Here is a 50,313-nt window from a genome sequence, read left to right as displayed (position 1 = left end):
GTTGAACCAATCGGGCTTTTACGGGCAGTTGATCCCCCACCTAACTTCTTTGCTTCCGCTGAATTTTGAGGTGGGGGTCTTACTGCCCGTTAATGCGGGATAAACGAAAATTATGTAGCTATGCACTCTATACTGAATTAGAAATCGAATTTATCAGCATTTTGATCTACTCGATAATTCTGATTCAAATCATTGTAATGTTAAAAAATCAAATCAACAGCAGAGTAAAGCTAAAACCAACCAGTAAATACCATTATGATCTATATTAACTAGAAAGAAAATTACGCACTTTAAAGTTCCATAGGAACAAAAAAGTGCCCTATATACTATAATTTCTAACTTTTTATATTTACTAAGGTAGTATCCTTTTCTATCATAAAAAAGAGTGTAAAATTATACATTCTTACATACAGTTATAGGATTATTTTTTATCCTAATTAACTAAAAACCATATAACATAAAGTGAAACTTTAATCAGCCCGACCCCCACCTAACTTCTTTGCTTCCGCTGAATTTTGAGGCGGGGTCTTACTGCCTGGCAAATAGCGGGATAACATTCTAAAAAACCTTGCAGAAAAATTCTACAAGGTTTTTGTCTACATATACAAATCAATCATTATATTAAAATAAAAGGGTTTATAATTCATCACAATAATATTAAATATAAGCTGCTTTAAAGGCTTGTTGGACAGCTTGTACTTCTAATGAGTCTTTACCATATAAATTCGTTGCTACACGAATACAAGCTTCTTTTAATTCTTTAAAATCAGAAGTCATATTTAATTCATCTGTATTTGCATAATAAAAAATATCAAACATTTTATCTTCTCCAATGCCATGTACGTTTACTCCATTATGATTTCCACCACTAGCAATTAAATAAGCTACTTTATTAATAATGCTAGAGTTCGTATGTACACCACCATAATCATGGTCAGCATCAATAGGTAAATTGTTATAATGTCTATAATCTTCTGGATATCTAGAAGAGATAGATGATGGGTTTTTCATATCTCTAAATATACGACCTGATTGTTCCCCCATTGTCCAATTGAACTTTCCGTTATTTGCATACTTTTCAACTGCTACTCCTAAAATATCAGATAGAGCCTCATTAATGGCACCAGCTTCTCCTGCGTACTCAAGTCCAGACTCATTTCTTGTAACCGCGTGTGTAAACTCATGTCCTGCCACATCAAATGCTCTAACAATTGGATCTCCGTATACTAGCATAGCCCCATTGCTAAATGCATTAAACCACTGCTTAGGATTCCCTATATTCTTACCATTTGTATTCCAGCCATGAACGACAGAAATTACTTTTTGCCCATTATTATCAAAGCTGTTTCGGCTGTATTTTTCTTGATAAAAATCATATACTTTCGTTGCTAAATAATGTGCACTAACTGCTTTAGGATCTGTAAAATTTGTAGAATTACTTGTTACTAAATCATCCAAATAACCCCATACATTTCTTCTATAATTATTATAATCTTTATAATTCGCAGTATACGTTTCAATTCCCTTACCACGAGAATAATCTGCAAGAGTGTACGTTCCATCACTTCGTTGTGAAATTCCAAATGTACGATTCATACCTAAGTCATCTTTTCCTGTGCCTGTTAATTTAGAAGGATCTTGTGATTTATTTGATGTTGCGGATTGAACAATACTGCTGTCTACTTGTATACCCAATTTTTGAACGAGTTCTTTTAATAGATCCCCAACAAAAGCATCAATTAATACCGTACCAGATACATATTCAGGTGTAGATGCACTAAAAGTAATTTGATATGCGTTTGTAGCTTTATTTGTATTTTCATCTACATATACCACTTGTTTAATTTCTGGTTCTTCAACAAATGTGAGATTATCCCCATAGATTTTAAAAAGCTGCTTCTTTGCATCCTCTTCTGATAGAGTAATAGGTTGTTTCAAATCTTCTTGTTGTTGTAGATCTTGGGCACTATCCCCCGAAACACTCGTAAGGACACCATCATCATTAATATGTGCTGTTAGTTGATATCCGTATACATCACGTCCTTCATATGTTTGTTGAAGACGCACCAATGTAGTACCATCATAAGATTTACGACTTTGCGTAACATTATAATTAACTTTTGATTCCGTGTTAATTTGCTTTGATGATAATGCTTGTTCTGTTTTCCCTTTCAGCGCATCCTTCGCTACATTTTCTGCTGATTTTTGAGAAGGTGCTGTTAAATTACCTGTTCGGAACGTATCCTCCTTTGTTTCCACTTTTAAATCTTCTGTTGCCGCATGTACTCCTCCATAAGGCATAATCGCCGATAACACCACTCCTGTAGTTAAACCTACCTTTACGAAATTCTTCATATTTTTACCCCTTTGTAATCGTATTATTAAATTAAATAAATGTATTTTACAATTTTAAGCTTAGATAAAAATTTTAACTATAGCCAATCGATTTTACATACCTCTATATACATAGGTTAATAGATTGGTTTGCTACTTTTTAGATTCAATTCATTTCTCAAAAATTACTCATTATATAAGCTATCTTTATATTTATTTATATACGTTATTTTTTGTGGTTCTGATAACATATTTATTGCCATCCACACATTCTTTTTCATTTCTAATTTTTGCATTGGTATCTCTTTTAAAAACGGATTGCCTATAATCGCTTCCATTTCTTCATCAATTCTTTGTATAAGATTTTTTTCTGGATTATTTTGCAAATAAGTATTTTTCAATCCCCATTTTGTCATTATAAATTCATTTGTTTTATTCATAGGATTAATAATAGTAGCTTTACTAGTTAATCGTTTTTTTACTTCATCATGATAGATTTTAATTTTATATCCTTCTTTTAGTGGAATGGTATCTTTTACAATCGTTACATTTGTCCCTTCCATTTCCTTCGTATAAATTTTTTCACCTTTCTCATTAAACAACTCTATTGATGCATATTTTTCACCTGCATAATAGCTATGAGGCGTTTTAGTAGTAACCGTAAAAACAGCTCGCTTTTGCTCTAAGTCTGTATTTAATTCGGCAAACTGATCATCTCCTAATCCTAGGAATTGAATCGTTTCATTTACCAAATTGCTCACTTTCATTTCGTTAACATCAATCGTTAGACTATTATCCTTTTCCTTTACATAGGCATAATACGTACTGAAATGGTACATACTATCCGTTTTCCCACCTGAAATCTCAACCGTATAGATTCCATTTGGTACGTCTTGTAAATTGATATCTGCTGTTTCAATTGTTTTTTCTTGAATAACTGTATTCCCTTCTTTTAATTTAATCTTTCCTCCTTTCAATGTATCTATTTCATTTGTATTTAAATGGATATGCAAATTCCCTTTTAACCTAAGTGAAGCAATTTGCTGATTCGTAACTATTTCAAAGTTAGAGTTTATCGGAATATCGGGATCAACTAGAGCTCTCGCCTTAGCTAATTGTGATTCAGGCACTATATACGCTAAAGAAGTAACTGCCGGATAACCTTTCGCCCTATTCATCTCTATTTGTTTATGATTAAGCTTAAAGCCCCATCTTTCAAAAACGGGTGTAAAATCAACTTGTACATTCTCGCTATAATACTGATTCATTAAATCTGGTAAAGAATGTTCACCTTTTTTAAAAGCAGCATTACTAGCTAGTTTTCGATAACCTTGATACATTTTTGCAAAAGCTTCATTGCCAGCTTTTTGTTTCGCCATCGTTAAAAGAATAAGTTTTTGTCGTAAATCTAAGTCATCATAATTTTTATTTTCTTTCATTAAAGCATTGTATAAATTCCGTTCTACCTGTTCCTTCTTCCCAAAATTAAATAACCAACCAACTTGATCTGCTTTTTTGCCGTATTTACTATATTGATATTGAACACCAAATAGATTATTAGAAACTTCTCCTGTAAATATTCCTTGATTATCAAAACCAGCTTGGTATCCATGAGCGATTTCATGTAAAGTTCCCCAACTTAGTTTATCTAACCACATCTTTGTACTATCTGTACTATTGGCTGTCCAATTTGCGCCATAATAGGCACCGCCAGCACCGGATATATCTGCTTTTAAGAAATAACGATTTTGACTTTTTTTATTTTCAACCGTTGAGCCATCTAAACCAATAATTGAATCATACATCGCAAAAATATCCTCATAATATGCAATTAACTCATCCAACGATTGAAAATCTTTTAAAGATCTTACTAACTCTTTATCTTTTTTAGGTACAAATAATTGAAAACTCTCCCCTTGAATTAACGCATACTCCCCATCAAATTGATCCCATGTACTAAAAAATTGAGATACACTTCCTTGTTGTTTATAAATGGGAAGAGGCTTAGTAGCACTTTCATTTCCTATTTGGTACTCAAGTGTAGCGTGCTCTTCACCATACGGAGTATCTATGAAAGGAACTAAAGGCGTATCACCTTGAATCGTAATCCATTCATTTCCTACTTGTATGGATTTTTCATTTTTTGAGTCATTAGACAATAAACGTACTGTTAATTTGTCTTTAAAATTAGGATTCGTTTGTCTTACCTTTAATGGTGTATTTCTCTGCAAAATAAATCCTAAATCTTGTCGATCATGATATTTCCCCTTACTTATTCCTGCTTGAAATATCCACATAGGCTCTTCTAAACTAGTAATTTCTTTGACATTTGTTCGTTCGTCAGCATGTAAGTGTATATTTCCTATGAGGAAAAACATTGTATACACGATGCCTATAACAAGTAACCTTTTCATTTGTACATCTCCTTTTCTATTTTTTTTATATACAAAATACAATAAAACAAATTTCTCCTTCCTCACTTATAATTATGGCCAGTAAGTTATTTATCAGTGTAATTATTATAGTTACATTAATTCATGATTATCAATCATTATATGTATGTAATTTTGCATATACAAATATTTAATGGTAAATTCCGAAATATCGTATAATGATCCAATATTATTTCATACATTATTCAATAAAAAAACACACGAAGCCCCTTAAGTCTTCATGTGTTTTTATCTACATGTTATTACACTTGTGATTGAATTAATTACTAAAATCTTTTTAATCGTGAAAAATCAATTATTTTTAGGCTGATAGCCGTACTTAATCTTTTACGATTTACTCATCCTTTTTGTTCTGTAATATTAAATTTCGAAACCAGTTCCGTTAATTCTTCCACCTTTTCTTTCATTTTGTTGGATTGAATTGATATTTGTTCAATTGATACGGCCTGTGATTGAATTGACTTTACTGTTTGAAGAGTCTCCTTCTTTACTTCTGTTGCAGTTTCAGAAACTAGCGAAAGAGAAGCATTTACTTCTTCTGTACCAGCAGACATCTCTTCTGTCACTGCGGATACTTCTTGAATTTGACCTGTAATTTTATCAATATCTCTCATAATAGACAAGAAAGTTTGCTTCGCTTTGTGAGCAGCTTCTTTTCCTTCTACTGCCTTTTGTTGTCCTTTTTGCATAACATTAACTGTATCTTTGGTATCTTGTTGAATGGATTTTATTAAATGATTAACTTCCTTTGCAGATTCTTTAGATTGCTCAACCAAGTCTCGAACTTCTGCGGCAACCACTGCGAATCCTTTCCCATTCTCTCCAGCACGTGCCGCTTCAATAGCAGCATTTAAGGCAAGAAGTTTCTTTAGCCTCAAACTGCTTTAAAAGATAATCATTTTCCTTACGAATTCCATCCATTTCTCTTATTAATTCGTTCATTCTTTTTTCATCTTTTGATAACATTATTTCCATAAAGTTCATATTAACGTGATAAAAATTAGATTCTACAATCCCAATCCACTCAACTGATAGTAAATTATCCTCATACATATTAGAGGAAGTACTTTTCCCTCTTTCTAATCCCCAAAACCCTATTAGGGATAATACTATACATGCAATACTTAATATAGTTATTAATATGTTTAGTTTTGTACCAACCTTACTGTTTCTTAGTAATTCCAATCATTTTTTATTCTAATATAAAGTTTAAATAATGTATTTTATAATAAGAATCCAAAAATTCATAATTATGAACACACCCCATTAATTCTTGAACTTCTCATCCAAAATATCCACAAATATTGTGGCACCAGGGGAACCAATCATTGATATATAAATTACGCTTCCATACAAGACCAGCCTAAAAATATTTTTCTTATTGCTCATTTTTCTATTTCCTCTCTATCAGAAGTACTCCTAGCACATCACACTTTAAAGAAACGGTGGTATTCCCTCATGCCCATCAAGCTAAGGTAATATACGTTTAATTTCAGGTTAGATTTTTTATTCTTCTGAATATTTAGCGCGATTTTTCAAATAGTTTATATTAAATTTTTGAAAAAAATCTAATTTAGTTGATTTTTATTTAATCTTGGCTTGATAGTGATGGGGCGGTACCATTAGTACTGCCCTAATACGTTACAAATTTTTTATAAAAGGTTGTAACGTCCTACGTTTTTGACCATTCTGTACAACGATAACTTTGGTTTATTGATTTCACTTGTAATCTGGTAACCTAATCTCTGATACAATTTAATGGCAAGTTGGTTCTCTTTCTTTACTGTTAGAGAGCATTTGGCAAAGCCTTGCAGGGAAGCCTGTTCCTCAGCAAACTCAAATAGTCTGGTACCTATCCCCAATCCTCGACTTTCGGGAAATAAGGCGATTGTTCCGATGTGAAACTCGTCATCTTCTCCCTCCTTCAAGGTAATCATGGAATAAAGCATTTTGATATTCCGAATGTTATAAACAAGAAAACCCAACTTTCGGAATGAAAGCAGCTGTTTAAAAGTGGACCAGGAAAGACGATTTAAAACGGGGATGGGATAGCAAGTAATCATCCCTAAAGTTTTCCCGTCCATTTGAGCTTCATAAGCGTATTGATGACTAAAACGGTTGTTCCCCTGCCGCCATAGCTTACAAAATGTCCCTTCGACTGTGTTCTTCTCCTCAGATCCTGCAAGTGGAAACGCCATGTATTCCAATGCCATTATATTTAGCTGGGCGCCGACCATGGATTGTTGAACAGCCTTTACTATAGAGATTTGATTCATTTCCCAGTACTCCTTTTCGCTTTATATATTATTGATGTTAATTATCATGGATTTGTATTAGTTCACTCCCTTCTCAAATCATCCTTAGCTTTGAAACCATAATAAAATGTATTTAAAACAAGCTCTGCAGCAGATTTTTTAGCTACATTTCCTTCATGTACTTGTTCCCAAGTATGGAAAATCAGGGCATAAAGCGTATTCAAAATCCATTCGCTGCTAACCGTTTGCTGAAAGTAACCACGTTGTTGTAACAGCTCAATAACGCGTCGTATAGGTTCCCTCAGCTTCTCTTCGGCTTCACCTAATTCTTTGTTGTTAAATACAGATGCATCATGACCTAGAAAATAGATTTTGTCACCTAAAGGGATTAACTCTTCAATGAGTTCTGGAATATAGTTTTCGCTTCTTTCCTCATCCAGTGGGATCTGGTTTACGGTATCACTTACAAGTTGTATAGCCCGATGGCCCAAGAACAGCATCAATTTCTCTCTGCTTTCGACGTAACGATGGAGTGTAGCAATGCCAATTCCCGCATATTCCGCAATTTCATTCATCGAAGCAGTAGGATTTTCAACAAGTAATATAGTAGCCGAATCAAGAATTGCGTTAAATCTCGCTTCCTTTAACGTTGATAAGTCTTTCTTCATCGTCAATCTCTCCCTTTTTCTATATAAAGTCGTCATTTTTTGATAGATAAATATATCATTTGATAACATGATAAACAATCTCAAACAAAGTGTCCAGCTGCTAAATTTAGCTTTTCCAAAAGAATTATATTACTGAAACTGATAGTACTTTGAATGTTTTATTTTTATTATGTAGATGAAGATGAAGAAATTAATTTTTTGATGTAATACATACAAAAACCAAAGGAAATGGTACGATTCGCTTTCTTAGTAGAGAAAACAATTACATTAGCTGGGTTTTTTAAGCTATTTTTCACGATGTTCCCTTGTGATATTTTTATTTTTTTCACTAATATGGTTATCCTTCTTGCTAATTTTTCCAGCATTTTTTCATGAAGAATTAATAATTACAGTAATTTTTCTACTTTTATTGAATCCATTTGTACTTCATTTAATTACTGAATATTTTATAATGAAGGTACTTTCTGCATAAAGTTATCGGTTTACTTTAAAATTCACTTCTGGGTATTTGGTCATGAGCCCTTTAAGGGTTGAGCCATCATCCTTCTGTTTTACATACTGGTCAAAAAATGCCAAGCTGAATTCGTTGATAACGCGATGAACTTCCTTTGGATTTTCACCTGGGCTCTGCAACAGAGGGGAGAACAAATGTAAATCAGTGAAGCTTGTATGATCTGTATGAGGAATGACCATTGACATACCACCGCCAGCTAACCCACGTCCATATCGCTCCCTCACTTTATCGGGATCTGCTTCATCAGGCTCTACTGCACTCATGAGCAGAAATGGTTTTCCAATCCCACTTTCAGGTAAAATTTCCCCATACAAAGCGCCATCCATATTGATAGCTGCTTTAACACGAGAATCTTTTGCAAGTATTTGTGCTGCGGTAGCTCCACCATAAGAGTGCCCAAACATTCCAATTCGTGAGGTATCAAGCCTTCCTGTAAAGAAGCCGGCCTCATCGTTTTGGTTAAGTTTCTCTATCTGATTAAGCACAAAGGTGACATCTTCCTCCCATAATTTTATGTGGCTATCCCCTTCGTCATCAGTTAAATTGAAGGGCTGTACGTAAGCAGTTCGACCATCTGGAAAGACGGTAGCTGCAGTATCAAAAGTATGATCGATACTTAGAACAATATATCCTTGACTAGCCAACTCCTCAACTTCAAACGTGTTTTGATTACGAAAACCATTAAAACCATGAGAGAAAAGTAATATGGGATATTGATTCTCTGAGTCTGAGAGTTGTAAATCCATAAACGAATGAGATTTTACCAATTCCAAGTGGCTGAATGCAAATGCAGGAATAGACAATGTTTTTTCCAATCCCTTGGAGAGCTCATTTATGTTACGAATATAAGGTTCTTGATCCCCCTTGCTTTTTTCAGCTGCAGGATACCAAATTTGCACCATCAGTTCGCGTCGATCAGTTGGATTTTTCGAATATGGTTCATTTCTTTGATGATCAATCCAATGATATAGCTTCGTACCGACCCTATGTGGACCAGTTGGTTCTTCAAATGAAAATACTGGCATAAGTAAGGGTAGCGCAACTGCTACAGACAAATAGATGCACAACAACAAAGTCTTAACTATAAATATCCCCCGGCTTCTAAAGCCCTTTTTCCGTCCAGCTAATAAATAGCATAAAATTAAGATAACTGGGGATACATATGTCGGAATCATCTGCCATCTAAAACCTTCTGACAATAGCTGAACTGTAACCATTACAATAGCAACCAAAGTAGCTAATTTAGACCATTTTTTCGTTTCCCCGGCTACAAACAGTATCCAACTCAATAGACTAAAATTCACAACTATCAAAACGACTTCCCAGAAATTCATTGGCCTATCTCCTTTAAATGCATTTTACTTCTAAATTAAAGAGGTAGTTTTCAGTCTCAGCAAAAACAGATGAAACACCTATATAGTTGCACCAATTATGCTTAATAATCGTTTCATCCACTATACTCCTTTCTTCAAATTAAAAACTTAAAATGCCCAGCTACCTTTACGGAAAATTGGCTCTACAGTTCCATCTGGTAGAATACCGTCGACGTCCATCTCACTGCTGCCAATCATAAAGTCCTCATGTATTACTGAACTATTTGCACCTAACGTTTCAAGCTGATCGTTATCTAAATCCCTTCCACCCTCTAAGCAAGTTGGATAAGCTTTACCAATCGCTAAATGGTTCGAGGCATTTTCATCAAACAATGTATTAAAATATAAAATCCCCGATGCTGAAATTGGCGATAGATGTGGTACAAGTGCTACCTCACCTAAATAGCAGGCGCCTTCATCCACATTAATAAGCTCCTGTAATAAACCATGTCCTATCTGTGCTTCAGCTTTAATAATTTTTCCTTCTTCAAATGTCAGTTTAAAACCGTCGATAATATTCCCTTGATAAACTAATGGTTTTGTATTGCTTACATAGCCATTTACACCTTGTTTCATCGGTAACGTATAAACCTCTTCTGTCGGCATATTAGCCATAAAGATAGTATCATCTGGCGTTTTACCACCTCCAGTAATCCATTTATGCTGTGGCGCTAATGCAATTGTTAAATCAGTACCTGGCGCTGTATAGTGAAGCATCGCATATTTTTTATTGTTTAATAGGACCGCACGAGATTCTAAATTTGTTACATGTTCACGCCATTTTTCAACCGCATTTCCTTCACCGATACGAACAGCTTTAAAAATAGCCTCCCATAATGCTGGTACTTGATCCTCAGCTGCTAAATTCGGGAACACCTTCGATGCCCACTTTGATGAAGGAACTGCTACCATCGACCAAGCTATTAAATCCTTCATTACGGCGTTGCGATTGTTTCCTAGAGCAGCTCCTGATACCTTTTGATAGGTAGCTAGACGATCAGCTGAAATACCTGTAAATCTATCGGGGTCTGTAGCATCTATTATTAATAGTGCGCCATTACGTTCAATCAGCTCATCATTCATTTTGACTATCCATTCTGGGAAACGATTAAATTCTTCATCTGAGGCATGATCAAAGTAAGCACGATCCATTTCCTCATCCGAAAAATTAACATGAACACGCCCAGCCCCAGCCTTATAAGCCTCTTTCACAACTATACGGACGAAATCCAATGCATCCACTGATGTATTGACTAATAAGTATTGCCCTGGTTGAATATTGACACCAATTTTTACCGTAAGTTCTGCATATGCTTGTAATTTTTCTTCAAAAGTCATATTATTTACCTCACTTTTGTCCAATTGTTTTTGAATTCACTTCACAAGCTTGCCTTCATACCATACTTTCTGAACAGGTTTTCCAGGATTTTCTCTTGTCTATTTTTTACGTTTTTCATCAAGACATGATAACAACTTAGACAGAAATATATTTCAATGAGTTTCGATGTTTTTACCAAATAATCTAATACAAGGTTATCAAGCACTACATAAAGTTATAGCGTTCTTTATTATGAAGGCTCACTCATTTCTTTCCAATCATTTCAATGCTGCTGCACCTAAATGCTTCCCATCAATGGGGCGTTTAACAATCTCAATCACACCTTTCTTTGTATAAAGTTGTTTTTGATAGATAATTCTATCATTTAATACAAATATAAATCATTCTAAATGAATTTTCAAGCAATTAAATTTATTTTTTTAAATTTTTGGTAGCAACCTATGTAAAACTGGATTCTAACAAAGGCAGCGATAACGGTAAAATCTTTATGCATAAATGGATAAGAAATTACTGCTAAATATTAACGAGCCGATGTACTCTTAACTGGGTAAAAATCGGCTTTTTTATGTCAAAACTTTCTTAGCATATACTTTCGTTAAAATGTGGGCGGTACCCCATGCCCATCAAGCTAACATTTTGAAGTGCCGCCTAAAACAAAGAAATGTACAACTTCACGCGAAATTGTACATTTCTTTGCTTTGGGTGTTATAAAATTCTTAAGTTGATGGATATGTTGTATTCCCTGTAATCCCAAAAAAAATGAGGAAAGACATATGACATATGTCTTTCCTCTAAAATTGTAATACTCAATATGCTCTTGGCTCTATTTAATTTTCTAATTAAATCTTTACATACTTTTCTTTATAATATTTCCTAACTCTGTCCAAGTTGTAATACGCGGGATATTGAGATGTTGATTGTAAGAAGTAGTTTTTGCATACACATTTATCGGTTTTCCTATTAATGTTTCTAAGACAGCCGGCTTATCATCAAAGAAATAGTTTAATTTCATTTCTTGTATGAAGTGTATTTTTTCTTCATCCTTCATTCCATAGAAAAAGCGATCTTCATGTACCGGAAAACCTTTTTCTATTAACCATTTTTTTGTTTGCTCTCCATGCTCTTTAGGTCGCGCCGTTATATAGTAAATTTCATGTCCCTGTCTTTCTAATTCTTGCAATGTCTCTACTGCATACGGAAACGGTGAACAAGAAGTATAATAAATCTCATCCAGCAAACTATTCCACATATGACTACCTTCCTCCGAAGTCATGCCAAATGCTTCATGAATTTCAATTGTTTTTAAAGAATGAAATACATCCAATCCTACTTTTTTGTTTAATTTTTTATTATATAAATGAAAAGCATGCTGCCTCAAATCAATTAATGTATCATCGATATCAAATCCAAACTTCACTCTCCATCGCTCCTTTCTGCAATCCATTTATCGGAAAATATAAGTAGCTTTTTTTCTCCTTATTTCTCATCTTTCCGATATTCTGGATAACCAATAAATCTATAATCTTTTCCAACCTGGGTAAATGATATATCCTTAAATTCAATTGCATCTTGCATTTTAGTAATACCAGTCCCCTCTACAAAGCTAGGCGCCAATCTGCCCCCAATAATTTTAGGTGCGAAATATAAAATAAGTTTATCCATCAATTCATTTTCAATAAACGAAGCATTTACCTCTCCACCACCTTCAATAAGCAGGGAGGAAACTCCTTTTTGCCCTAAAACATCAAGCATTTCATATAAGTTTATATGCTTTTCTCCGCTAGTAACAAATACTTTGACTCCTGCATTTTCTAATGCCTTCCTTTTTTCCGCTGCATGATTACTTGTTGTAAATATCCAGGTAGGAGCTTCTCCATCTGTAACAACGTGAGCTTCCATTGGTATGCGTAATGTTGAGTCCAAAATTACTCGAATTGGATTTCGCCCATTTGGAATACGAGTTGTCAATGATGGATTATCCTTTTGTACAGTATTCGCTCCTACTAAAATAGCTGCATTTTCATTTCGTATTTGGTGTACTTCCTGTCTTGCTTCTGTAGATGTGATCCACTTACTATCCGATAAAGAAGTAGCAATTTTCCCATCTAATGTAACACCCGATTTAATCGTTACAAATGGGCGCTTTGTCATAATATATTTATTAAAGACTTCATTCATCTTTTTAGATTCTTCTTCACACACTCCTACAAGTACTTCAATACCAGCATCTTGCAGAATTTTAATTCCACGTCCAGAAACAATTGGATTTGGATCAAGTGTAGCAACTATTACTCTCTTAATTCCTGCTTGTACAATTGCTTCTGCACAAGGCCCTGTTCTTCCATGATGAGAACAAGGTTCAAGAGTTACATAGATTGTACCACCACGTGCTTGTTCTCCCGCCATACGTATCGCATGTATTTCGGCATGTGGTTCTCCGGCCTTCATATGTGCTCCGATCCCTACAATTCGATTATCATTTACAATTACAGATCCAACCAGTGGATTTGGAGTGGTTTGTCCCTTCATAGCCTTGGCATTTTCTAGTGCTAACTTCATATACAATTCATGCTCAAGCATGTAAGTGTCCCCCTTCAAAATGTCCAGAACGTTGAATCTTCGTTTGCAAATATTTCTCATTAAACTCTGAGACATCACCCCATAACGGTTCACGACTCGTAACATTTAATCCAGCTTTTTGTAACGCTTCTAATTTTTTCGGATTATTTGTAATAAGTTTTACAGGTTTTGAGCGTAGCGCTTTTAACACTTCAATTGTATCATCATAGTTTCGAACATCATCTTCAAAACCTAGGTTTAGATTAGCTTCTACTGTATCTAACCCATTTTCTTGCAAGAGGTACGTCATCGCTTTACTAAACAAGCCAATCCCTCTTCCTTCATGATTCGCTAAGTAAAATAAAGCACCTGAACCATGTTCTGTAATCATTTGTAAAGACTGCTTTAATTGGAATCCACAATCACAACGTTTACTACCAAAGATATCACCCGTGTGACAAATACTATGCATACGAATTAGGGCATCTTCAGAATTCTCAAAATCACCATATACAAGCACACTAGATTGTTGCATATCAGCTAAATTAATAGATGAAAGTTTTTCAATAATTCCTTCTACACTATTTGTAACCTCACTACATTGCAACCAAGAATACCATTGGAAAACTTTAGTCTCCCCATATAAATTAATTGGCAATTTGATAGGACCTACTAAATAAATATCCTTTCCATCTTGATGTATAAATTTAATTTTATCTTCTAACATATGAATTGTATCTGTTGTAACCATTAAGTACCTCCAAGTATAGAGAATCTCTAAAAAATTCCCTTCCATCGTTATATTTTTTATTGTTTAACTTACACAACGTAAGTGTTTTTACAGATGATATTCTTTTTTCTCTCAGCTTATATGCAATATGTATCATTACAACTTTGGCCATTTAAAGAAAAGAACTTCAGTTACATAAAACAACTTAGTTACTTTATGTAAGTGAGTATACAATCGTAATTAATTTACGTCAAGTAATTAATTATAAAAACATTTGTTACTAATAGTAAGATGTTATATAATTTGTTTTAGGAGGTGAAGGAAAATGAATGATTCTACATTATGCCCTCGCTTTGAAAAAGGAATGAAATTCTTTAGTCAACGATGGACAGCACTAATTATTTACCAACTTTTCTCTGGATCTCAGCGCTTTTGTACGCTTGAATCTTCTCTTCCTGTTAGCGGAAGATTACTTTCAGAAAGATTGAAAGAATTAGAACTAGAAGGAATTGTCGAACGTAAAGTCTTTCCTGAGACACCAGTTCGTATAGAATATTCTTTAACTCAAAAAGGATTTGCTTTAGAAACTATTATTCGCGGAATAGAAGAATGGTCACAGGAATGGATAGAACTTGAGGAATAGTATAAAAGCTTTTTCGTATATAGTTTTAAGTAATCAAATTACAAATACCTATGATTAAAACGCTAGTTTTTCAAGCATTTATGAAAACTTAGCGTTTTTAATAAATAAAACAAGGTGATCAAAACGATAACCTTGTTCCTTTAAAGATTAAAATTATATTTTCAACGCCTTTTATTCATACATACTCGATTAATAAAAAGAACGAATAAACTTTTTTTGACGAAACAGTTTTATTTTCACAATACAGTTAGCTTCCCTCGCTATTTGCGGACAGTAAGACACTACTAATTAAAGTTTCACTTTATTACTTATGAAATTTCACACGCTCTTCAAGCGGTTGAAATTCTTTTTCTCCTGGTGCAGCTGTTGGATTACCAAATGGCATTTGTGCAATTAATTTCCAATTGGCAGGAACATTCCATTCTTGTTTTACCTCATCGTCGATTAATGGATTATAATGTTGTAAAGATGCCCCTAATCCCTCTGCTTCTAATCCCGTCCACACGACTAATTGGTGCATACCTGATGCTTGGTGTGACCAAATTGGGAAGTTTTCAGCATATGCAGCAAATTTTTCTTGAAGCGATTTCACTATTGCCTCATCTTCAAAGAATAGCACTGTTCCATAACCAGCTTTAAAGGAATCCATTTTTTGTTGCGTTCCTGAAAAATCTCCATCTCCAACTACTTTTCTTAATGTTTCAGTTGTAATATCCCATAATTTATCATGAGCTTCACCAAATAATACAACTACTCGCGCAGTTTGAGAATTGAAAGCGGATGGAGTATATTTCACAGCAAACTCCACGATTTCTTTAATTTTTTCATCTGATACTTGTACCTCTTTATTAATTCCATAGTAAGTACGTCTTTCTTTCAGTGCAGTATAAAAATCTTTTGTCATAACGTCATCTCCTCCTAAGTTCTAATATCCTTCAAAAAATACATCTCGAAGATAATATGCGTTTAAATTCTTTCATTTTTTAATGATTGAACTCCATAACATCAATTACCAATCATTCTGAACCTAAACACACTGCTTCCTTCAGTTGACCTAAAAAACGTCTTATAACATCATTCATAAAATCTAATCATCATTCGGTACTATTTTATCCATTCTCTATTAATGTATCCTGTTTGTTTCATATTTACACAAATATGAATTTAATCACCAAAGATAATAGCGTTAAATTGACTCATTATTATAGTCAATAAAAAAGCCAGGAAGCGTTTATAACACATTACCTGGCTTAATACATTTTAATTTTAAATTCAGCTAAGCATTCTTAACGAATAGTAGTTAAAACTATACCCGTCACTTATTTAATGATTAACATCTCATAAGGATGTTGTTCCATAAATCTGTTCTCCCAAGGAATCTCTAATGACGCCCAATTTGAACCACCATCTACTGACTGATACACTCCTTTATTGCTAAACAGATAGAACGTCCCATCACTTGTTGCCTTTAATACTGGTATGATTGTGCCTTTGGGAGTTGGTAAACCTGCATTCATTTCTGCCCAAGGCTGATCTTTTTCTTTCTTATAAATATATGATTCACAATTTCCATTATTGTAATCATGTGCTACGTGTGGATTTGACGATGTCGCAATAATAATATTTTCCGGATCATTAGGATTAACTGCCATTTGATATGCGTAATGATGCTTTAGCCCACTACAAATATAGTTCCAAGTTTTACCTCCATCACAGCTCTCCGCATACTCGTGACCTGGTTCTTTCAAGAATGAATCACCTAAAACCCCGTATAAGCGATTCGGTGCATTGCGATGTGATTTAAGAACGTGAATATCTTGAGGATAATTCCCCTCTTTTTCCTCAGTCCATGTCATACCGCCATCTACACTTTTAATTAATCCCCCAACCTCAATAGTCGTATAAATGGTTTCTGGATTATTAGCATCAATTTCAATGTATTTTACATGGTGTGTATATGTTCGTTGAGGAAAGAACCATGATGAATACGATGGCATTTGTCGATAATCCGTTAGCAATTCAAAACTGTCTCCTCCATTTTTGGATACAAACATTGCGCTCGGTTCAGTTCCTACATATACGATCCCGTTACCGTTATCACCCTTCGCTGGAGATACAGAAACTGCTGTAATAGCTCTCATATAAATAGCATTGGCTGGGAACACTTCACCAAAGGAAGGTAACGTACCAATCACTTCCCATGAACTTCCTCCATCTTTACTTCTCCATAATCCCCTATCAAAAGTACCACAATATATTCTTTCTTGGTCGTATGGATCTGAAGCTAAAGCAACTGGATTAACACCTACAAACTGCGAATGGACACTCCATGTTGAATCTTTTCTTTCTGCAATTACAAGTTCTCTATCAAACGCTAATATGAATTTTTCCATAGCTAAAATCTCCTCGTTTCATGAATTTCCTACTATATTATTTAAATTTTAAGCATTACAAGTTAAGAGGCTCCATTTACATGCTATAGCATGTAAACGGTAAATTTTATACGCAATATGTGATTAAAAACTTACATTATATCATTTGTTAACTTCACATCAGTACGATGAACAAGATGTCCTGTTAACTCATATAAGTCTATATGCCCCCTCCAAATAAATTATAATTTGCATGCTATAGCATACATAATATAGAATGCATTATTTTATGTCAAACTTTAATACTGTTAATCAGTTCTTTAGATCGCCTAAAGCAATTTAAGAGTCATAATATAAACAGAAACATTTTATTGAATAAAAAATAAAAAAAGAGTGCAATTTGCACTCTTTTTACTCATTTCTATTAGAAATCAAAGTTATCAGGATCTGGACCAACGCGGTGATTTTGATTTAATGCATCGATTTTTTCCATATCTTCTTTCGTTAATTCAAAGTTAAATACATCAGCATTTGCAATGATGCGGTTCTCTTTCGTTGATTTCGGAATTGTAATCACTCCATTTTGAAGATCCCAACGTAAAATCACTTGCGCTGTTGTTTTACCATGTTTCTCAGCAATTTCTTGTAATGTTTCATTATCTAATAATTGACCTTGCATTAGTGGTGACCATGCTTCCATTTGAATACCTTGTTCTTTACAGAAAGCTTGTAATTCTTTTTGTGTTAAACGAGGATGGTATTCTACTTGGTTGATCATTGGCTTAATTTCTGCGTCTTTTATTACATCTTGCAGATGATGGATTTGGAAATTACTTACGCCAATTGCACGTACACGCTTTTCTTTATAAAGTGTTTCTAACGCTCTCCACGTATCTTTATATTTCCCTTCTACAGGCCAGTGAACAAGATATAAATCTAAATAATCTAGTTTTAATTTTTTTAAACTCTCTTCGTATGCAGCAATTGTTTCTTCATATCCTTGATCTGCGTTCCATACTTTTGAAGTAATAAATAATTCTTCTCTTGAAATACCAGTTGCTTCAATACCGGCACGAATTCCTTCACCTACAGCTGTTTCATTTCCGTAAATTGCAGCTGTATCGATGCTACGGTATCCTGCTTTAATCGCTGATTTAATTGCTTCTACAAGTTCTGGTCCTTCTTCTACTTTAAATACACCTAAACCGAACCAAGGCATTTCTACACCATTATTTAATACTGTTTTATTTTGTAAGTTTTTCATTTTATTTTCTCTCCTTTTATTTTACTTGATCTCTTTTTTCTAATGTCATACTCCATGCTGTTAAAATAACAGCACCTACTACCATAATGCCGCCTACCCAAGCTGTATGAATTAACCCTAACGAGTTCGTTACAATACCGCCTAAATAAGCACCAAGAGCAATCCCAGCATTAAACGCTGCAATATTAATTGCCGATGCAACATCGACAGCACTCGGTACAAATCGTTCAGCTAACATTACGACATATACTTGTAACCCTGGAACATTCATAAATGCGAATAGCCCCATTAAAATAATTGTGATTAACCCAGCTACCTTAAATGGTGCCGTAAATGTTAAAACAAATAATATAATCGCTTGAATAAAGAACATGTAGAATAGCGCTCGAATTGGATTATGATTGGATAATTTTCCACCAATCACATTCCCTATCGCAATGGCGATTCCATACACTAATAAAATGATCGTAACCGTATTAGCTTTAAATCCTGTTACTTCTTGTAATAACGGAGATAAATACGTAAATGTTACGAATGTACCGCCGTATCCAAGTGCAGTAATGATGAAAACAAGTAACAGTCTTCCATTCGTAATCAGTTTAAATTGATCACGGAATGATACAGACGAACCTTTTTTCATATTAGATGGAATGAGAATACTATTAGCGATTAAAGCAATAATTCCAATTACCACAATTGCTAAAAATGATGTTCTCCAGCCAAATTGTTGACCGATAAACGTTCCAATTGGTGCACCTGTAATAGTTGCAACTGTTACACCAGTAAACATAATCGCAATCGCGCTAGCACGTTTATTTTCTGGTACAAGTGCCGCAGCAATCGTTGAACCAATTGACATAAACACACCATGCGAAAGCGCAGACACAATTCTCGCAATAAGTAATACAGTGAAGCTTGTTGCGACAGCTGCAATTCCGTTACCAATAATGAAAATAATCATAATCCACATTAATAACGTTTTTCGTGACATATTAGCTGTTAACGACGTTAATACTGGAGCACCAAATGCTACGCCTAACGCATATAAAGAAACGGTTAAACCAGCTGTTGTCACCGACACATGTAAATCTTCCGAAATAGATGGTAATAAACCGACACTAACAAATTCAGTTGTCCCAATCCCGAACGCACTAATCGCTAGCGCTAATAACGCAAATATACTTCTTCGATTCGTCTGAACTTCTGAAGACGATGCTGTATATGAATTCAATTGAGTTTCCCCTCTCCCCTACAATTCCTATCATAATAGTGCGATAAAAAGGCCCTTTTATCTTTCAAAAAATATATTTTATCTCTACAAACGCTATTATGAATGGTTTCATTCTCTTTTTAAAGAACGCACTTTAAAGTACTGTAGGCACTTTTTAGTACCGTACTTCTCATTTCTCACTCCGCTCTTACAAATACTATTATGAAATGTATTTAACATAATTAACAGTACGTACTTTAAAGTGCTGTAGGTACTAAAAGTAACATAGTTAGTTACTAGTACCGTAAAGCTTGTTTCTCTCTTACATGTGCTATTATGCATTATATTGATCCTAATAAAAAGTACGTACTTTAAAGTACTATAGGTACTAAAAAGTAACATTTACATAACCTAGCTTATTTTGCTCAAAAATTGACATCTACATTCAACGAAGAAGGGTTTCATATAAAGAAATACACTCTTCCAGTAGAGGTGACTTTAGAGGATATTACTTGAAAATGTAAAAGATCATATTCATTACCGCAGACAAATAAAAAAAGGCAGAAACGAACAGAAATATGTTCATTTTTGCCTTTTTTATTTAATCATTAAAATGTACGACTTTTAGAAAGAAAGTCTTTATCGGCTCCTGTTACACCGCTTTGTCCCCAGTTTCCTGGAATCATTTCACGAATAAGAATTAGCACTTTATCCAAAGGTGCATGTGTATATTTAGAGGTTAATTGTGTAAGTTCGTTTACCCACTTATCCTTTGTCTCTTGATCAAATGTATTCCATATATCAATCTTAATGATACCCATTCCATCAACGTTACTATCCGGTGTACCATAAGACCCTTTTGTTTCCCAATTGGACACCCTACTTTTCTCAGAAAAGGTAGCATCACTTGCTACAGCTCCAGCTTTCCCCCAATTTTCTTTCTCAAGTTCCGTGATTAACACTTGAATTTTGTCAGGGACAATTTTTAATCGTTTTATTGTAAGTTCCGTTACATTATAAATGAATTCCTTCTTTTCTTCTGTTGACATGGTTGGCCAAGTATTTAGTTCAATTAATGGCATAGTATTGCCCCCTAAAATTAATTATTTATTCATTAACTACAACGATTAGTTCAAATGATTTTTAACTGCTCTTACTACCAATTCGTGATCTTCTTCTGGTGGTAATCCTGAAACTGTTATCATTCCAATAACCCCTACGTTTTTTATTCTGATAGGAAAACATCCACCAAACGCAGCGTATTCCGAAGTATCTAAAAGATATTTTTCATTATATGAGACTCCAGTTATTTCACTTTGTATCTGCATATAATATGAGCTACGGTCATGCAGGGAAACGACTCGTTTTTTACGCTCAATCCATTTCGTATTTTCCTCATTTGTCCCTGTCATCTTGAAATGAAATAATTGCACACCATTTTTCGTTATATCAACAGCAATCAATTTCCCCTCTCGCTTTGCTGTTTCAACGATAAATAAGCCTAGTTGCAAGGCATCTTCATTTGTAAAAGAGGTAAATTGAAGTGTTTCTTCCTCTTTTACAATTTGTTTACTTATTTCATTCAAATTTGAATTAGTCATATCTTTAACCTCCATAATCGTGTTATGCCACTCTGGTATTTCGGGCAATTATTGAATTCTAAAGTATCAACTTTCAATCAATCTGAATCTAAATAAACTGCTGTAACATCAAGTAGCTAGTACCGTAAAGCTTATTTTCTTCTTACTGGTGCTATTATGAATGATATTCAAAGTTATAAAAAGTACGCACTTTAAAGTGCTATAGGTACTTTAAAGTACTATTTTACTTATCCCTATCTTACAGAGACTATTATGAAATATATTTAACATCTTAAAAATGTATGTACTAAAGAATAATATTTTTCATATCAAACTTTTTTGCTCAATGGCTGTAATTTAAATTCATCAAATTTTTGTATCAAGACAAACGAAAAATAAAAGAATCTAGCGGATACTAGATTCTTTTCTGATTAAAAAACACTCTTATATTTCTCGTGTGTTGTTACAAAAGACATAGAATAGAACTTCTACTAAAAGCTCATTTTAATTACAGTAAAAGATTGGTGAAACGAATACATTACACCACCTAAAAATAGGAGGCAACAAAAATGGGTGAAAAAACAGCAAGCTTTTCACAAGTAAATCACGTCGGAATTACAGTAAGTAATTTAGAAAAATCTATCGTTTTTTACGAAGCATTAACAGGTAAGAAAGTATCAAACATCGATGAAATTGGCGGAAAGAGAATGGCGCAAACTCAAGGACTTGAAGATACTCGTATTAAATACGCCAACCTTCACTTAGACAATTTGAATATCGATATTCTAGAATACGTTGTCCCTAAATCAGATAAAGCATCTTACTCAAATGATCAAATTAGTGCGATGCATCTTTGTTTTGAAGTAGAAGATATCGATGCTGCTGTAGAACGTCTAAAAGCAATTGGAGTAGAACCAGATGGAGATCCAATTGTCTTTCAAGAAGAAGACGGCTTGAAATCTGGATTTGGTACAGGCGTTGCCTACTTCCGTGATCCAGATGGTACTAATTTAGAACTAATTGCTCCAAAAGGTCCATTCAGACGTGAATAATTAAAATATATTAATACCGAAAAAGCCACCTAATATATGAAAGGTGGCTTTTTGTCGCTAAGTTGATAGATTGAATAAAAAAGGACAAACTCTCCAACTTGAGAAGTTTGTCCAAAAAGTTTTTCGTGTCCACTATTTTCACACTAAAACTAACAATCGTGAATTAGAATAATGACTTAATACTTGCTAAAACAGTAAGTACACCTACAATAATAACAAATACGTTACTCATTTTCCCTTTGTATTTAGCTAGTACTGGTACTTTATTGATTGCATACATCGGTAATAGACATAAGATAGCAGCAACTAATGGACCGCTTAGAGAATCAATAAGTCCAAGAATACTTGGATTTGTATAAGCAACAAACCAGCATGATAATACAACAAAAGTAAGGACGATTGTCTTAATTGTTTTTTCTTCTATATCTTTTCCACGTGATTTACCGAACTTAATAATCATGTCACGCATTACTTCAAATGCTCCGATATAATGGCCAAGGAAAGATTTTGTAATAGCCACAAAAGCAATGATTGGAGCTGCAATCGTGATTACAGGTGAATTAAGCTCATTAGCAAGATATGAAAGGATTGATAAGTTTTGCTCTTTTGCCATTTTTAAATCCTCTGGAGTCAAGCTTAATGTACTACTCCAAACGAAGAACATAACTACAGCGAATGTCATGATATAACAAACTTTTTGTATTTGCGCACATTTAGCATCAGTAGCTTCTATTCCATACGTAGCTCTCTGTTTCACAACAAATGATGAAATCATAGGTGAATGATTAAATGAGAATACGATGATTGGTAGAATCATTAATATCGTTCCAAAATAGCCTGTACCTGTTGAAGCAGTAGAAACAGCTGAAAAACTAAGCATTGACGTATTCCACTGTGGAATTAAAGATATTGCGATAAAAAGTAGAGAAGCTATGAAAGGATACACTAGCATACTCATTACCTTTACAGTAATATCTTGACCAAAATTCAGTATAGCGATAAGACCAAGAACTAATACAAGTGATAAAATAGCCCTTGGAGGTTCTGGCATGTGCAATTGATGCACGATAAAACTACTTGCAGTATTTGTAAGCGCAACCGAATACATTAGTACGATTGTATAAATTGAACCGAAATATACGATGTTAAAAATGATACTCGCTTTATTTCCGAAATACTCTCTAATTGTACCTGTGATCCCCTCATCAGCAGAATTAGAAGCGTATATCATTTTAGCAAGTGCCCTATGTGAGTAATACATAACTGGATATGCAAGCAATGTAATTAGTAGTAATGATAATAAACCACCTGAACCTGCATTAATCGGTAAAAAGAGCACCCCTGCTCCAATTGCAGTTCCAAATAGGCTCAATGCCCATGTAGTATCCTGCTTATGCCACTTTTTCGGATCTGCATATTGCTCATTTTTTAGTGCGGTATTTTCAGCTTGAACTTCTATTTTCTTTGCAGTATTCCCGTTCATATAATAACTCCCCCTTGTATCCTATTCTTACGTCTCTCTTTATAGCTAACGAATATCTTCCTTTTTTGGAAAATGAATTCCTTACAAGTTGCCCCACATTGCATGTCCTTCATCATAATGAATCCAAATTGAAACATTCGCTAGTTAGCGTCCTAATATAATTGTTAGCGTTAACAAAAAAGTTTACTCGTAGTATCCGCTCTTTATATAAAGAACCCTTAAGAGAACAATATAGAATAGACTTCATAAATACGTTGCAACATTTCTAATAACAGTGTATTACTTTAGTGGTTTCTCTTTTTTTACTTATAACAGTAATTTCAGCTAAACCGGCCTCTCTTCATTTATGAGGCATTTCTTTCTCAATTCTACACATCACTTTAATAACTTCGGCAGCATTTATGGTATTGATTACACAAGCCACTGAAGCACTTTACATACATTTCCGCCTCTAATCACACACCTTTCTTACTAGTAATCGCATTTTTTATATTTTCTCCAGAGATAATAAAATTTCTCTCGACGCCCTCATTATAACGTGTATATTTATAAAATTAATATTTTTATATTTTCAGATTTTTCACCAGGAAAAATTTTCAATATATAATGAATTTCATCCATAATGCAGTAATTTTTTCCATTACTTTAAGATATACTAGTTATTTAATACATTCCACCTCATACACTAAAACTATTGTAATAAATAATTAATGAATATATTTCCAAAATAGAAAAATAAATTTTCGGGATATATATTATTAATATCGAATTTATATACATTTATTGGAAAGGGATATCTCTTTTCCACCAAAGTTTTCTATAAGAATTGAACTCATTTTTCGGACAATACGTTTTTTAACTTGATGACAATAAGGAAACCCGCTAGCATTTTACAAAAACTACGCTAAGCCGAAAAATATAATAAGCCCCCCATATGGAAGGCTTATTTACAAAATAATCATTGTCTATTTTTATTGATTCTCTTCGTCTCTTTTATACTCCAAAATATCACCTGGTTGACAATTCAAAGTCTTACATATCGCTTCTAATGTTGAAAAACGAACCGCTTTTGCTTTCCCGTTTTTCAAAATAGAAAGATTTGCCATCGTAATCCCAACCCTCTCTGAAAGCTCCGTTACGCTCATTTTTCGTTTTGCTAACATCACATCAATATTAATAATGATTGCCATATCCTCCACCTCAGACCGTTAAATCATTTTCTGATTTTATATTAATAGCTTCTTGTAAAAGTCTTTGTAGAACAGCAGCAAAAACGGCAATTACCATAGAGGCGAAAATAATAACCAATCCAATTGGTATAAAACTTGGAGGGTCAACTCTTGCCGCCATAAGATAGTAGAGTGGCATACCTAGCAAGTACAAGGTACTAATCGTGAGGGCACTGTATTTAATATTCTTTAAAGCCTTTACCGATAATTCCGAGAACGCTTCGTTCTTATCAATATAGCTTAAAAGTTTAAATGCTTGATACAGAGCAAGGTAAAAAGGTATCGCTGCCGCGTACATATCGATTAAAACGAGAGATTTCATATAAGCAATATTTGGATACAATTCTCCAGCAAAATCCCCAATCTTAGGCACCAAAAATATGCACAATACAAGGACTAGGATTCCTATAAAAATAATAGCTAGCTTTAAAAAGAGTGTCGTAACTTGTTTCATAAAAGCACCTCGCTTATTTAATAACAAAATGATTTTATCACATAATTTATTTTTTAACGATAAATATTAGTTGTTTTTTATTATATTATTATTGTTAACAAAATATCCTTTTCATTTCAACAAAAATAAAAAGCATTTCTCATTACAAAGAAATGCTTTTACTTTAAAATATTAATTTTATAAATCATGTTATTAAATTTCTCCTGAACTCCCTAATTTAATGGTTTTTTTTCACACAAAACAATTGATTTTATCACAACTAAAGATTCCAAAAGAAATTATATTTAATATAATTTTTAAACTCCCCCATTCACTAGCTCGTTTATCGAATTTAATTTGGAAGAAAGCTTGATAAACCATTCTTCATCCCCTGTTAATAATGCAAGGTCTATAAGATAAAGGATTTGTTCCTTGTTTATTGCTTTTGATTCAGGGAGTTTTTTTACGTGTTTACTTAAAAAGGACATTGTTCTACTTATTGTATCCCTGTTGTCACATTTAACAACATTAACCTTAACTACTTCCCCTACATGATCAAATGATTCAATATAACCAAGTATTAATTCACCCTCTACTGATATTCCTCGAACCCAATCTCCTACTTTTAAAACAGGATTATTTGACATCATACTTTTTCACCTTCCTAGAAATGATTTTAGTATTAATTTATTAGGATTCGTTCCTCGTTTTTTAGAGACGACAAACAAGATACACAAAACAACTCGAACTGTAATGTTTTTCATTACATTTAGACATTAAGAACTCCACGGCTATATAGAAATTAAGCCGTTTATCGTTCTTGATTGATTAGATCGACTACTTCTTTCATCGTATAGTTCTTTAAATATTCACCTAGATGTTCTTCAGCACCTAAGAAAATAGTGAAAAGAACTTTTCGCATATTCGAGCCTACAATACACTGGTCATTCGATTCTGGACATTTAGGTTGCAAAGCACCTTCTGAGGTTATTTGATAAATATGCCAGAGATTAACTTCACTTAAATCTCGAGCGAAAATAAAACCTCCACCAATTCCCTCTTTTGATTGTATAAACTTATGTTTTTTTAACAAACTTAGCACTTTGCGAATGCGTACTGGATGAACACCTGCACTTTCTGAAATAGCATTGCTTGTTGACATCCGGTCTGGCTGTAGTGCTAAATAAGTTAAACTGTGAATGGCCAAGGTAAAGTCACTGTTCATGGTCTTCCTCCTACGATATAAATTGCTAATCACTTTTCAACTTACTGTAACTATAAATATTACAGATAGGTTTGTCAAACGTTAAGATTTATAAATAATTTTTACTATGAAGAAATACATTCATTTATATTCTATACGAGCTCACCGATGTCTATTAGTTACATTTATCTTTTTGAACTACCTATTATTATTTATGTTTTTTAAGTCTAAAAATAATTTTAAAAATCCCACTGTTTCTTGACTTGTTCTTCTGCCAACTGTTTAATTTTTGTCCAGATTGTATCTTTGCTCACAATAACATTTGTTTGATAATTTCTATTTTTATAATTCACTGTAACGCATACTTCAATCATCTCTTGCTTCCTCCTTTCAAAAAATTTCACTTATTTATATTTAATCCCTGAAAAATTTTGGATTTAGCTAGAATCTCTAACCTATAACTTCACTTTTTAAATAATCAAACTTAAAAACCCCACTGTTTCTTGACTTGTTCTTCTGCCAACTGTTTAATTTTTGTCCAGATCGTATCTTTGCTCACAATAACATTTGTTTGATAGTTTCTATTTTTATAATTCACTGTAACGCATACTTCAATCATCTCTTGCTTCCTCCTTTCAAAAATTCCCTTTAAGAAATATTACTTATTAATTAGCCAACTTTTGCAATTCTATGTTCAGAACTGTTCGAACGCTACGTGGTAAAAATTTACGAATTTCTTCCTCGTTAAAACCAATCTGCAATCTTTTTTCATCCAACATTATTGGGCGGCGCAACATTTGAGGATACTCAATTATTAATTTATAAAATTCATTAAGCGAAAGCGCCTCGATATTTATATTTAATTCCTGAAAAATTTTGGATCTAGTTGAAATAATTTCAGTAGCCCCTTCTTCAGTTAAACGAAGAATTGATTTAAGTTCATCGACTGTAAGAGAGTTTGATACGATATTTTTTTCGGTATAATCAATTTGATTCTCTTCAAGCCATGCTTTTGCTTTTCGGCATGAACCACAGCTTACTGTCGTATATAAAATCACCATATTTTATTCACTCCTTTAATGTTCTTTATCAAACGTACAATTATTTTAAATATGGATTATTGAAATGTATTAAAAAAAATTACAGTTTAGAATCAAATTCACGTAATGTTATTTATTCGACAATGTTTAATTTATCTCAACTATCCGTTTCCTTTTAAAATGATGCTTTCATACAATTACTGTATCTACATTTTACAGACGATGACAACTTACTTCTTAAAACTATACTGTAATTTTAAACTTTACAGTTAGATTAATCAACTGTTAAGTCTTGGATTAAATCTATCAACGTAACAAATCGTTTTCTTTTGTGTGAATGTCCCCATAGTTATTATTCTCACCAATTTCAAATGCACTTCAAAGTATATTATACTCATTTCTTGCTTACATGTGCTATTATGGAATATATTTAGCACAATAAATAGTACGCACTTTAAAGTATTATAGGTACTAAAAAGTAACATATAAACTTTCTAGTCATGTTCTGTTTACTCCTCTCTTACATTGGTTATTATGAACGATATTTAGCACAATAAATAGTACGCACTTTAAAGTGTTATAGGCACTAAAAAGAAATAATTTTAGTATTCAAACGTATGTAGGCCCAAAACTGTCATCTAAATTCATCAAAGGAGTTTTTTTATGAAAACATATAATATTCCTGTAGAAGCGACTTTAGAAGTTATTGGTGGAAAGTGGAAAGTTGTTATCCTTTGTCATTTAAAAAAAGGAACAAAAAGAACGAGTGAATTAAAACGTTTAATGCCTGGTATTACACAAAAAATGTTAACACAGCAATTACGTGAACTGGAAGAAGACGATGTAATCCAAAGAAAAGTATATGATCAAGTACCACCGAAAGTAGAGTATTCTTTAACAGATTACGGTTCATCTTTAGGAGCCATACTCGATTCCCTCTGCGCTTGGGGAGAAGGTCATCTTGAAAAAAACGGGAACACATCCATGCTTATTACAGCTGATGAATAATAAAGTGAAACTTTAATCAGTGGGGGGTGTTCATCCCCCACTGATTATTAGCCTTCACCAATCGGGCTTTTATGGGCAGTGAGACTCCCACCTAACCTCTTTGCTTTCGCTGAATTTTGAGGTGGGAGTCTCACTGCCCTCAAATAGCGGGATACCTATTCCTCTATTTGTGTAAATTCTATCGAAGACATAAAAAAAGGTTGAGACACTACTTGCCTCAACCTTTTTTATGTCTCTTTATAACTTTTTGCGGTAATAACTGTTTCAAATTCAAAGGTTTCTGGTAGATGATCGGCATAAGAGTACTCGAATGTGCGTCCATCCGTTAAGTAGGCCACTTGTTCAACTCTCATTAGGAAATCTTGATTTGTTAAGTTCATAAACTGCTTTTCTCGATCATCTGGTCGAACTCCTTTAACCCTGACAACGGATGTCCCTACTTCAAGACCAAGTTTATTTTGAATGTGTGAGTATATCGATTCCTCTAAAACGGAAGCTTCAACACCTGGGATGACCGAAATCGGCATCCACGTATGCTCCATAATCGTCGGAATGCCGTGGATGATTCGAAGGCGGATGATTTTATAGACGAAATCACCGATTAAAACTCCCAATTTTTCAGCAACAATTTCATCGGCACCGACAATCGTAAACTCGATAATTTTACTTTCTACCTCACTGCCGTAAACAGCTTTCGTACCTGTTAAAGTTTGAATCATTCGTGCCTTTTCCTGTTGACGCCAATCTTGAACCACGGTTCCACTTCCACGCCTGCGGATGATGTAGCCATCTCTGACTAACAAATCCAGCGCTTTTTTAATAGTAAGTGCTGAAACGCTAAATTCTTCAGCAAGGACGGGGCTACTCGGGATTTTTTCGTTAATTTTATATTCGCTGTCTAAAATTTGCTGTTTAATTTTTTGGTAAATGCCGAGGTATTTTACTTGTGTTGATCCACTTGCCATTTCCATACCTCCTTTATACTGTATTCCCTCTTCTATTCATTCAAATGTAAAGCCTCAAGTTTGTAAACAGAAGGTGATGGAGCAGCAAATCCGTTTTCCAAGATTTCAATATTCGTTACTGCTTCTTCGTCTTTCACAAGTTTTGGTGCACCATTTACGATTGTTTCATACGCTGCATCATAGAAACGACCGTAATCACCAAGCGGCGTTTTAATTTGTTTTTCAATCCAATCACCGTTTGCGTTACGATATTTAGCAATTCCATAGTACATCGGCGAATCTTCACCAAATCCTGCACTCTCAGGCATAATACCCGCTTTCAGATCATTTTCCTGCTGATCTTCACCGTATTTAATAAATGAACCATTTGTTCCATGAACGATAAAGCGTGGATAATCTTTCGCTACAACATGGTTTGTTTTCAATTTAATTTTCAGCTGATTGCCGTAATGTAGACCAACATCGAAATAATTATCAACCGCACCTTCCACTTCATTATTACGAATATCGTATGTCACCGTATCCGGACGGCCGAATAGTGAAATCATACGGTCCATCGTATGAATACCTAAACTGTAAAATGAACCTTCTTCTTTTAGACCTTCGTGAGTGATTGAACCAGGACGGAAATAATCAATATGTGATTCGACCTCAACAATATCACCGAGGAATCCTTGTTCCACAACTTGCTTCACAGCTAAGAAATCACCATCAAAACGACGGTTTTGATAAGGCATAACTACTACACCTTTCTCTCGTCCTAAAGCTAATAATTCTTTCGCATGTTCAACTGTATCGCAAAATGGTTTTTCAACGATAACTGATTTCCCAGCAAGTATAACTTTTTTCGCCAATTCGTAGTGGGTATGCGCTGGCGTACAGATTGTCACTACTTGAATTTCTTCATCATTCAACAATTCGTCCAAATCAGTAGTGAAATAAACACCTTTCTCCGCATATGGAGCCGCTAATTCTTCATTAATTTGGCGTGCAAAAATTGTTTTTACTTTTATATTTTTACGTGTGTTTACATAAGGTAAGTGATAACGGTTAGCTGATTTCCCAAATCCGATAAAGCCCATTGTTAATGTCATGTTCTTCAACTTCCTTGCTCATAAATTTTTGTTTCTACATTTATTATATACCTTCAAAACAAAAAGTATATAGTTTTATACTTAAAGTTATATACCAAATAAAAAACCGAGATAGAAATCATTTTCGATTTTCATCCCGGCTTTTTACTTTAAGTTATATATCTGTTAATTTATATATATTTTTTTACGATGAGATTATTTGATCTTATTTATACATATATGAACGTGTCATAGGAATTGTATCATTTACGCCTTTTGTAAATACAAATTGATGTAAATCAATATTACCTGTGAAGAACGAAGCTGCACATGCATTTAAATATAAGCGCCACATACGAATGAATCGCTCATCTTTCGTTTTGCGAACTTCCTCCAGTACGTTTTCAAAATTTCGGGCCCAATGTTGTAATGTTTTCTCGTAATGTCTGCGTAAGCTTTCCACATCAACAATGAAAAATTGTTCGTTTGTCATGTTCGTGATTAATTCGTTAACAGCAGGAACATATCCGCCAGGGAATATATACTTTTCAATCCAACCATTCGTAGCACCACCATTAGCCGGAGAAGTAATACAATGAAGAAGCGAAATTCCTCCATCGTTTAGCAGTTCATTCACTGTCTCAAAGTATTGCGTAATGTTGTCTTTCCCTACATGTTCAATCATACCTACACTAACAATTTTATCAAATTTACGATTCTTAATATCGCGGTAATCAAGTAAAGATACTTCAACTAAATCCGTAAGTCCCTCTTTTTTAATTCGCTCGGAAGTCTTAGCATATTGTTCCTCACTTAACGTTACCCCCATCGCTTTCACACCGTACTGCTTAGCGGCAGCTGTAATGAGCTCACCCCACCCGCAACCAATATCTAATAGCGTATCACCTTTTTGAAGGTTCAACTTTTTCAAAATATGATTCACTTTATTATGCTGAGCTGTCGTTAAAGAATCTTGCTCATTTTGAAAATACGCACAAGAGTACGTCATTGTTTCATCAAGCCATAATTTATAGAAATCGTTCCCAATATCGTAATGGTGAGCTATATCTTCTTTATTTTTTTGTTTTGAAAAATTCCATTTACTTTTGAAATATTGCAACTTACTATCACCTAAAAAGCTATCTTGCCTTTTATAAATAGATTGAATTGCTTTTTCAAGATTCCCCTCAATTTCAAGGTCCCCATTCATATATGCTTCACCGAATGCAATAGAAGGATCCTTAGCGATTTCTTTTTTGGAAAGCGGCTTATGGAATGTTACATGAAATTGAGGTTCCCCTTCTCCATATTGGATTGTTTCTCCATTCCAAAGTGTAATTTGAACTGGATCTAAAAAAAGATTTTTAAGTATTTTTTTATAAAAAAGTTCTTCAACCATCTAGACATCTCCTACTAAAAAAATTGAACAAAAAACTATACTAGTTAATAAGTTTTTTTGAACATAGCTTAAAACCATTATGACTTCTTGCTACGAGTGTCATTATAAAACGGTTATATTATGAAGCATAGTACGTACTTTAAAGTGATGAAGGCACTTTTAAGTACCTATTAAAGCCTTAATCAATTATTCATCACGGCTAAAACAGTCGTTAATATGGTATAGATCCTTACTTTTACTTTCTAAATTTTTATACTAAAAAACACCACCTCGTCATTAGGTGGTGTTTTTTAGTATTACATATAGAGATTTCACTTAACTTTACTATTTTTTCTATCTATGCATTGTTCTCCCCATACGGTCAATTGATTTAATACATTTTGCAAAGACCACCCATAATCAGTTAAGGAGTATTCTACTCGGGGTGGAATTTCTTTATAGATTTCACGTGTAATCACACCATCATCTTCCAGCTCACGTAATTGTTGCGTCAACATTCTAACAGAAATTTCAGGAATTAGACGCTGCAACTCACTCGTTCGCTTCGTTCCTTTCGTTAAGTGACATAAAATGACGACCTTCCATTTTCCACCGATAATTTCTAAAGTTGCTTCTATCGGTATATTATATTGTTTCACGCGATCTCCCTCCTTTTTTCTAAATTTCTTCTCTATTGTTACGTAAAAATAACTAATTTTCTATACGGTACATTTTAGTTCCTACAGCACAAAAAAGTACCTATATTACCAAAAAGGAATTATGCCGCTTAAAAATCTCCTTCTATACAAAAAGAAAAAACGAACATATTCTCGTTCGTTTTTTCCTTCTTTATTCAGCTACTGTTATAAGCATAGACGTGTTACCATTCTTTTCAAGATGATTTTCTCCCCAGTTACAAAGAGAATCGAGTATAGAATCTAAAGAATGACCGTAATCAGTTAAAGAGTATTCTACTTTTGGTGGCACTTGGTTATACACTTTTCTTTCGATTACACCATCTTCTTCTAGTTCCCGTAATTGTTGTGTTAACATTTTTTGCGTAATACCAGACATTAATTGTTTTAATTCGCACGTTCTCTTTTTGTCTTTCTTTAAATGACAAAGGATAACTACTTTCCACTTCCCACCGATAACCTCTAAAGTCGCCTCTACAGGAATATTGTATGTTTTCATATAAAAATCTCCTTTAATAATGTTATAAGGCAATTAAGCTAAAGATTTAAATATTACTTTTAAGTATCTATAGCACCTTAAAGTACGTACTTTTTATTGTATTAAACATGTTTCATAATAGCATACGTAAACAGCAGATGAGTAGTACGGCACCAAAAAGTACCTGTATTACTTTTTAGTATCTATATCACTTTAAAGTACGTACTTTTCATTATGTAAAATACATTTCATAATAGCATTTGTAAGAGTTGAGTGAGTCATGCAGTGTTAGAAATTACCCATGTTATCTTTTAGTGCTAACGTACTTTTTTAACTGTTTATATACTTTTATCATGCCTTTTGTCAGACAATAAAATGATATATATATTGATTTTCAAATGTATTTTAGGAGGATATCTATAATGAGTAAATTACTAAATGAAAAAATCGGTTTTGGTACAGCACCACTAGGAAATATGTACCGTAATATCCCAGAAGAAGAAGCAATCGCTACAGTGGATGCTGCTTGGGAGAATGGCGTTCGTTACTTTGATACAGCTCCACTTTATGGATCTGGCTTAGCGGAGATTCGTCTTGGTGAAGCACTATCAAAAAGAAATCGTGATGATTACTTTTTAAGCACAAAAGTAGGTCGAACGATTTCAGATGAACTAGAAGATCCATCTGCACGTGATTTAGGTGAAAAAGGCGGACTCTTCGAATTTGGTCGTAAAAATAAAATGATCAATGATTATAGCGCAGATGCAACACTTCGTTCTATCGAGCAAAGTTTGAAACGTTTAAAAACAGATCGACTAGACTTTGTTTTCATTCATGATTTAGCACAAGACTTTTATGGTGATGAGTGGATTTCACAATTTGAAATTGCTCGAACAGGAGCATTCCGTGCGCTAACACGCTTACGTGAAGAAGGCGTCATTAAAGGCTGGGGACTTGGAGTAAACAAAGTAGAATCGATTGAACTTATGCTTGATTTAGAAGAAGCGAAGCCAAATATATCTTTACTAGCTGGTCGTTATTCATTACTAGACCACGAGCGTGCATTGCAACGAGTAATGCCTGCAGCTGTTAAGCATAATATGGATATTGTTGTTGGTGGCCCATATAGCTCAGGTATTCTTGCTGGAGGTGCTCACTTCGAATATCAAAAAGCATCGCCAGAAATTATTGCAAAAGTTGAGAAAATCAAAGCTCTTGCAGATCGTCACGAAATCAGCATCAAAGCTGCTGCATTACAATTTTCATTAGCAAATCCAGCAGTTGCTGCTGTTGTTCCTGGTGCAAGTAAACCAGAACGAATTGTAGAAGATCAAAACGCTTTAAACACAATAATTCCAGTAGCATTCTGGGAAGAAATGCGCGAACAAAAACTAGTAGCACCTAATGCACCACTACCAATCAACGTAAAATAATTTGAAACCTTAATCAGTGGGGTCATCCCCCACTGATTATTTGCTCGCAAATATCGAGATAAAAAGGAGCGTAATGAACATGGCACATACTACTACATCTATGGAAGTGTTCGGTTCACCTGAACAAGTATGGCAATTAATAGGCGGTTTCAACTCCCTTCCAGACTGGTTACCTTATATACCTAGCAGTAAATTAACGGAAGGCGGTCGTGTACGTCACCTAGCTAATCCAGATGGTGATACGATTATAGAACGCTTAGAAGTATTCAATGAGAAAGAACGCTACTACACGTATTCAATCATGAATGCACCATTCCCAGTCACTAATTATCTATCTACAATCCAGGTGAAAGAAGGTACTGAAAGTAACACATCATTAGTAGAGTGGTCTGGCACTTTCACCCCTGTAGAGGTTAGTGATGAAGAGGCAATAAATCTGTTTCATAGCATCTACAGCGATGGACTGAAAGCATTGCAGCAAGCATTTCTAGATTGACTACTAAAAACAATGAAAAGCAAAGCGATATCGCTTTGCTTTTTTATAAAATCCCTTTTAACTTTTCACCAATCAACTTCGCTACATACTCATACCCTTCTGGTCCAAAGTGTAGCCCATCTCTTTCATCATTTTCTACAAATGTTTTATAATTCCGTTCTTGAATCATTTCAGCATACAAATTTAGAAAATAGCTTCCTGTTTCTTTCGCCACTTCCTCTACCACGTCTGCATACTGACCGAGCACTTTATTTGTTCTATTATGCTGTCTTTCTTCATCAACTGGTGCAGGACTAATAAGCAGTACTTTACCTGACGAAATATGGTTCACAATCTTCTCTAAATTTTCTTTGTATGCTTGTAATGACCCTTGTGAAAAAGAAACTGCATCATTCGTGCCAAGAAAAACTGTTACGAAATCTGGTTTATGTGATAATACATCTTCTTCAATCCTATTTAACGCATCGAATGTATTATCACCTGGAACACCTGCATTCACCACTTCCCAATTTGAGAATATCCTTTGTAACCTTGGTGTTAATCTAGGTGTACCATCAAAAAATACATCTTCAGCTGTAATACTATCACCGAAGCATACTAACGTTTTCATTAGACTTGCTCTCCTTTTACGTATGAAATAACTTTCCTTCTACCGCCTTAATATATCTTTCAGCAGAACGTTCCACTGCCTCATTTGCATTCTCTTTTACTACGCGATGAAAAGCGTTGTATAAACGATTAAACTGTAACGGCTTCACTCGATTCACCATTTCTTCCACTTTTCTCGCTGGTAATGGAATTAAGTTTGGATAGCTGTACATAAAACTTACCCATCGCTCATCCGCTACAACTTGAATAATATCACCTGTTAACAAAATTCCTTTTCCATCATTACCTTCTTCCCAATGTAAGACAGATCCACCTTTAAAATGACCTCCTAAACGATGAATGACCAATCCATCAGCTAATTGTAAAGACTCACCAGACCAATAAATAATACGACTACTCGGGCGCATCACCCACTCTTTATCATCTTCGTGTATATAAATTGGTACATCAAATGTCTCTGCCCATTCTACTTGCGTTGAATAATAATGAGGATGAGACAATGCAATTGCATCTAATCCGCCAAGCTCTTTTATTTTCGCAATTGTCATTTCATCTAAATAAGTAATGCAGTCCCATAGTAATCGATATGATTCTATTTTCACTACAAATGCTGTTTGACCGATCGCAAACCCTGGTTTTGTCGTAATACTATAAAGCCCGTTTTCTTCTTCGATTATTTCATTTTTATATGTATCACTTATTTGCAAGTTTTCTAAAGTCGTCCAAGACTGCCCTTTCGGATTCACATATTGCCTTTCTTCATCACAAATATGACAACTCACCGGTTCCTCTACACTCGCTGCATACTCCACACCACACGTTGTACAAACGAAATTTTTCATCATAATTCCCCCTATCCCTATATTTTTATTAAGCTGATTTTTGTTGATACTGATCTGCTTTTTTATTTTCAATTAATAAACTTATATAAGTAAGTAAATAAACAGCTGTAACCGACAATGGAATCACCGTAAATCCTTTTTCTGCAAACAGAATCCCGCAAACTGACGTCACGAATACAGTCCCTACTGACAATAGACCATAACTTTTGCTTTCATAAATCCATACGTACGGGATAAAATGAACACCTATTAACATTGCTACTACAAAAGGTAACCATTCTGGAAATTGAAAATAGGCAAGTAATACAAGCGGAATATTCAATACATTTATCCCACCAATTAATCCTGCCAAAATCCCTAACGGATTTCCTTTCGCAAACATATCAATTTTCAATATAGCAGCTATCATTAAGCCGACAGGAAACACACATCCCATACCGATTAAATATACCCACACCACTTGTTTTTCAGAAAGAACAAAGCCCGTTATACTCATAACCATCCAAAATAAAACACCAGCTAATATAATCGGTAATCCTCTCTTCGTTTTGATTGCTAAATCCTTTTTCGCTTCTGCAATATTCATCTCACCATCTCCCCAAAAATATTTGTGCTATAAAGTAGTCTCAACCTCGCCCATCCAATAACGCCAAGCTGCTAAATAATCTTCTAAATCTTTCGGGTGGTGTCTTAAACACGTATCTATCCGCAAATATAAACCTATGACCATTTCTTCATATAAATTACGGTCATCTCTATGAAATACACTTTGTTTCATCACATAATCAATTGCTTCTTTCGTTAAATCTTCCGGAGTTGAACAAAACGCGTAAATTAAATCGTATATAGGATCTCCTAATACTGGTAAAGGATCAATTACTCCATGTAACCTATTCTCTTGAACTATAAAATTATGGAATCCGAAATCGCCATGTAATAAAAATGGCTCATCTATTCCAGCCCCTCTATTCGGACTATTTGCTAACTTAAAAACAAGTCTACATTCTTCATCACTTATGTACGACTTTACATTTTCGTGAGCTTCCATCACAGTTACTGTTAAAAATTCATTCCAAGATTGAACCGTACTGTCCTTCCATCCCCAGCCACTCACCTTTGGAATTTTTTCATACTTATTGATAACATCCTTTACAAGTTTGCACAGTATACTTCGTTTATGGCCAGATTTGCACGAAGTAGTCCCCTCAAGAAATGAATAAACAATATATCGACTTAACGGATCCTTATATAAAAGCTTTGGAAACGCATCATTCTTTTTATAAAACTGAAGAAAATAAGCTTCTTCACGTATTACATCCGATTCATTCAGTTTTACAACGTATTGTTCATCCAACAAATATATCGTACTTGTCGTTCCCCCGTTCAAACCTTTCATGTTTTTTGGATAATGTAAAATAACCTTCTCTTTAACTAGTTGTGCAGCGATTATTGAAATGTCCATTCCCTCACCCTTACACTCTGAATATTCCCTTAATTCAAAAGGAAACTTTACTATTATTTGACAGACATAAGGGGATTCCTCCCACCCATCTTAATATAACAAATTACACTTTCATTACTTCATCATATAATTCATTCCATTTATGATATTGCGATGCGATTTCTTTATTCCAAATGATCTTCATTTAATCTAGTAATTTCTATTGCACGATCTCTCTCTTGTAATTTACGAGCCAAACTTTCTACACCAAACACTTCTGTAAATGTGTGGCTACCTACTATTAAGTTGATACCTTTAAATTTTGCATGTTGCACTGTATATAATGTTTTTTCTCCTGTTATATACGTATCACAACCTTTTTCTAATGCTCGCTCAATCAAATTTGTATTGTTACCTGCACCAGTTAAAATCGCAATCCGTTTTATTGGTTTATCGTGATTCCTCCAGCTCTTCACTTTCTCTTCCATTCTTTCTTCAAGTTTTTCAACCAAGTTTGAAAATGCAATCGCTTCTTCAAATTCTCCTATTCCAGGTAATTCCTCTTCCTCATACGTAGAGTATTCTAGAATTGTATCTATCCCCATTTCATTAAATAATGACGTACACGTACCAAATTCAATAAAATCTAACGGCAAATGAATCCAAAAATGATTCATTTCATATTGTTTTAATTTCTCAATACAAGCCTCTTCCATGCCAAACAAAAAATTCCAAGGAGCATGATGTGTAACTATCATATCGACTCCATTTTTATACGCTTCCTCAATCGTCTCTAGTGTCAAATTTGTTGTGTAACCGATTTTGTGAAACTCCTCTTTACTTATATGAGTATAACCATATTCATCATCGCCGTATTTATGAAGATGCTCTCCAAATAGCGATTTTATATGTTCGTTAAACTGCGTTATATTCATTTTCATTTCTCCTTTCATTTACTTTTATATTTCATAAATAAGGAAATACTAAATAACAACGTTACATACATATAGGAGGACAATATGAAACCTGAATTTTTAAAAGCTGTACATGATGCGATTGGAAATGTCGAACACATTCATATAGAAGAAAGTGGCGCAGACAGTTTACTTATTCACCACGATGATGCGCAGCAATTAAAACAAGTTGCTGAGACTTTAGAAAATAATAATTTTCGCTCCGCTTTAAGAACAACGGGAAATGCTTCATATATTGAAGTGTTGAATAGATAAGGAGAAGTCCCGGTTATATGCCGGGCTTTTTCTAACCCTCATTAAAAATTTTATAATAAAGCTCTATCTCCGTTTTCAACAAACAATTATTTCTCCAAAATATCCTCTGCATCTTTTCATTCGACGTATGTGTGCTCCCAATATAATAAGTAGCACCCATTTCCTTTAACATATGTAGAGATTGAAGATGTAGTTGGGAAGCAATTCCTTTCCCGCGACAATAAGGCATTACCCCAAAATAAAATAACCGCCCTTCACTTTCTGTTCCAGATTCTATATGCGGTATGGACATACCAATTGGCTCATTTTTATCATAAAAAACAATACATGACTTTTCCCAGCCCTTACCTAACTCTGTTTGCACTGAATAAAAATGCTCATCGATAGTTAAAATTGAAGTTTGATTCCCTGAATCCAACATACATTGTTCCCAAATATATTTAAATTCTTTTTCCGATAATGTTTCTTCTATTGAACAATATGTATATTGTTTTTCAAGCGCCTCTACATTGTTTAACCCTCTACACACTTCTATTTTTGCTGCGTGCAAAGAAAAACCTGCATCAAGTAACACTCTCGCACTTGAGTTATAACCATTAAACCTTTTGTTTAATACAATACTCGCTCTTTTTAACTCCCAGTTAAAACAAACCTCTTCAAATCTACATATCTTCTCTGTATAAGTTTGTACATCATAAAGAACATCCTCTTCTATTTCTTCAATTGTGACTGCATTTGGTAAGCCATTTAATACTTTTTTAGAAGAGCCAAATAAATTTTTGATAACTGTAAGATCGTTCTTCACCACTTCGTTTCCCCTACCCCTGGTTCAATACATTCACCTGAAGTTTCATTTATATCTCACCCTCGGTTATTGATTGAATATTCTTTATCATCTTACACAAAATACAAAATTTAGTAAATTATTATGTTTTTTATAAACAAAAATCCAGTTATACATACTACATAACTGGATTTCTCATTATTTAATACCCTTTTTATTTCGCAAAAAAAGCATCCCTTAATTCCCTCTTCAACACTTTCCCTAAAGCATTTTTCGGTAATTCTTCCATAAATACAACTTCTGGTATTTTATAGCTTGCCAATTTTTCTTTACAATGCTGCATAATCTCTTCTTCTGTTAAAAATGTTTGAATGTCTTTTACAATATACGCTGTTGGAACCTCTCCCCAAAAATCATTGGGAACTCCAACTACTGCAACTTCTAAAACACCATGTATTTCATGAATAATATCTTCTACTTGGTCTGGATATACGTTGTCACCACCGCGTATAATAACATCTTTATATCTTCCCATAATATGCAAGAATCCATCGTCATCTATCATGCCAGCATCGCCCATGTTAAACCAATTATCTTTTACTACCTTCTTTGTCGCCTTTTCATTATTCCAATACCCTTTAAACATGTATGGACTTCTTACATGTATCTCTCCAACTTCATTTGTTGTTAGTTCATGTCCTGTTTCTGGGTGAACAATTTTTAACTCTACATGTTTTAGTGTTTTCCCTACAGAAGACATCTTTTCTTTTCCCATCATTGGATGCCATGAAGTTACAACCCAACCTTCTGTACTACCATAGCCTTGCACCATATAGATTCCTTTTTCCAAATATTTTTGAATGAGCGTTTCTGGCACTTTTGTTCCACCGCTTTGTGCTACTTTAAAGGTTGAAATGTTACGTTCTTTTTTATTTAGTTCATCAAGCATGTAGCTATAAACAGCCGGGAATGCAAGCATCGTAGTAATTTTCTCTTCTTCAATCTTATCCCAAATAAGAGTAGGATTCGAATCAGCTAAGAAAATCATCGTAACACCATGATAAATGCAATTTAAAATAGAAAGCACGCCACTCATATGAAACAATGGATGCACGGATAAAAAGCGTTCACCTGCTGGAATTTCTCTTTGTCCCGCAACCTCAGCAAAATAGTGATGTAAGTTTTTATGACCAATTACACATGCTTTTGCCTGTCCAGTCGTTCCTGAAGTAAATAAATAAATTGCATCATCATCTTCATGAACTTCTACGTTCGGTTCTGTCATCGGCTGTTCTTGTAATTTTAATTCAAATGAACCGAAGCCTTCTTTTGTCGTTTTAATTACATAAGGAATTTCTTTAACGGCATCAATTTTTAATAAAATTTCACTAAATTCTTCATCAATAACTAATACTTTTAATTTCGCTTCTTTTACAATCGTTTCTAGTTCATAAACAGTAAGCTGATGATTTAGCGGAATAAATACCGCTCCAATTTTTAAGCTTGCCATCATAACGCTTGGAAACGGGTGATTATTTTTGCATAAGATTCCTATACGATCCCCTCTTTGCACACCGTTATGTAACAAATAATGCGCAAACTGATTTACTCGTTCATTATACTGCTGAAATGAATATCTTTTTTCTCCGCCTACAAGCGCTTCCAAATTTGGTGATTGCATTGCTCTCTTTTGTAATAATTGTCGCATCGTTCTCAAGTAAAACTCCCCTTTATATATGTTAGGGTTTTTATTTTATCAGATTAACTATTAATTTACTAAAGATTACACTTAGTGAATTTAAAACGAATAAAGTCAAACTTTAATCAGCCCTCACCAATCGGGCTTTTGCAGGCAGCCCAAATCTCACCTAACTCCCTCGTATTCGCTGATTTTTGAGGTAGGAGTCCTGCTGTCCACAAATAGCGGGATTTAAAAATAGCCATCTACTTATCAAGTAAATGGCTATTTCTCCTTATATATTAGAATACTTCTTATTCATCACATATTGCACATACTCAGGCGCACTATTATTAATCTCTTCATCACTTAGCTTATATTCTGCACCATATAAATAAAACGAAGGTATAAATTCCATTCCCGTGTATAAGCTTGTAGCGTGAAATGGTTTCGTCAACTCAATCATTGTGATCCCGCTATTTTCATAGTCTGTTTCTAATCCACCTATAGAAATAGCTACACCAAACTCTTTTCCCTTCACTTTATCCCCTTTAGATCCGTAAGCAAATCCATATGTTAATACATCGTCAAACCATTTTTTTAATAGTGGTGGTGAGCTGTACCAGTAGAATGGAAATTGAAATATATATCGGTCGTGTTCTACTAATAGCTTTTGTTCCTCTTCAACATTAAACTCCCAATTTGGTGCCGCTTTATATAGTTCATGCACCGTAATTTCATCAGAATGTTTCTCAAGTTCTTCTACCCATCTTTTATTAATTCGAGACTTTTCAATATCAGGATGTGCTACAATTACAAGTGTTTTCATATATTTTCTTCCCCCTTATAAATAATTCAAACCCTTTAGTATTAGTATGAATGAGTCACATATAATTGAAAAGTACGTACTTTCAGGTACTATAGGAACCTTGAGGTACCTTTGGAGGTGTTTTATGAATCAAAATGATGACTGCCCAATTGCAACGACACTCGATGTAATCGGCGGAAAATGGAAAGTTTATATTTTATGTGTTTTGATGGATGGAAAAATGCGAACAAATGAAATTAAACGAGAAATTCCAAACCTTACACAAAAGGTTCTTACACAGCAACTGCGGCAACTTGAAGCTGATGGGATTATCCATCGTACCGTATATCAAGAAGTACCACCAAAGGTTGAGTACACACTAAGTGAACACGGAAAATCTTTAATGCATATTATGAATGAACTATTTGAATGGGGAAAAGATCATCAGATGAAAAGATTAAATGACTAAAAGAATTCTACCTACTTTGTTACATCTTCTATACAAAGAATTCTTTTGAAATTATGTAATAGGAGTATTGTCACATAACTATTAAGTTAAGAAAATAGATTACCCCCATTTGATATAGATTCATACTTTTAAGAGTTAATAAAGAAGAAAACTAGAATTATGGGGGCACAATCTTTCTTAACGTTCCAGTAGAAAATTCATGATATTAACAAGATTTGATTTGCTTACTGGCTCAGCACGCCCTACTACACAAATATCAAAATCAAATCCTTCCATCGCTGTAATTAAAGACCTCAATTTTTCTTTATCTAAGTGGCAATTATTATAATAATCCACTCCAACAGCATCGCCAATAAATAATACTTTTTCTTGAGGTACAAATATGTAAACAGAATCGTCACTATGTGGAGAGGTTACATGATGTAATTGTGCAACAATACCTCCTAAATCAATTTCCATATAACCGTTGAAGGAAATATCGGAAGTCACTACTCCTATTTCAGATAACAAAGGATACTCTTTACGTATACAAGTATCTACAAATTCAATCTCAACCTCTGCTACTCTCTTTTTCATTTCAGAATCTGTCCATTCCCACATAGCCAATTCTGCTAATTTATCATTCGTTCTTTTGTGGGCAATTGTAATTCCTTCCACTGCATGCATCCCTAAAATATGATCCCAGTGCCAATGTAGAATTACAATTCTTTCCAGTTTCCTTAATCCTTCATTACGCACAGCTTCATTAAACAATTCAACATGATCTTTAGAGTTACCTGATTCTACCATTAAAGAACACTTTTCTCCATACCTAAAATATTAAAGACTGTCTTTTTCTCTTAACAGTGGAACTTTCACCCGTTTTTCTGTAGGAGGATAAACAAGCGAAGCAGGATCACTTGAGTTGGAAGCTTTTGATACAATCCGATATAGGTTTCGTGAATTTCGTGTGTTTATCCTGGTTGTAGCTGGAATGGATTTGGCAATTGTTACAGAAAAAAGAACCGACATTCTTACAAATCTGGAAAATCAAAAATGGTTGTTTATGCTTAAAGTTGGTGCTACTTCTTTATTGCACTAGATAGTAATGTAATTTATAATACGTTTAAATGATTAAATTATTAAACGGAAGGTAATGTTAACGAAATGAACTGTAATGATAAAGTAATGCATATTTTAGAAAATTTAAGACCATGTTTTCAAGGGTTGGGAGATCCAACTCGTCAGCAAATTGTATCGCTTTTAATTGATAAAGATAGCTTGAATGTGACGCAAATTGCGGAGCATATTCCCATGTCAAGACCTACTGTATCTCATCATTTGAAAATATTGAAACAATCAGGGTTACTTCGAGCTCAGAAAAAAGGCACTGAAATGTATTATTGTCTTGAATTTAATGAAACAATAAATCTTTTAAAAGAACTTGTTTCTTTAGTTGAAGATGAATGTAAGAATTAGGTACTCATTTATAGTTTAGGGACACCTTTTGTCCCTTTTTTTAGCGACATTATGTTGAAATGTTTAAGTTTTTAATCATTTAAACTTATAATCTCATACTAATTAAAATGGAGGTTTCAGATGAATAAGAAAACAGTGTTAATTGTTGGTGGGTATGGTGTTGTTGGTAGTCAAATTGCTCAAATTTTACATGATCGACATCCTGATTTGGAAATTAGATTAGGGGGAAGAACCTTAGGGAAAACGTTACCTTTTGAATCAGAGAGAGTAAAAATAGTCAATGTAGACAATACAACAGATGATCCTTTAAGAAATTTGGATGATAATTTCACAGTAGTTGTTAATGCAGTTAATGACCCGCAAGATAGACTACTTCTATCTGCAGTTCGAAAAAATTTTCCATTGGTTGACATTACTCGTTGGACTGAACGCTTTAAGAGTTCTATTGATCGATTAAAAAATGTTGAGGTCCAATCCCCTGTTGTATTAGCTTCAGGGTGGATGGGAGGGACAGCAGCCCTTTTTGCTAAAATTTATTCAAAAGATCTTCAAGAGGTTACGGTTGATATCAACGCACTATATTCTCTTCAAGACAAAGCAGGGCCAAATTCAACAGCATATATGGACCGGTTAACTATTCCATTTGAAGTTAAAGCTGGAGAGGGAATGCGACAGGCTTATCCAATGACTGATCCAATCAAAGTCCGCTTTCCTAACGGTTATATAACCAAATGTTATCGTTTGGATACCCCTGATCACGTAACCCTGCCAGAATCAATTCATGCTGTTTCGGCTAACTTTCGTATTGCTTTTGATAGTAAAATATCTACATATGGACTGGTCTCTCTGGTGAATACAGGGATTTGGAAAATGATTAGCGGAGAAAAATTTACCGATTTGCGGAAAAATATTCTCTATAAACCCGGAAGAGGAAGTGCACATAACATAGTTATTCACCTTAAAGGTTATGATGCTACTGGTGTATTGCATAGTCGATGTGTGAACATATCAGATCCGTTAGGACAGACCCATCTTACCGCTTTAGGAGCAGCTGTCCAAGCAGAGAACATTTTACAAACATCTGATATTGTGGTTCCAGATTCTGAAATTTACTTTCCGGAAAATCTATTAGATTTGGGTGTGAATCCATCTGCAATTTTAGATTTTTATAGGGAATATGGGGTTACTATTACGAAAGAAGATATATAAAAGGTACCGTTCTATTCGTGGTAGTACACATATGGCTATCAAGCTAAAAAATACAACTATATCAAAAATGAGAGAATGTGCATCTTCATGTGAAAATGTACATTCTCTCGTTTTGCGGTGTTATAAAATTATTAGGCTGATAGGCATGGGCAGTATCCCCCAAAACAAAAAATTCTTTTGGGAGATTTATTTTGTTAGCTTCATAGTCATTATGCATCGTCACATCACTATGAAGCTAACAAAACGCTGACTTCTCAAAAAAACTAACTGTAGGGAAAGAAAATTACATATTCTTATAAATATAGCTCTTGTATAAAACTCTTAAAAATTATAACCACAGAACTACTTTCGTAGCATCTTCTTAATTTTGAAGTCTAGAAAGTCAGCATTTAAACTAAGCTTGCTAATATCGCTTTTGTACGATTGTCCGTTACCTCATAATAAATTTCTAATCCTTTTCGAGTACCTGTTACGATTTTAGCAGCCTTTAGTTTGGATAAATGTTGACTAATTGTACTTTGGGGCATTTGTAAATTCCCATACATTGTTGTTACATTTGTAGCGCCTTTTGCAAGCATTATTTTTACTAAGGATAAACGGACAGGATGTGCCAATACCTTTAATACTTCAGCGATTTCTACATACATTTCTTTTTTTTCTTTCATGTTTCTTTCTCCCCTTTTATATAAATATTAATGATATCCATATATATAATTCGTAAGCATATATGTTTTTGTGTCCGTCATTTTAAAAAAATATAAAAAAACTTTACCCCGAAAACAAAGGAGTGTCTTAACATAACGTTTCACTATCAGTAATGAATAGAAATTTCGTTATGGAAGCAGAAGGTTTTATGTTACTACTCTATATTCAACTAGCTAAAATCAATGAAAAAGAGAGCAGATAATCTGCTCTCTTATGATGCCTCCTGATGTTCCGTGGAATGTTTAACACTCCCCATTCTCTTTAGTTTATTCCACCCTACTGCTACTCCTCGAATCGATGAGAATATAGATTTAATGACTACATACGTCATAAATTGACGATAAATAAAGCGTTGTAAAATTAACCATGCTAATGGTTTTGGATTCTCTTTCTCTAATTTAAATGCAAATAGTGAAGCGAGAAGATCTATGACAAAGAATACAAGATAAAATCCTAATACTTTTAGCGGATTGCTACCAAAAAGCCCCATAATCATTAATATATCTGCTAAAGGTGCAATAAATTGCAGAACATATTGGAATAACCACATATTGGGCAATGCAATAAATCCTAATGCTTTATATTTGGAATGAAACAGCGCTTTTCGATGTTTCCAAAGACATTGGAGTGTACCGTATGACCAACGATATCGTTGTTTAATGAGACTTTTCACATCTTCAGGTGACTCCGTAAAAGCATATGCTTTTTCTTCATATACAATTCTATGTCCTTGACGTAAAAATGTAATAGTAAGATCCGTATCTTCTGCCAATGTGTCTTCGCTTAAATAACCAGATTCAACTACATTCTTTTTACGCCATGCTCCAATCGCTCCAGGAACAACTGTAATACAATTTAACTCATCAAAAGCTCTACGTTCTAAGTTAAATCCTGTAATATACTCAACATGTTGCCAAGTAGTCAATAAATTCCGTCTATTTCCAACTTTAACATTCCCTGAAACTGCCGCTACATTATGATCTTCAAAGTGTCTAATCATTAAAGAAATAGCATCTTGTGCAATAATAGTATCCGCATCTAACGTAACAATGATTTCTCCTCGTGATTGCTGAAACCCTAAATTCATTGCCGATGATTTCCCGCCGTTTTCTTTCTGAATTAAACGAACTTTAGGATGCTTATAAAATGTTTCTTCCATTACTTTTGACGTACCATCTTTCGATCCGTCATCCACAACAATAACTTCAAACTCTCTATAATCACTATCCAAAATGGAGCGAATCGTCTTAGCTATCACCTTTTCTTCATTATATGCTGCTATGACAACAGTAACGAAAGGTTGATAAGAAGAATTAGTAAATAAGCGAGCGCTTACTGTCTTTTTCTGCTTGTATGCAAAATAAATTAAAAATAGGAATCGAAAAATACCTAATCCAATAGCAATATAAAAAATCGTTGTTAATATATGCTTTGCATATCCCGCTCCTGAAAAGACAGCTTTATTGTAAAGTAAATATTGCTTACCCTCAGAAGAAACAGGTGGCATAACTTCATCGCGTTCTTTATTCATTAAATCTGAAATTGTTACAAAACTATATCCATGCTTTTTAAGGTCTTTAATAATGATCGGTAGCGCCTCTACCGTATGGGTACGATTCCCTCCTGCATCATGAAGAAGAATAATATTTCCCTCTCCCTTATAAATCGGATTAAGAGTACGCTTTACCAATTCATTTGTTGATGGCGTCGCCCAGTCCTCAGGATCAACTTTTTCTGCCACCATTGTATAGTTCATATTTTGCGCACGCAAAATAGGCATTATTTCATTTGATGAATCTGGATTAGCATCCGCTTCATATGGTGGCCTAAATAAAACAGTAGAATGTCCAGTTATTTCTTGAATTAGACGTTGCGTTGTATTCAGCTCTACTTTTGTTCGTAGTAAAGACGTATTAGCTACGTTAGGATGCTTGAAGGTATGATTACCTATTTCATGTCCTTCATCGTATATTCTTTTCACAATACTAGCATTTAGTTGCGCGTTTTCACCAAGTACAAAAAAAGCTGCTTTTATATTATTCTCTTTTAATATATCTAGAATTTCCGGTGTGTATTTAGGATCTGGTCCATCATCAAATGTTAATACTACTTGTTTTCCTTTTGGTTTTCCATAACATTGCACTTCGTATGCAGATGGTAATGATTGATATACTTCATCTGTAAGATAACCATTTTTACCTGCTTTATAATCTCTTAATCCATTTTGTCTTTCATTCTCAATCTGTAAAATTTCACCTTGTCCTGAATAATTCACTTCATCTAAACTAGCAATTTTATGTAATGCATCAGGATTATTTTGTACTTCAATCGGATTTTTTAAAACTTTCCATATAGTAGGATCTTCTGCTCCTAATCTCCATAGTGCAAACCCCTTTGCATTGTTGTTCATTGCTATTTTCACTTGATTATAAAGAGTAACACTATCTAAGAACCAAGCAGTATGTTCTTTCTCTTCTGTTTTATATCGAAAATAAGGGTTTCCACTCATCTTATCCCATTGAATTTTTATATTTGAATCGTGAGCCATTGCCATAACTTCTGAAAAAGTTAAAGACTTCGCAGCTTCTTTACTATTCACTTCCCAATCATATCCATAGTTACCGAAAGCAACTATAAGTTTCTCAGACGGTATATCTAGTTCATTGAGCGTATGTTCGAACCATTTATTTGAAGCAATTGGTCCTGGCGCCCCTGCACCATAGTGCTCGTCATACATCATTACAATCATTCGATCTATTACTTTGGCTAACGCACCATAATCGAAAGCTGTATCATTAGCAGGGACATCTTGCGTAACGAGCAAATGATGTTTATGAAAGACCGTAGTAAGTTCCTGCATGAATTTTGTTAAGTTTTCTCTATCGCTCTCGGGTATTGCCTCAAAGTCAATATTAATACCCGAAAATCGATTCTTTTCAACTTGCTTTACTAAATCATTAATAAACTTTGTCTTTACATCATCTGGGGAATTCAGTAACTTATGAACAAGTCCACTATCAGGGCCCGAAGCTTCCTCAGTATAGTTAGTAAGCAAAGGCATAATCTTCACTTGATTTTTTTCTGCCAACTTTACTATCTCAGGTTTTATCTCACTTCTAATCGTTAAATCTGCTTTTAAATGATACCACTCTGGTACTAACGTAGTTAAGGAATCGATATTTTCTTTTAAAGAAGCTGTACTATTTTCATCCCAGTTTACATAAAAACCATAAACTTCTTTAGAGTTTTTACTATCGTTCGACGTATTAACCAAATTTTTATTATCCTTCGTTTCGGTACTTGGTTTGAATTCTTCCTTCTTTAACTGCTGATCACTAAGTTTTTGATTAATAGGTACAAGTTTATTATCTTGTTGTACAGCGGTATTCATATTTGGAATTTCTGGCGTTGAAAAAATACTTTGAAAGAAAAAATAAAATACAATACTTAAGCTAACTATTGCGATACATAGCAACCAACTAAAAGCTATGTTTCTTCTTCCTTTCGGATCATAAAAAACAGGCTTTACTTTATCTTTCTCTTGTTGAATTTTTTTCTTCATTATATCTTTTACATACCCCTTCTTAATAGAAATATAGAATAATAAATCCTATTAGCTTTGAAATAAATCTCTCACTTCCATTTTTTATGGATTCTTCTTTTCATTCCCTTACTGATGTCCTCTATTTTCTTGCTGAGACCCTCTTCCGTTGTTCCCTTGCTGATTTTCATTATTTCCTTGTTGAGACCCTCTTCCGTTGTTCCCTTGCTGATTTTCATTATTTCCTTGTTGAGACCCTCTTCCGTTGTTCCCTTGCTG

The 50,313-nt window shown here is 34.1% G+C and carries 48 protein-coding genes and 2 pseudogenes; 9 read left to right on the top strand and 41 right to left on the bottom strand.

The genetic code is table 11. The features are described 5' to 3' along the window. Positions 1–657: 657 nt before the first annotated feature. The 11 genes and pseudogenes from JDS92_RS17135 to JDS92_RS17090 form a co-directional block, all read right to left on the bottom strand. A complete protein-coding gene (locus tag JDS92_RS17135) occupies positions 658–2,355 on the bottom strand; it encodes a M4 family metallopeptidase (protein ID WP_097959639.1) in 1,698 nt (565 codons plus the stop codon). 164 nt (positions 2,356–2,519) lie between these two features. Beyond that, on the bottom strand, positions 2,520–4,748 hold the full coding sequence (locus tag JDS92_RS17130) for a putative mucin/carbohydrate-binding domain-containing protein (RefSeq protein WP_098912589.1): 2,229 nt from the start codon (positions 4,746–4,748) through the stop codon (positions 2,520–2,522). Between the two features lie 377 nt (positions 4,749–5,125). Then, positions 5,126–5,650, bottom strand: a pseudogene (locus JDS92_RS31535) (methyl-accepting chemotaxis protein); the annotation flags it as partial. Beyond that, positions 5,625–5,972 carry an MCP four helix bundle domain-containing protein gene (locus JDS92_RS31530; RefSeq protein ID WP_374191312.1) on the bottom strand — a complete coding sequence of 116 codons (348 nt, stop codon included), beginning with the start codon at positions 5,970–5,972 and terminating at the stop codon, positions 5,625–5,627. The gene JDS92_RS31530 and the pseudogene JDS92_RS31535, both read right to left, overlap by 26 nt. Before the next feature lie 467 nt (positions 5,973–6,439). Beyond that, positions 6,440–7,063, bottom strand: a complete 624-nt coding sequence (locus tag JDS92_RS17120; RefSeq protein WP_199632196.1) for a GNAT family N-acetyltransferase — start codon at positions 7,061–7,063, stop codon at positions 6,440–6,442. 62 nt (positions 7,064–7,125) lie between these two features. Then, complete coding sequence (locus JDS92_RS17115; protein WP_097959637.1) at positions 7,126–7,710, bottom strand: TetR/AcrR family transcriptional regulator; 585 nt, start codon at positions 7,708–7,710, stop codon at positions 7,126–7,128. Positions 7,711–8,184: 474 nt separating this feature from the next. Next, positions 8,185–9,558: an alpha/beta hydrolase family protein gene (locus tag JDS92_RS17110; protein WP_098912549.1), complete on the bottom strand. Its 1,374-nt coding sequence runs from the start codon at positions 9,556–9,558 to the stop codon at positions 8,185–8,187. 147 nt (positions 9,559–9,705) lie between these two features. Further along, the gene (locus tag JDS92_RS17105; protein ID WP_097959635.1) at positions 9,706–10,935 is read right to left on the bottom strand and encodes an aminopeptidase; all 1,230 of its coding nucleotides are present in this window, start codon (positions 10,933–10,935) and stop codon (positions 9,706–9,708) included. Positions 10,936–11,783: 848 nt separating this feature from the next. Beyond that, the gene (locus JDS92_RS17100; RefSeq protein ID WP_000668230.1) at positions 11,784–12,353 is read right to left on the bottom strand and encodes a 5' nucleotidase, NT5C type; all 570 of its coding nucleotides are present in this window, start codon (positions 12,351–12,353) and stop codon (positions 11,784–11,786) included. 59 nt (positions 12,354–12,412) lie between these two features. After that, the gene (gene ribD / locus JDS92_RS17095) at positions 12,413–13,516 is read right to left on the bottom strand and encodes a bifunctional diaminohydroxyphosphoribosylaminopyrimidine deaminase/5-amino-6-(5-phosphoribosylamino)uracil reductase RibD (protein ID WP_199632195.1); all 1,104 of its coding nucleotides are present in this window, start codon (positions 13,514–13,516) and stop codon (positions 12,413–12,415) included. Continuing rightward, entirely contained in the window at positions 13,509–14,246 is a 738-nt protein-coding gene (locus JDS92_RS17090; protein ID WP_097959632.1) for a GTP cyclohydrolase II, read from the bottom strand. Before JDS92_RS17090 ends, ribD begins: the two co-directional genes overlap by 8 nt. A gap of 304 nt (positions 14,247–14,550) precedes the next feature. Between JDS92_RS17090 and JDS92_RS17085 the strand changes: the two genes are divergently transcribed. Beyond that, the gene (locus JDS92_RS17085; protein ID WP_001000106.1) at positions 14,551–14,868 is read left to right on the top strand and encodes a winged helix-turn-helix transcriptional regulator; all 318 of its coding nucleotides are present in this window, start codon (positions 14,551–14,553) and stop codon (positions 14,866–14,868) included. Positions 14,869–15,172: 304 nt separating this feature from the next. On the opposite strand, the gene JDS92_RS17080 is transcribed toward JDS92_RS17085, so the two are convergent. The 6 genes from JDS92_RS17080 to JDS92_RS17055 form a co-directional block, all read right to left on the bottom strand. Continuing rightward, positions 15,173–15,772, bottom strand: a complete 600-nt coding sequence (locus tag JDS92_RS17080) for a nitroreductase family protein (RefSeq protein WP_097959630.1) — start codon at positions 15,770–15,772, stop codon at positions 15,173–15,175. 415 nt (positions 15,773–16,187) lie between these two features. Further along, positions 16,188–17,261 carry a WD40/YVTN/BNR-like repeat-containing protein gene (locus tag JDS92_RS17075; protein ID WP_097959629.1) on the bottom strand — a complete coding sequence of 358 codons (1,074 nt, stop codon included), beginning with the start codon at positions 17,259–17,261 and terminating at the stop codon, positions 16,188–16,190. Between the two features lie 403 nt (positions 17,262–17,664). Further along, positions 17,665–18,504 (bottom strand): aldo/keto reductase, encoded by an 840-nt coding sequence (locus JDS92_RS17070; RefSeq protein ID WP_199632194.1) that lies wholly within the window; start codon positions 18,502–18,504, stop codon positions 17,665–17,667. Between the two features lie 16 nt (positions 18,505–18,520). Beyond that, entirely contained in the window at positions 18,521–19,735 is a 1,215-nt protein-coding gene (locus tag JDS92_RS17065) for an MFS transporter (protein WP_106080645.1), read from the bottom strand. A 587-nt stretch (positions 19,736–20,322) separates the two neighbouring features. Next, positions 20,323–20,796, bottom strand: coding sequence for a tautomerase family protein (locus JDS92_RS17060; protein WP_097959812.1), 474 nt, complete (start codon positions 20,794–20,796; stop codon positions 20,323–20,325). Between the two features lie 45 nt (positions 20,797–20,841). After that, positions 20,842–21,315: a heme-degrading domain-containing protein gene (locus JDS92_RS17055; RefSeq protein ID WP_098911665.1), complete on the bottom strand. Its 474-nt coding sequence runs from the start codon at positions 21,313–21,315 to the stop codon at positions 20,842–20,844. Between the two features lie 548 nt (positions 21,316–21,863). Here JDS92_RS17055 and JDS92_RS17050 point away from each other — a divergent pair. Beyond that, on the top strand, positions 21,864–22,346 hold the full coding sequence (locus JDS92_RS17050) for a VOC family protein (RefSeq protein WP_097959811.1): 483 nt from the start codon (positions 21,864–21,866) through the stop codon (positions 22,344–22,346). A gap of 163 nt (positions 22,347–22,509) precedes the next feature. Here the strand turns inward: JDS92_RS17050 and JDS92_RS17045 are convergent, their stop codons facing one another. The 8 genes from JDS92_RS17045 to spxA all read right to left on the bottom strand — a co-directional run bounded on the left by JDS92_RS17045 (position 22,510) and on the right by spxA (position 27,756). After that, entirely contained in the window at positions 22,510–23,829 is a 1,320-nt protein-coding gene (locus tag JDS92_RS17045; protein ID WP_001014167.1) for an aromatic amino acid transport family protein, read from the bottom strand. 971 nt (positions 23,830–24,800) lie between these two features. Continuing rightward, entirely contained in the window at positions 24,801–25,019 is a 219-nt protein-coding gene (locus JDS92_RS17040; RefSeq protein WP_000974630.1) for a helix-turn-helix domain-containing protein, read from the bottom strand. A 10-nt stretch (positions 25,020–25,029) separates the two neighbouring features. After that, positions 25,030–25,512, bottom strand: a complete 483-nt coding sequence (locus JDS92_RS17035; RefSeq protein ID WP_087970325.1) for a DUF2975 domain-containing protein — start codon at positions 25,510–25,512, stop codon at positions 25,030–25,032. Between the two features lie 296 nt (positions 25,513–25,808). Then, positions 25,809–26,141 carry an IDEAL domain-containing protein gene (locus JDS92_RS17030; protein WP_000987479.1) on the bottom strand — a complete coding sequence of 111 codons (333 nt, stop codon included), beginning with the start codon at positions 26,139–26,141 and terminating at the stop codon, positions 25,809–25,811. A 161-nt stretch (positions 26,142–26,302) separates the two neighbouring features. After that, a complete protein-coding gene (gene saiR / locus JDS92_RS17025; RefSeq protein ID WP_001083461.1) occupies positions 26,303–26,716 on the bottom strand; it encodes an Rrf2-family transcriptional regulator SaiR in 414 nt (137 codons plus the stop codon). 218 nt (positions 26,717–26,934) lie between these two features. Next, the gene (locus JDS92_RS17020; protein WP_000573526.1) at positions 26,935–27,069 is read right to left on the bottom strand and encodes a BA3454 family stress response protein; all 135 of its coding nucleotides are present in this window, start codon (positions 27,067–27,069) and stop codon (positions 26,935–26,937) included. A 110-nt stretch (positions 27,070–27,179) separates the two neighbouring features. Further along, positions 27,180–27,314, bottom strand: a complete 135-nt coding sequence (locus tag JDS92_RS17015; protein WP_000573527.1) for a BA3454 family stress response protein — start codon at positions 27,312–27,314, stop codon at positions 27,180–27,182. Positions 27,315–27,360: 46 nt separating this feature from the next. Next, complete coding sequence (gene spxA / locus JDS92_RS17010; protein ID WP_199632193.1) at positions 27,361–27,756, bottom strand: transcriptional regulator SpxA; 396 nt, start codon at positions 27,754–27,756, stop codon at positions 27,361–27,363. A gap of 642 nt (positions 27,757–28,398) precedes the next feature. On the opposite strand from spxA, the gene JDS92_RS17005 reads away from it, so the two are divergent. Further along, on the top strand, positions 28,399–28,743 hold the full coding sequence (locus tag JDS92_RS17005) for a winged helix-turn-helix transcriptional regulator (RefSeq protein WP_000860824.1): 345 nt from the start codon (positions 28,399–28,401) through the stop codon (positions 28,741–28,743). Between the two features lie 227 nt (positions 28,744–28,970). On the opposite strand, the gene JDS92_RS17000 is transcribed toward JDS92_RS17005, so the two are convergent. The 5 genes from JDS92_RS17000 to JDS92_RS16980 all read right to left on the bottom strand — a co-directional run bounded on the left by JDS92_RS17000 (position 28,971) and on the right by JDS92_RS16980 (position 33,353). Beyond that, positions 28,971–29,708, bottom strand: coding sequence for a GntR family transcriptional regulator (locus JDS92_RS17000; RefSeq protein WP_000146294.1), 738 nt, complete (start codon positions 29,706–29,708; stop codon positions 28,971–28,973). Positions 29,709–29,740: 32 nt separating this feature from the next. Further along, positions 29,741–30,802, bottom strand: coding sequence for an oxidoreductase (locus JDS92_RS16995; RefSeq protein ID WP_000176622.1), 1,062 nt, complete (start codon positions 30,800–30,802; stop codon positions 29,741–29,743). 205 nt (positions 30,803–31,007) lie between these two features. After that, positions 31,008–32,180 (bottom strand): cyclopropane-fatty-acyl-phospholipid synthase, encoded by a 1,173-nt coding sequence (locus JDS92_RS16990; RefSeq protein WP_098911666.1) that lies wholly within the window; start codon positions 32,178–32,180, stop codon positions 31,008–31,010. A gap of 311 nt (positions 32,181–32,491) precedes the next feature. Beyond that, complete coding sequence (locus JDS92_RS16985; RefSeq protein WP_098911667.1) at positions 32,492–32,818, bottom strand: winged helix-turn-helix transcriptional regulator; 327 nt, start codon at positions 32,816–32,818, stop codon at positions 32,492–32,494. Between the two features lie 190 nt (positions 32,819–33,008). Beyond that, positions 33,009–33,353 (bottom strand): winged helix-turn-helix transcriptional regulator, encoded by a 345-nt coding sequence (locus tag JDS92_RS16980; RefSeq protein WP_087970319.1) that lies wholly within the window; start codon positions 33,351–33,353, stop codon positions 33,009–33,011. Between the two features lie 401 nt (positions 33,354–33,754). Between JDS92_RS16980 and JDS92_RS16975 the strand changes: the two genes are divergently transcribed. Then, positions 33,755–34,765 (top strand): aldo/keto reductase, encoded by a 1,011-nt coding sequence (locus JDS92_RS16975; protein WP_097959806.1) that lies wholly within the window; start codon positions 33,755–33,757, stop codon positions 34,763–34,765. A 79-nt stretch (positions 34,766–34,844) separates the two neighbouring features. Further along, positions 34,845–35,261, top strand: a complete 417-nt coding sequence (locus JDS92_RS16970) for an SRPBCC family protein (RefSeq protein WP_097959805.1) — start codon at positions 34,845–34,847, stop codon at positions 35,259–35,261. Between the two features lie 43 nt (positions 35,262–35,304). On the opposite strand, the gene JDS92_RS16965 is transcribed toward JDS92_RS16970, so the two are convergent. The 5 genes from JDS92_RS16965 to JDS92_RS16945 all read right to left on the bottom strand — a co-directional run bounded on the left by JDS92_RS16965 (position 35,305) and on the right by JDS92_RS16945 (position 39,088). Beyond that, positions 35,305–35,871 (bottom strand): SGNH/GDSL hydrolase family protein, encoded by a 567-nt coding sequence (locus JDS92_RS16965; protein WP_087970316.1) that lies wholly within the window; start codon positions 35,869–35,871, stop codon positions 35,305–35,307. A gap of 16 nt (positions 35,872–35,887) precedes the next feature. Further along, positions 35,888–36,715 (bottom strand): MBL fold metallo-hydrolase, encoded by an 828-nt coding sequence (locus JDS92_RS16960; RefSeq protein ID WP_087948728.1) that lies wholly within the window; start codon positions 36,713–36,715, stop codon positions 35,888–35,890. Positions 36,716–36,740: 25 nt separating this feature from the next. Then, entirely contained in the window at positions 36,741–37,298 is a 558-nt protein-coding gene (locus tag JDS92_RS16955) for a DUF7010 family protein (protein WP_087948727.1), read from the bottom strand. A gap of 27 nt (positions 37,299–37,325) precedes the next feature. Continuing rightward, positions 37,326–38,174: a phosphotransferase gene (locus tag JDS92_RS16950; protein ID WP_199632192.1), complete on the bottom strand. Its 849-nt coding sequence runs from the start codon at positions 38,172–38,174 to the stop codon at positions 37,326–37,328. A 164-nt stretch (positions 38,175–38,338) separates the two neighbouring features. Then, entirely contained in the window at positions 38,339–39,088 is a 750-nt protein-coding gene (locus JDS92_RS16945) for a Nif3-like dinuclear metal center hexameric protein (protein ID WP_001027988.1), read from the bottom strand. 84 nt (positions 39,089–39,172) lie between these two features. Between JDS92_RS16945 and JDS92_RS16940 the strand changes: the two genes are divergently transcribed. Then, positions 39,173–39,382: a hypothetical protein gene (locus tag JDS92_RS16940; protein WP_000801649.1), complete on the top strand. Its 210-nt coding sequence runs from the start codon at positions 39,173–39,175 to the stop codon at positions 39,380–39,382. Between the two features lie 31 nt (positions 39,383–39,413). On the opposite strand, the gene JDS92_RS16935 is transcribed toward JDS92_RS16940, so the two are convergent. The 3 genes from JDS92_RS16935 to JDS92_RS16925 all read right to left on the bottom strand — a co-directional run bounded on the left by JDS92_RS16935 (position 39,414) and on the right by JDS92_RS16925 (position 42,673). Beyond that, positions 39,414–40,190, bottom strand: a complete 777-nt coding sequence (locus tag JDS92_RS16935) for a GNAT family N-acetyltransferase (RefSeq protein ID WP_087970314.1) — start codon at positions 40,188–40,190, stop codon at positions 39,414–39,416. A 190-nt stretch (positions 40,191–40,380) separates the two neighbouring features. Continuing rightward, on the bottom strand, positions 40,381–41,883 hold the full coding sequence (locus tag JDS92_RS16930) for a class I adenylate-forming enzyme family protein (RefSeq protein WP_199632191.1): 1,503 nt from the start codon (positions 41,881–41,883) through the stop codon (positions 40,381–40,383). Between the two features lie 256 nt (positions 41,884–42,139). Beyond that, positions 42,140–42,673 (bottom strand): NAD(P)H-dependent oxidoreductase, encoded by a 534-nt coding sequence (locus JDS92_RS16925; RefSeq protein WP_087970313.1) that lies wholly within the window; start codon positions 42,671–42,673, stop codon positions 42,140–42,142. Between the two features lie 124 nt (positions 42,674–42,797). Here JDS92_RS16925 and JDS92_RS16920 point away from each other — a divergent pair, with 124 nt between their 5' ends. Beyond that, positions 42,798–43,121, top strand: a complete 324-nt coding sequence (locus JDS92_RS16920; RefSeq protein WP_001072968.1) for a winged helix-turn-helix transcriptional regulator — start codon at positions 42,798–42,800, stop codon at positions 43,119–43,121. A gap of 177 nt (positions 43,122–43,298) precedes the next feature. Here JDS92_RS16920 and JDS92_RS16915 read toward each other — a convergent pair. After that, positions 43,299–43,916: pseudogene (locus tag JDS92_RS16915) on the bottom strand (MBL fold metallo-hydrolase); the annotation flags it as partial. 351 nt (positions 43,917–44,267) lie between these two features. Here JDS92_RS16915 and JDS92_RS16910 point away from each other — a divergent pair. Both JDS92_RS16910 and JDS92_RS16905 read left to right on the top strand, forming a co-directional pair. Further along, positions 44,268–44,579, top strand: a complete 312-nt coding sequence (locus JDS92_RS16910; RefSeq protein WP_199632190.1) for an ArsR/SmtB family transcription factor — start codon at positions 44,268–44,270, stop codon at positions 44,577–44,579. A 120-nt stretch (positions 44,580–44,699) separates the two neighbouring features. Then, entirely contained in the window at positions 44,700–45,788 is a 1,089-nt protein-coding gene (locus tag JDS92_RS16905; protein ID WP_199632189.1) for a saccharopine dehydrogenase family protein, read from the top strand. Positions 45,789–46,177: 389 nt separating this feature from the next. Here the strand turns inward: JDS92_RS16905 and JDS92_RS16900 are convergent, their stop codons facing one another. Both JDS92_RS16900 and JDS92_RS16895 read right to left on the bottom strand, forming a co-directional pair. Further along, on the bottom strand, positions 46,178–46,453 hold the full coding sequence (locus JDS92_RS16900) for an ArsR/SmtB family transcription factor (protein WP_000660068.1): 276 nt from the start codon (positions 46,451–46,453) through the stop codon (positions 46,178–46,180). Positions 46,454–46,704: 251 nt separating this feature from the next. Further along, positions 46,705–50,055, bottom strand: coding sequence for a trifunctional glycoside hydrolase family 18/polysaccharide deacetylase/glycosyltransferase family 2 protein (locus JDS92_RS16895; protein WP_199632188.1), 3,351 nt, complete (start codon positions 50,053–50,055; stop codon positions 46,705–46,707). Between the last annotated feature and the right edge of the window lie 258 nt (positions 50,056–50,313).

This window comes from Bacillus cereus group sp. N12, from assembly GCF_016483575.1.
GTDB classification, from domain to species: domain Bacteria; phylum Bacillota; class Bacilli; order Bacillales; family Bacillaceae_G; genus Bacillus_A; species Bacillus_A toyonensis.
The sequence above is the reverse complement of the archived record's forward strand: the minus strand, read 5'-3'. Positions and strand labels throughout refer to the sequence as shown.

What these genes read in the sequence shown, in the direction of transcription:
- JDS92_RS16950 (WP_199632192.1), bottom strand. Translation starts at nt 38,174, where the DNA reads ATGGACATTTCAATAATCGCTGCACAACTAGTTAAAGAGAAGGTTATT.
- JDS92_RS17110 (WP_098912549.1), bottom strand. Translation starts at nt 9,558, where the DNA reads ATGAATTTCTGGGAAGTCGTTTTGATAGTTGTGAATTTTAGTCTATTG.
- JDS92_RS17075 (WP_097959629.1), bottom strand. Translation starts at nt 17,261, where the DNA reads ATGGAAAAATTCATATTAGCGTTTGATAGAGAACTTGTAATTGCAGAA.
- JDS92_RS17000 (WP_000146294.1), bottom strand. Translation starts at nt 29,708, where the DNA reads ATGGCAAGTGGATCAACACAAGTAAAATACCTCGGCATTTACCAAAAA.
- JDS92_RS16945 (WP_001027988.1), bottom strand. Translation starts at nt 39,088, where the DNA reads ATGAATATAACGCAGTTTAACGAACATATAAAATCGCTATTTGGAGAG.
- JDS92_RS17050 (WP_097959811.1), top strand. Translation starts at nt 21,864, where the DNA reads ATGGGTGAAAAAACAGCAAGCTTTTCACAAGTAAATCACGTCGGAATT.
- JDS92_RS16900 (WP_000660068.1), bottom strand. Translation starts at nt 46,453, where the DNA reads ATGAAAGAAAAAAAAGAAATGTATGTAGAAATCGCTGAAGTATTAAAG.
- JDS92_RS16995 (WP_000176622.1), bottom strand. Translation starts at nt 30,802, where the DNA reads ATGACATTAACAATGGGCTTTATCGGATTTGGGAAATCAGCTAACCGT.
- JDS92_RS17015 (WP_000573527.1), bottom strand. Translation starts at nt 27,314, where the DNA reads ATGATTGAAGTATGCGTTACAGTGAATTATAAAAATAGAAACTATCAA.
- JDS92_RS16965 (WP_087970316.1), bottom strand. Translation starts at nt 35,871, where the DNA reads ATGAAAACGTTAGTATGCTTCGGTGATAGTATTACAGCTGAAGATGTA.
- JDS92_RS17005 (WP_000860824.1), top strand. Translation starts at nt 28,399, where the DNA reads ATGAAAACATATAATATTCCTGTAGAAGCGACTTTAGAAGTTATTGGT.
- JDS92_RS17045 (WP_001014167.1), bottom strand. Translation starts at nt 23,829, where the DNA reads ATGAACGGGAATACTGCAAAGAAAATAGAAGTTCAAGCTGAAAATACC.
- ribD (WP_199632195.1), bottom strand. Translation starts at nt 13,516, where the DNA reads ATGCTTGAGCATGAATTGTATATGAAGTTAGCACTAGAAAATGCCAAG.
- JDS92_RS16910 (WP_199632190.1), top strand. Translation starts at nt 44,268, where the DNA reads ATGAACTGTAATGATAAAGTAATGCATATTTTAGAAAATTTAAGACCA.
- JDS92_RS16920 (WP_001072968.1), top strand. Translation starts at nt 42,798, where the DNA reads ATGAATCAAAATGATGACTGCCCAATTGCAACGACACTCGATGTAATC.
- JDS92_RS17105 (WP_097959635.1), bottom strand. Translation starts at nt 10,935, where the DNA reads ATGACTTTTGAAGAAAAATTACAAGCATATGCAGAACTTACGGTAAAA.
- JDS92_RS17070 (WP_199632194.1), bottom strand. Translation starts at nt 18,504, where the DNA reads ATGAAAAACTTACAAAATAAAACAGTATTAAATAATGGTGTAGAAATG.
- JDS92_RS17030 (WP_000987479.1), bottom strand. Translation starts at nt 26,141, where the DNA reads ATGATGTCAAATAATCCTGTTTTAAAAGTAGGAGATTGGGTTCGAGGA.
- JDS92_RS17060 (WP_097959812.1), bottom strand. Translation starts at nt 20,796, where the DNA reads ATGCCATTAATTGAACTAAATACTTGGCCAACCATGTCAACAGAAGAA.
- JDS92_RS17135 (WP_097959639.1), bottom strand. Translation starts at nt 2,355, where the DNA reads ATGAAGAATTTCGTAAAGGTAGGTTTAACTACAGGAGTGGTGTTATCG.
- JDS92_RS16955 (WP_087948727.1), bottom strand. Translation starts at nt 37,298, where the DNA reads ATGAATATTGCAGAAGCGAAAAAGGATTTAGCAATCAAAACGAAGAGA.
- JDS92_RS16990 (WP_098911666.1), bottom strand. Translation starts at nt 32,180, where the DNA reads ATGGTTGAAGAACTTTTTTATAAAAAAATACTTAAAAATCTTTTTTTA.
- JDS92_RS16960 (WP_087948728.1), bottom strand. Translation starts at nt 36,715, where the DNA reads ATGATGAAAAATTTCGTTTGTACAACGTGTGGTGTGGAGTATGCAGCG.
- JDS92_RS16980 (WP_087970319.1), bottom strand. Translation starts at nt 33,353, where the DNA reads ATGAAAACATACAATATTCCTGTAGAGGCGACTTTAGAGGTTATCGGT.
- JDS92_RS17055 (WP_098911665.1), bottom strand. Translation starts at nt 21,315, where the DNA reads ATGACTAATTCAAATTTGAATGAAATAAGTAAACAAATTGTAAAAGAG.
- JDS92_RS17120 (WP_199632196.1), bottom strand. Translation starts at nt 7,063, where the DNA reads ATGAATCAAATCTCTATAGTAAAGGCTGTTCAACAATCCATGGTCGGC.
- JDS92_RS17130 (WP_098912589.1), bottom strand. Translation starts at nt 4,748, where the DNA reads ATGAAAAGGTTACTTGTTATAGGCATCGTGTATACAATGTTTTTCCTC.
- JDS92_RS17080 (WP_097959630.1), bottom strand. Translation starts at nt 15,772, where the DNA reads ATGACAAAAGATTTTTATACTGCACTGAAAGAAAGACGTACTTACTAT.
- JDS92_RS16975 (WP_097959806.1), top strand. Translation starts at nt 33,755, where the DNA reads ATGAGTAAATTACTAAATGAAAAAATCGGTTTTGGTACAGCACCACTA.
- JDS92_RS17085 (WP_001000106.1), top strand. Translation starts at nt 14,551, where the DNA reads ATGAATGATTCTACATTATGCCCTCGCTTTGAAAAAGGAATGAAATTC.
- JDS92_RS16925 (WP_087970313.1), bottom strand. Translation starts at nt 42,673, where the DNA reads ATGAAAACACTTGTAATTGTAGCACATCCTGATATTGAAAAGTCTCGA.
- JDS92_RS17035 (WP_087970325.1), bottom strand. Translation starts at nt 25,512, where the DNA reads ATGAAACAAGTTACGACACTCTTTTTAAAGCTAGCTATTATTTTTATA.
- JDS92_RS16905 (WP_199632189.1), top strand. Translation starts at nt 44,700, where the DNA reads ATGAATAAGAAAACAGTGTTAATTGTTGGTGGGTATGGTGTTGTTGGT.
- JDS92_RS17115 (WP_097959637.1), bottom strand. Translation starts at nt 7,710, where the DNA reads ATGAAGAAAGACTTATCAACGTTAAAGGAAGCGAGATTTAACGCAATT.
- spxA (WP_199632193.1), bottom strand. Translation starts at nt 27,756, where the DNA reads ATGGTGATTTTATATACGACAGTAAGCTGTGGTTCATGCCGAAAAGCA.
- JDS92_RS16970 (WP_097959805.1), top strand. Translation starts at nt 34,845, where the DNA reads ATGGCACATACTACTACATCTATGGAAGTGTTCGGTTCACCTGAACAA.
- JDS92_RS16895 (WP_199632188.1), bottom strand. Translation starts at nt 50,055, where the DNA reads ATGAAGAAAAAAATTCAACAAGAGAAAGATAAAGTAAAGCCTGTTTTT.
- saiR (WP_001083461.1), bottom strand. Translation starts at nt 26,716, where the DNA reads ATGAACAGTGACTTTACCTTGGCCATTCACAGTTTAACTTATTTAGCA.
- JDS92_RS17020 (WP_000573526.1), bottom strand. Translation starts at nt 27,069, where the DNA reads ATGATTGAAGTATGCGTTACAGTGAATTATAAAAATAGAAATTATCAA.
- JDS92_RS16940 (WP_000801649.1), top strand. Translation starts at nt 39,173, where the DNA reads ATGAAACCTGAATTTTTAAAAGCTGTACATGATGCGATTGGAAATGTC.
- JDS92_RS17040 (WP_000974630.1), bottom strand. Translation starts at nt 25,019, where the DNA reads ATGGCAATCATTATTAATATTGATGTGATGTTAGCAAAACGAAAAATG.
- JDS92_RS17090 (WP_097959632.1), bottom strand. Translation starts at nt 14,246, where the DNA reads ATGGTTACAACAGATACAATTCATATGTTAGAAGATAAAATTAAATTT.